Genomic DNA, 47,807 nt, shown 5'->3' with positions numbered 1-47,807 from the left:
TGATCTGGAAGTTGGCCGCCTGCTGCAGGGTGTGCTCGCCACTGCGGTACTGCTGCAGGCGCTGGCTGATGTAGCTGGCGTGCTGGCCGGCAATGTGGGGCCAGCCGGGGCCGGGGTTGCCGGCGCCGGTGGGGCCGTGGCAGGCAATGCAGGCCGGGATGCCGCGCTGGGCATCGCCACCGCGGTACAGCTGCTGGCCGATCGCATAGAACGGCTGCCCGGCCAGTGGGCCTTCGCTGATCGGGGTGTCATCGGCGAGCCCGGCACTGGCTTTCTGGCTGGCATACCAGGCGCCGATATCACGCATGTCCTGCGCGCTCAGGTCGGTGACAAAGGGCTGCATCGCCAACGCCAGCCCGCCGCGCTGGCCGCTGGCAATCAGGCCGATCTGCTCGGCGATATAGCGCTCGTTCTGGCCGGCGATGGAAGGGTAGATGTCCATGCCCGAATTGCCGTCGATGCCATGGCAGGCCACGCAGGCGGCGGCCTTGGCCTGTCCGGCCTGGGCATCGCCCCAGGTGGTGCCCTGCAGGCTCGGTGCCTCCAGCGGGGTCACCTGGATCTGCTCGTTGTCCGGCAATGCCGAGACGCTGGTCTGGGCGATGGCCACAGCCAGCAGGGCAGGAATGGCGAGAACAGCGGTTACGGCAAGTACACGAGCGTGGCGCATGCGATGGCTCCGTGTGGACCGGGCAGGCTGGCAGCCCACCGCCCCGGCAGGTGGATTGGGCGATTATCGGCACGGCTGGCGGCGGGGGTCAACGCAGCAGTGCAGCAAATTGCCCGCCGCGCACCGCCGGGTTTGCAGCAGGCTCAGGCGCAACGTGCGATCCTAGGCCCATGTCACAGCTTCTCGAACGGGCCCGTTATGCGTTGTCGGCCCACAACGCCCGCCAGTTGCCGCCGGATATCGGCAGCGAAGTCGCCTTCGCCGGCCGCTCCAATGCCGGTAAATCCTCCGCCCTCAATGCGCTGACCCGGCAGAACGCGCTGGCGCGGGTCTCCAAGACCCCGGGCCGTACCCAGCAGCTGGTGTTTTTCCAGGTGACCCCCGAGGCGCATCTGGTCGACCTGCCCGGTTACGGCTATGCCAAGGTGCCGCAGGACCTGCAGGCGCACTGGCAGGCGTTCATTGACAACTATTTCCGTACCCGTGATGCGCTCAAGGGCCTGGTGGTGGTGATGGACATACGCCACCCGCTCAAGGACTACGACCGCCAGATGCTGGCCTATGCGGTACAGCGCGGGCTGCCGGCGCATGCACTGCTGACCAAGGCCGACAAGCTCGGCCGTGGCCAGCAGATGCAGACCCTGGCCAAGGTGCGCAAGGAACTGCAGTCGGCTTTCGGCGACAGCGTCAGCGTGCAGTGCTTCTCCGGCGAGTCGAAACAGGGCGTGGATGAGGCCCGTGCGGTGATCGGCCAGTGGCTCGGGCTCAACCCGCCTGCCGCAACAGCGCCCTGAAACCGGCCCGGATACCCGACGCCCGCTGACCGCGGGCGTTGTGCGGTCTGGACTCAGCCGCCCCCGCCGGCCAGCGGGAACAGCCGGCCGATCGCGCTGCTGGCCACCAGGGCCAGGGCGCCCCAGAAACTGACCCGCAACGCCCCGCGCCAGACCGGGGCACCGCCCATGTGTGCGGCCCAGCCGCCGGTCAGGGCCAGGCCGGCGATGGTGACCGCACTGGTCACGCTGCTGACCTGGTGGACCGGCAGCAGCACCACCGCCAGCAACGGAATCACCGCCCCCACCGCGAAGGCACCGGCCGAGGCCAGTGCCGCCTGCAGCGGACGGGCGCGCAGCGATTCGGTGATGCCCAGCTCGTCACGCGCGTGGCTGCCCAGTGCATCGTGGGCGGTCAGCTGGCGTGCCACCTGCATCGCCAGTGCCGGCTCCAGCCCGCGCTGCTGGTAGATCCCGGCCAGTTCGCGCAGTTCCGCTTCGGGCGAGCGCTCCAGTGCGCGCCGTTCCATCGCCAGGTCGGCCTGTTCGGTATCGGCCTGGGACTGCACCGAGACATATTCACCGGCGGCCATCGACATTGCGCCGGCCACCGTGCCGGCCAGGCCGCTGGCCAGCAGGGCACTGGAACTGGCCCCGGCTGCGGCCACGCCGACCACCAGCCCGGCAATGGAAACGATGCCGTCATTGGCGCCCAGTACCGCCGCGCGCAGCCAGCCGGCGCGGTGGCTGCGGTGGTGTTCATCAATATGGTCAAGCATCGTGTCTGTCCGCGCTGGGTGTTGATCAATGGGATACAGAAAATCACCGGCATCATCATAGTGATCGATGGCGCAAGGTATAGTGCGCACCGCCATCGTCCGTGTCCTGCGAGTTTCCCTTGTCCAGCCCTGTCTCCGCCGCCGATACGCCGATTACCGACCGCCAGCAACTGATCGCCAGCCTGTCGGCCGGTGAAAAGCCGGTATCGGCCTGGCGCATTGGTACCGAGCACGAGAAATTCGGCTTCCGTCGCGATGACCTGCTGCCGCCCGCTTACGAGGGCGAGCGCGGCATCGGTGCGCTGCTGCAGGGCCTGACCCGGTTTGGCTGGGCGCCGGTAATCGAAAACGGTTTCCTGATTGCGCTGACCCGGGATGCTGCCTCGGTATCGCTGGAACCGGCCGGACAGCTGGAACTGTCCGGCGCGCCGCTGGCCGATATCCATGCCACCGCCCGCGAGATCGATGTCCATCTGGCCGAAGTGGCCCAGGTCGCCGGGCCGATGGGCCTGGGCTTTGTCGGCACCGGTTTCCAGCCGCTGTGGACGCGTGAGGACATGCCGTGGATGCCCAAAGGCCGCTACCGGATCATGCGCCGCTACATGCCGCTGGTCGGCAAGCTCGGCCTGGACATGATGACCCGCACCTGCACCGTGCAGGTCAACCTGGATTTCTCCGACGAGGCCGACATGGTGCGCAAGTTCCGTGTTGCCCTGGCGCTGCAGCCGGTGGCCACCGCGCTGTTTGCCGATTCGCCGTTCACCGAAGGGGCGCCCAACGGTTTTGAGAGCTGGCGCTCGCACATCTGGACCGACACCGATCCGGACCGCACCGGCATGCTCGATTTCGTCTTCGAGGAGGGCTTCGGTTACGAGCGTTATGTCGATTACCTGCTCGATGTGCCGATGTACTTCGTCTACCGCGAGGGCCAGTACATCGACGTGGCCGGGCGCAGTTTCCGCGATTTCATCGACGGCAAGCTGGAAGAGCTGCCCGGTGAGCGCGCGACCCTGCGCGACTGGAACGACCACATGACCACCGCCTTCCCGGAAGTGCGGCTGAAGAAGTACCTGGAAATGCGCGGCGCCGACAGTGGCGATGTGCCGCGGCTGCGCGCGTTGCCGGCGTTCTGGGTCGGCCTGCTGTATGACGCGCAGGCGCTGGACGAGGCAGCGGCGCTGGTGGCTGATTTCAGCCGTGCCGAGCGTCATGCCCTGCGCGATGGCGTGCCGCGCCATGGCCTGGCCCTGCCGTTCCGCGATGGCGATGTGGCCGCGCTGGCACGGCGCGTGCTGGCCATCGCCCGCGGCGGCCTGCAGCGGCGCGCGCGCATCGATGTCGATGGCAACGATGAGAGTGCCTACCTGGACGTGCTGGACTACATCGCGGCCAGTGGCCAGAGCGCCGCGGCGCAGAAGCTGGCGCGTTTCCATGGCCCTTGGAACGGCTCGGTCAGCCCGCTGTTCAACGAATACGCCTTCTGAAGACATCCCGCCGTCGGCGGGAGCGGTCCGGGCAGCAAACACAATCGTCGGCACGTCCCCGTGCCGGCGATTTTTTGTGGCGGCAACGCGTTCGCCTGCGCACATGCGGCGGCGCCTGCTGTGGCCAGCGCAGGAATGCCGCGGCTGCCCAGGCGCGGCTTGCGCCATTGCAGGCAGGGCAAGGCCCACAACCCGCAAAAAGAAGGTTCATCGCGGATCAGCGTGGTCAACGATGCCCGCCAGCTCGACCGCCTGGCGGCCCGGCTGAAGCGCCCGGCGCGTACGCCCGGGCGCACGCCGTCCGTGCCCGGGCCGCTGCCGCCGCCGCCCCGGGGGCTGGAGTAGTCTGGCCGCTTGTTACCGCCTGCTGGAGTGGATGATGAGCGCAACCGATGAAGTCCTGTTCCATACCCACCCGATGTCACGCGGGCGGATCGTGCGCTGGATGCTGGAGGAGGCCGGTTGCCGTTACCGCACCGAGCTGATGGCCTTCGAGGATCTCAAGAGCCCGTCTTTCCTGGCGATCAATCCGTTGGGCAAGGTGCCGGCGATCACCCACCACGGGGTGGTGGTGACCGAAACCGCAGCGATCTGTGCCTACCTGGCCGATGCCTTCCCGGCAGCGGGCCTGGCGCCGGCGCTTGCCGATCCGCTGCGTGGAAGCTACCTGCGGCTGCTGTTTCTGGCCGCCGGGCCGCTGGAAGCCGCCATCACCGACCGTGCCCTGGGGGTGGAAGTCACCCCGGAGCAATCGGCCTTTGTCGGTTACGGCAGCCAGGAAAGGCTGATGGCGGTGATCGGGCAGACGCTGGCCGCCGCCTCGCCCTGGTTGCTGGGTGAGCGTTTCAGTGCGGCCGATGTCTATCTGGGCAGCCAGATCCTGTTCGGCCTGAAGTTCAAGACCATCGCCCCGCAGCCGGCCTTCCAGGACTATCTGCAGCGGCTGATGGCGCGCCCGGCCTGGCAGCGGGCAACCGCGGCCGATGATGCCCTGCTGCCGGCGTAGGCCCGGACCTCAAGCTGGCTGCAGCCGCCAGACGCTGTTGCCAGGTAAAGCTCCAGCGCTGTGGCAGCCCGCACGGTTCGGCGCAGGATTGCTGCTGTCCGGTCAGTGCCCTGGCGGCCGGCGGGAACCGTGCCGTGGCGCCAGGGTCACCCTTGCCAGCCAGCAGCCGGCAGGGCATGGTGCCCGCATCCATGACAGGGGGATGGCATGCGCACGATGCTTGATGCTGGAACCAGACAGGCCCTCCATCGCCGCAGGGTGATGGGAGTGGTGATGGCACTGGCCGGGTTGTTGGCCACGGCCACGGTGAGCGCCGGGCCCGAGCTGTCTGCCCCGCCCGCTGCAGCGCCGCGCAGCGTGGCCGGCGCCCAGCAACTGCTGCTGCAGCTGTTGCCGGGCAACCGCTATGTCAGCACGCCGATGAGCGAAATGCTGGACAAGGCGCGGGCGCAGCAGCTCTCGGCGCGGTTTGAACCGTTGCCGCTGATTGTCAGCGCCGAGCCCCTGGCCCCGTGCGTGACCCGGCTGCTGGCCGATGCCAGTGCCAGCCAGCTGCTGCTGCGCAACCCGCTTGATGCCGCCGATGCCAGCCAGGCTTCGGTAGTGGAGCTGATGCGCGGCGGCGACCTGATCGGCAACCCGGAAGGGATGCACTTTGGCCAGATCCGCGCCAGCAGCCAGCAGCACAACCGGGTTTACCTGCGCCTTGCCGGTAATACCGCCGATGCGGTGGTGCATATGGAAGCGGCTGAATCGGCCAGCCGGGTGCTGGCGGCAGTGGACTACCTGCGCCAGCACTGTGACCCCAGCCGCGCGACCGGGTTCTGAAGTACCGGCAACGCCGCTGCCAGGTGCCGGATGATCCGGCCGGTGCTGATAGCACTCACCGCGCCGTGGGCAGGGTCGATGGATTGCCATGATGGCCGCCGAGCCATGGCGTGGGTAGCACCGCCAGTGCCGATGCCCCTGATCCGCTGGCTGTCAGTTGCTGATCCCGGCCGTGTGGTCGCCGGCGGGCCGGCACTGCCGGCCAGTGCGGTTTGTCGCTGGCAATGGCTGCCGCGGGTGGCGGTTGAGGTATCTTGCCGTCGGTCAGATACGGGGGCTCGGATGTTCAGGGCAGGCGCGTGCAGGTGGGCTTGTCGGTGGCCGGGCCACCGCGACGGGTGGCGCCGATGAGGCCGGCATCCTTGCCGCCGGCAGCACCGCATCCTGCCGGTTCGGCCGGCGAGGTGTTTACCGCGTTCCTGCGCCTGGGCCTGACCAGCTTCGGTGGCCCGCTCGCCCATCTGGGCTATCTGCGGCAGCAATTCGTCACCCGGCGTGGCTGGCTGGATGAGTCTGGCTTTGCCCAGCTGCTGGCGGTATGCCAGTTCCTGCCCGGTCCGGCCAGCAGCCAGTTGAGCCTGGCCATCGGCCTGTTCCGGGCCGGCTGGGCCGGGGCGCTGGCGGCCTTTGTCGGCTTCACCCTGCCTTCGGCCCTGTTGCTGTTTGCCTTTGCCGGGCTGGCCCAGCGGCTGGACCCGCCGCTGGGGCCGCACTGGTCCATGGCCTGAAGCTGGTTGCGGTGGCGGTGGTCGCCCATGGCGTGCTGGGCATGTGGCGGCAGTTGGTCCCGGACGCGGCGCGGGGCCTGATCGCGATCGTGGCGCTGGCACTGGCCGTGCTCGTCGGCAGTGTCGCCGGGCAGTTGCTGGCCATCGGCTGTGGCGCCGTGCTGGGGCTGGGGTTGTGCCGGCGTGCCGGGGCGCTGGGCGTGGCGGTTTTTCCGCTGCATTACGGCCGGCGCACGGCGGCGGCAGTGCTTGCGCTGTTCCTGGCCGGGCTGGCGGTGGCGCTGCTGTGTCTGCCGGCGACCGGCTCCCCCGGCCCGCTGGCGCTGGCCGCCGCGTTCTACCAGGCCGGGGCGCTGGTGTTCGGTGGCGGGCATGTGGTGCTGCCGCTGCTGCAGCACAGCGTGGTGGACAGCGGCTGGGTCACGGCGGAGACCTTCCTTGCTGGCTACGGCGCCGCACAGGCCGTGCCCGGGCCGATGTTTGCCGTGGCCGCCTTTCTGGGCGCCGAGGTGCCGTTGGGGCTGCCGCCGGCAGTGGGTGCGCTGATCGCACTGCTGGCGCTGTTTGCGCCGGGCTTTTTGCTGTTGCTGGCGGTACTGCCGGTGTGGTCGGCGCTGGCGCGCCATCGCGCAGCGGCCAGGGCGGTGGCCGGCGTCAATGCGGCCGTGGTCGGCCTGCTGCTGGCTGCCCTGCATGATCCGGTCTGGACCCAGGGCATACGCACGCCGGTGGACCTGGTCATTGCCGCGACCGGTTTTGTGCTGCTGGCGCGCCGGCATGTGCCGGCAGGGTGGGTCGTACTGTGGTGTGTGGCCGCCTCGCTGCTGGCCAGCCTGGCCGGCTGAGGCGGCTGCCGCCTGTTGGCCGGCCCGCGGCTGAACCCGGCCGGCGGGCGTGAACTTGCGCCGTCATCCTGGTTTTGTATACTCCCCCCCAGTACATCAGCCGGGCTGGATCCATGCCGCATTCCCCCCAGGAAAAGAAGAAGGTGCTGGCCCGGGTCAAGCGCATCCGTGGCCAGTGCGACGCGCTGGAACGCGCGCTGGAAGCCGGTGCCGATTGTGGCCCGGTGCTGCAGCAGATCGCTGCCATCCGTGGTGCGGTCAACGGCCTGATGAGCCAGGTCATGGAAGCCCACCTGCGTGAGGAATTCGGCCATCCCGCCACCTCCGAGCAGCAGCGTGCCGCCCGGGTGGCCGAGATGTCCGGCCTGATCCGTTCGTATCTGAAATAACCCCATTCCCGCCGCCGGCGTTGTGTCCGCGGCTGTCGTCCCTTCAGGAGAGTTGCCATGAAATCCCGTGCCGCCGTTGCCTTTGCCGCTGGCCAGCCGCTGCAGATCGTCGAGATCGACGTCGCCCCGCCCAAGGCGGGCGAGGTGCTGGTCAAGATCACCCACACCGGCATCTGCCATACCGATGCCTTCACCCTGGGCGGTGAGGACCCGGAAGGCCTGTTCCCGGTGGTGCTGGGCCATGAAGGCGCCGGCATCGTGGTCGATGTGGGCGAGGGCGTGACCAGCGTCAAGCCAGGTGACCACGTGATCCCGCTGTACACCGCCGAATGCGGCAAGTGCGAGTTCTGCACCAGCGGCAAGACCAACCTGTGCGTGGCCGTGCGCGCCACCCAGGGCAAGGGTGTGATGCCTGATGGCACCACCCGCTTCAGCTACAACGGCCAGCCGATCTACCACTACATGGGCTGCTCGACCTTCTCCGAATACACCGTGGTGGCCGAGGTCTCGCTGGCCAAGGTCAACCCGGAAGCCAACCCGGAACACGTCTGCCTGCTCGGCTGCGGCGTGACCACCGGCATCGGCGCGGTGCACAACACCGCCAAGGTCGCCGAGGGGGATTCGGTGGCGGTGTTTGGCCTGGGCGGCATCGGCCTGGCGGTGATCCAGGGCGCGCGCCAGGCCAAGGCCGGGCGCATCATCGCCATCGACACCAACCCGTCCAAGTTCGCGCTTGCCAGGGAGTTCGGTGCCACCGACTGTGTCAACCCGAAGGACTTCGACAAGCCGATCCAGCAGGTGATCGTGGAGATGACCGGCTGGGGCGTGGACCACAGCTTCGAGTGCATCGGCAATGTTGATGTCATGCGCGCGGCACTGGAATGCGCGCACCGCGGCTGGGGCCAGAGCGTGATCATCGGTGTGGCCGGCGCCGGCAAGGAAATCTCCACCCGTCCGTTCCAGCTGGTCACCGGCCGCAAGTGGATGGGCACCGCCTTCGGTGGCGTGAAGGGCCGCAGCCAGCTGCCGGGCATGGTCGAGGACGCGATGGCCGGCAGGATCGAGCTGGCCCCGTTCGTGACCCACACCATGGGTCTGGAGCAGATCAATGAAGCGTTCGAGCTGATGCACGAGGGCAAGTCGATCCGCAGCGTGGTGCATTTCTGATGAGCACGCCTGCGCCTGCGCCTGCCGGCCCGGGCACGCCGTGGGATGCCCGTTACGCCAGCCAGGACTACTTCTACGGCACCGCGCCAAATGATTTCCTTGCCGCGCATGCCGGGATGATCGATGGGCCGGTGCTGTCGCTGGCCGAGGGTGAGGGCCGCAACGCGGTGTTCCTGGCCCGGCGTGGGCTGCAGGTGCGGGGCGTGGACAGTTCGGCGGTCGGCCTGACCAAGGCCCAGCGCCTGGCCGCCGAACACGGGGTGGCGATCGACACCACGGTGGCTGACCTGGCCGACTATCTGCCCGAGCCCGGCCATTACGCTGCGGTGGTCTCGGTGTTCGCCCACCTGCCTTCGGCGGTGCGCGCGCAGCTCTACCCGCGGGTGGAGCAGGCGCTGCGCCCCGGCGGCCTGGTGCTGCTGGAGGCCTATGCCGAAGGCCAGCTGGTGCGCGATACCGGCGGGCCGAAAGACCTGGACATGCTGATGAGCGTGGACAAGCTGCGTACGGCCTTTCCGTCCCTGGAACCGCTGCTGCTGCGCGAGGTCGAGCGCGACGTCCACGAGGGCTGCGGCCATACCGGCCGCGCACAGGTGGTGCAGTTCATTGGCCGCAAGCCGGCTGGATCGACAAGTTGAGGAGCTGACGATGCAACGATTGGAACACCGCGCCTGTTTTGGTGGCTGGCAGGACGTGTACCGGCACCATTCGCGGGTGCTGGACTGCGAGATGACCGTCGGCGTGTATTTCCCGCCGCAGGCGCAGCAGGGGCCGTGCCCGGTGCTGTACTGGCTGTCCGGGCTGACCTGCAGCGAGCAGAACTTCATCACCAAGGCCGGTGCCCAGCGCTACGCCGCCGAGCACGGGATCATCCTGGTGGCACCGGATACCAGCCCGCGTGGCCCGCAGGTGGCCGACGCGGAAGGTTACGACCTGGGCCAGGGCGCCGGCTTCTACCTCAATGCCAGCCAGCAGCCCTGGGCTGGGCATTACCGCATGTACGACTACATCGTCCACGAGCTGCCGGCCTGGGTGGAAGCCGATCCGGCGGCCAGCGACGTGCGCGGGATCTGCGGCCATTCGATGGGCGGGCATGGCGCGCTGACCATCGCGCTGAAGAATCCGGACCGCTACCGCAGTGTTTCGGCGTTCTCGCCGATCGTCGCACCCAGCCAGGTGCCGTGGGGGCAGAAGGCCTTTGCGGCCTACCTCGGCGATGACCGCGCCGCCTGGCGCGCACACGATACGGTGGAGCTGGTCAAGCTGGGAATTGCCAGGCAGCTGCCGTTGCTGGTGGACCAGGGAGATGCCGATGAATTCCTTGACAGCCAGCTGCGGCCCGAGCTGCTGCGCCAGGCCTGCGAGGCCACGGCTCATCCGCTGACCCTGCGTCTGCAGCCAGGCTACGACCACAGCTACTACTTCATTGCCAGCTTCATTGGCGAGCACATCGCCTGGCATGCCGCCGCGCTGCGCGGAGAATAAGCGTCCCGCCGGCAATCCTGCCGCTGCCGGCACTCTTCTGACCGGCAGCGGGTTCGAGCTGGCAGGGCCTTACGGCTGGCGCACCTCGCGCAACTGCCAGTGCGGGCCTGCCAGCAGGCGCAGGCGGTGCCTGAGCACTGCGCTGGGCAGGCTGGTGGTCACGTTCAACACAATGCGCAGCTCATCCTGCTGGCCGGTCACGCAGGCCTGGGTGTCGGTGGCTGCCAGCAGCGGGTCGACATCGTCGGGGTCTTCGTGCTGCCTGCACCAGGCCTGGAACAGCTGGTCGCTGCGCAGTGCCTGCTCCAGCTGCTGGGCCAGGCCGTCTGCACCGTGGGCCGAGAATGCCAGTGCAGGGTCGTCACCGCGCGCCTGTGCCGGCTCGGGCAGGGCAATGGTGTAGGTCACGGCCATGGGCGCTGTTCTCCTGGTTGCCAGAACGGGTGGCCAGTATGGGCCCGGCGGCGGTGGGCTCAGTGAAACAGCGGCGCCTTGTCATCGGCAAAGGCCAGGGTCATCGCGCCCTTGCCGACGTTGATCATCCCGGTCAGGCTCATCACCGTCTCCAGCAGCTCCACGCCGTGGTTTTTGCATTCGGCCTGGAGCTGGGCGTAGCCGGGGAGCTGATGCAGCTCAGCGAGCTCGCCGCCATAGCTCACGCACAGGGTCGGAGTGAGCAGGCCGGCATTGATGCGCGAACGGGCAAACGCAAACAGCCGCTCACACGCCGGCTCGAAGCCCTTGATCTTGGCCGTGGGCGCGGTCTGGCCGGCGCGTGAGTGGATCACCGGCTTGATATCCAGCGCGCTGCCCAGCGCGGCAGAGAACAGGCTGACGCTGCGGTCGCCCTTGTGGCGGGCACGTGCGCGCATGTAGTACAGGTCACGCGGCACCAGATAGCCGTGCACATGCGGGATCAGGTAATCCAGGCGTTCGCGTATCTGTTGCAGGTTCAAGCCCTGGTCGCGCAGGCGCACCGCTTCGGTCGCGCTGACCGCCTGGGCCGAGAACAGGTTCTGCGAGTCGATCACCCGCAAGGCAAACGGAGAATTGTGACCGGCGGCATGACGGGCCGGTTTGTAATCATTGAGAATGGCGAAGCTGGCCTGCATTGCATTGGCATACACCGCACTGCGGGTACTGGAAATGGTCAGGCAGAACACGTGGTCGTAATCGATCACCAGCTTGTCCAGGAACAGGTCACGGATCTGTTGCACGGTAAACGGGGTGGTCTCTGCTTCAGCCGCACGTTCGGCCACCTGCGAATTGAGAAAGGCGAGGGTGGCCTGCTCATCGCGGTGATCGGCCAGTACCGCATCACCGATGCGTGCCGTGATCGGCAGCAGGGTGATGTTGTGGCGCTGTATGTACTCAGCGGGCAGGTCACAGCCCGAATCGACGACGATGCCAATGCGCATGACACTCCCCCTGTTGACCGTCTGTTTCGATACCCCGTGAATAGCACAAAACCGTCACACCGCCTGTTGCGCCGCAGCAGCCAAGGGCGGTAAACACGGCCGCCAGCGTGCCCGCTGACGGCCGTTTGCGTTTCAGTAACGCGGCGCTGACGGTTGCAGGTAGGCACGTGGCTGGGAGCCGGCCGGTGCCTGGTAGCGGTCACGCAATTCGGTCTGGCGCGAGCGCAGGGCCTGTTCGACCCCGCCCATCCAGACCCGGCGGGCGACGTGGGCCACATCCAGCGGATCACCGTCCCACAGCACCAGGTCGGCGCGCTTGCCGATGGCGATGCTGCCCAGCTCGTCATCCACGCCCAGGGCGCGGGCCGGCACGCTGGTCAAGCCGGCGTAAGCGGTTTCCCACGGCAGGCCCTGGGCAACGGCATTGCCGGCACTCTGGCGCAGCTTGCGGGCGTTGTGCGCGCCATCGCCGTTGAGCACATACGACACCTCGACCCCGGCCGCAGCCAGCAGGGCCGCCGCATCGGCGCGTGCGCCCAGCTGGTCGAAGCTGGCCGGCAGGTTGACCAGGGTTTCCAGGAAGACCGGCACCTTCGCCGCGGCCAGCGCATCGGCCTGCTTCCACGCCTCGGCGCCACCGACGATGCCGATGCGAACCTTCTCGCGCGCTGCCCAGCGCAGCAGCTGGGCGATATCACTGGCGCGGTCCACCCGCACCATGGTCCGGCCATTGCCCGCCAGATAGCTGGCCAGCGCCTTGCGACCGGCGGGCGAGAGCAGCGCATGCGGGGAGCTGGCGGGCAGGTTGCCGCGGGCTTCTTCGACCATCTGTGCCAGCAACATCCACTGCGCCGCCCGCGATTGGCCGGACTGTGCCGAAACGTTGCCGCCCAGGCTCAGGTACAGCTGCCGGCTGGCCAGCGGCTGGCTGTCGCCCTGGGTACGGATGACCGCCCCCTGGCCGGCGATGAAGCTGCCGCCCGGGTTCGGCGCCAGGGCCGAAAAACCGATGCCTTCGGCGCGCGCCACCGGCAACAGCAGCGAGTCCGGGTTGAAGGCCAGGCTCAGGTCGAACTCCGGACGTGCCGGCTGGTCTTCAAGGCGCAGGCGCGAATCGGCGGTGGCCTCGACCCCGGACACTTCTTCGGCGCCCAGTTCGCTGATGCCGCCAAACAGGGTCGGCGTGAGTGCCTGGCCATTGGCCTGGACCACGCTGATGCCGGCCGGTGCGCCGAGGTTCTTGCCGATGGCGGCAATGCGTCCGCGCAGGACCAGGACATCGGTATCGGCCAGGGTGCCCTGGGCGCTGGCGGTATGGACGGTGGCGCCGCGCACCAGCAGGTCCTGCGCCGCTGCCGGCAGGGTGGCGAGCAGGGCAGCGGCCAACAGGGCCGGACGTAGGCTACGGGTAATCATCAGTTTGCCTCCTGGCCCAGACGGAAATCAGACACCGGTTGCAGGCGGCGATCGCTACGGTCGTAAACCCGTGCGCCGTCGATGAACACCTGCTCGGCCAGGGCATAGGAGGAGAACGGGGTGCCATTCCAGATCACCACGTCGGCCATCTTGCCGGGGGCCAGGGTGCCGGTGTGCCCGGCGATGCCCAGCGAGCGGGCGGCGTTGCCGGTCAGCCAGGTCATCGCGCGTTCCGGGGCGATCGCGATGCCGGCACGGCGGGCATTGGCGATCACCTTGGCCGCTTCCTGGTTCAGGCGCTGGATGCCTTCATCCGAATCGGAATGGACAATGGCGCAGCTGTTTTCAAGCCGGTCCACCAGCGCGATGTTTTCCTGGATGCCGTCGAAGGCTTCCATCTTGAAGCCCCACCAGTCGGCCCACAGCGCCGCGCAGACGCCTTCATCGGCCAGCCGGTCGGCGATCTTGTAAGCCTCCACGCCGTGGTGGAAGGTGCCGACCTGGAAGCCGAATTCCTCGGCCAGGTCGAGCATGTTGGTCATTTCATCGGCGCGGTAGCAGTGGATATGGGCAATGATCTCGCCTTCCAGCACACCGGCCAGGGTCTCCAGCTTGAGGTCGCGCTTGGGTGCGCTGCTGTCTGCGCGCTTGCCATCGGCCGCGGCTTGCTTGCGGGCGTATTCGGCCGCATCGATGAAGGCGGCCCGGTGGCCGGCCATGTTGCCCATGCGGGTGGCCGGGCCGCCCTTGCCGCCGTAGACGCGCTTGGGGTTCTCGCCACAGGCCATCTTGACCCCGTACGGGGCGCCGGGGAACTTCATCGCCTGCGTGGTGGTGGCCGGCACGTTCTTCAACGTGACCGAGCGGCCACCGACCAGGTTGGCCGAACCGGGCAGGATCTGCAGGCTGGTCACGCCACCGGCCAGTGCCGCGGCAAAGCCCGGGTCCTGCGGCCACACCGAGTGCTCGGCCCAGACGTGGGCAGTGACCGGGTTGGTCATTTCATTGCCGTCGCTGTGCGCCTGCACGCCGGGGCTGGGGTACACGCCCAGGTGCGAGTGCACGTCGATGATGCCCGGGGTCACCCACTTGCCGCTGCCATCGATGCGCAGGGCATCGGCCGGTGCCTGCAGGCCGACGCCGACGGCGGCGATGCGGCCATCGACCATCAGCACATCGGCATTGTCCAGGCGTGCGCCGGCACCATCGAGCACGGTTGCGCCGCTGATCAGTACCGGCGCCGAAGGCAGTGGCTGGTAGGTGCTGGCAAAGGCATCGCCGGCCTGCCGGTTGGACCCTGTTGCCTGTGCGGCCAGTGGCAGCAAGGCGATGGCCAAGGCGGTAGCAAGTGCCGCCGTACGAGAGCGTTGCTGCATCTGGTTCGATCCCCGCATGAGTGCAAAGCCGTCACGCTAGCGGGCCAGGCCCGGCCTTGCCAAGGGTAAAAGTCATGGCCCTGCGACAGGTTGCTGGCCATCTTGCGGCCGGCGGTGGCAGGCCACCCAGCCCGATGGGCACCGGACCCGGCGGGGGACGGATTGATCCGGATCAGTAGGCATCAGCAGTGTGATCGGCTAGGCTGCGCCATTGGTACTGCGTCACAGTGGTCGTGTCGACACCGGTCCGGTGCCCAGGACGGATCAAGAATCGGGCGAGGATGGCGGACGATGGAACAGGCCAAGGGGGTCGTGGAATTCTGGAGACAGGCTGGCCCGCAACGCTGGTTTGCACGCGATGCGGCCTTTGATGCGCGCTTTCGCCAGTGTTTCCTTGAACAGCATTTTGCCGCCGCGCGGCGCGAGTACGAGCACTGGCTGTGCAGCGCCGAAGGCGTGCTGGGTTTGATGCTGTTGCTGGATCAGTTCCCGCGCAATGCCTTCCGCGGCAGTGCGCACAGCTACGCCACCGATCCGCTGGCGCGCCATTACGCGATGCGGGCCATTGAAGAAGGGATGGATCTGCAGCTGGAGGCAGCGCTGCGGGCGTTTGTGTACCTGCCGTTCGAGCACTCCGAGGACCCGGTTGACCAGGAGCGTTCGGTAGCGATGTTCCAGGCCCTGGGCGAGCCGCAGTACCTGGAACATGCGCTGATCCATCGCGAGGTGATCAGCCGCTTTGGCCGCTTCCCGCACCGCAATGCGGCGCTGGGGCGGATTCCCCGGGTGGAGGAGCTGGAATACCTGGCCAATGGCGGCTTTTCCGCCTGAGCCGGCCGCGCATGAGCACCTGCAACAACGCCGGCCAGTGGCCGGCGTTGTCGTTTCGGCGCATCGATGCTCAGTACGGGGTGATCGAACTGTCCACCTGCTCGGCCCAGGCATTGATGCCACCGGCGACATTGGCCAGCCTGGTAAAGCCCAGGGTGCGGAAATGTTCGGCGGCCTGATGGCTGCGGCCACCGCTGCGGCACAGGAAGGCAATGGCGGTGTCCTTGGGCAGGGCTTCCAGGCGCTCGCGGTTGTCCCCATCCAGGGTTTCGAACGGGACATTGACCGCGGCGATGGCGCGCTCTTCGGCCGGGCGGACATCGACCAGCAAGGTGCCGTTGGCAACCCGCTCGGCGGCGACCCGCGGTTCGATCTGTTCGACCTGGCGCGGAGCGTTGGGATTGTCGATGGCCAGGCCACGGCCGCGCAGGTCATCCACCCAGTCGATGGTGATGCCTTCGGCGCGGCGTGCGCTGGCCAGATCGAACTGCACGCGCAGGCCATTGGACTCGGCGGCAATCGCGCCGGCATCAAACGGCACCAGCTGGAAGTCCGGCTGGAAGTTGGCATCGATGCTCAGCTGCAGGGCCGCCCCCTGGTTTTCCTCCAGCGCACCCTTGAGCATTTCCACCGCTGCCGGGGTCACGGTGATGGCCGGCGGGGTACGGTCCGGTGCCGCCAGGCCCAGCAACTGGCTCAGTTCGCCGCTGGCGGCCATCTGCTGGAGGATGTCGTTGCCGCCGACCAGCTCGCCATCCACATACAGCTGCGGAATGGTCGGCCAGTCGCCGTAGAGCTTGATGCCTTCGCGGATTTCGTTGTCAGCCAGCACGTTGACGTGGGCGAACTCCACGCCCAGGTCGTTCAGGGTACCGACCGACTTTGCCGAAAAGCCGCACTGCGGCATACCCGGCTGGCCCTTCATGAACAACACGACACGGTTGGCCTGGAGGATGGATTCAATGCGCGCACGCAGGGCGGGATCGAGAGACATCGTTCTGGGTTCAAACTCTTGAGGAGAGCCCCATTCTACGCGGCATGCGATCATGGGGCATGAGCATGGATGAAACCCTGTATTGCCCGCCGCGGCAGCCGTGGCGCTGGGTTGGCTGGCTGCTGGCCAGCCAGCTGCTGGTGGCCGTGCTGTGGGGCTGGCTGGGCTGGCACTGGGGGCTGCCGGCAATGCTGCTGTCGCATGCGTTGTTCCTGGTGCCGGTGTTCCTGCCCAACAGCCGGTTCTACGGGCCGGTGCTCTCGCACTGGCCGCAGGCCGGCAACCGCGTCTGGCTGACCATCGATGATGGCCCTTCGGCCGATACCCCGGCGCTGCTGGCGTTGTTGGCCCGGCATCAGGCGCGGGCGACGTTTTTCCTGATCGGACAACGTGCAGCGGCGCAGCCGGCGCTGGTGCAGGCGATCATCCAGGCCGGGCATTCGATCGGCAACCACTCCGACAGCCATCCCCAGGCCTGGTGGTGGGCCCAGGGCCCGAAACGGCTGGCGGCGCAGATCGGCCAATGCCAGCAGCGGCTGGCCACCCTCAGCGGCCAGCCACCGCGCTGGTACCGCTCGGTGGTCGGGCATACCAACCCGTTTGTCGCGGCGGTACTGCGCCGCCATGGCCTGACCCGGGTGGGCTGGAGTGCGCGCGGCTATGACGGCGTGGCCCGGGATCCGGCCGCGGTATTGGCGCGGATCGCGCCGGACCTGCGCAGCGGGGCGATTGTCCTGCTGCATGAAGGTGGCAGCCCCGGGCAGGCGGTTGCCGTGCTCGAGGGGGTCCTGCAGCTGCTCCACCAGCGTGGGCTGCGCGCGGATATTCCCGGTTGATCAGCGCCGGGCCACCAGCAGCCAGTTGTTGAACGGGGTGTTGCCGTACAGCGGCTGCAGGCTCACCTGCAGGCCGGCCGCTTCCAGTGGGCGCTGCAGCTCCCCGGCACCGGGGTAGTGTTGCGGCCGGGTCTGCATCCAGCCGATGCGATGGGCCCAGGCATCGGCGCGCAGGCTGGTGCGGCCGCGGGCGGAATCCTCGGCCAGGGTGCTGCGGATCACCAGTACGCCATCATCGTCGAGCATGCCCGCCGCATCGGCGAGCAGCGTCTGCTGGGTGGGTTGATCCAGGTACTGCAGTACGTCCAGCAGGGTCACGCTGCCGCGATGGGCCGGCCGGCTGACGCTCAGATCGTGCCGCTGCAGCTGCACGCCGGCCAGCCCGCTGCGGGCCAGGATCTGCTGGCCACGCTGGATCTTGGTCGTGTCGATGTCCAGCCCGCGGTAGGCCTGCTCCAGCCCGGCCGCGCGCAGTGCATGGGCCAGCAGGCCCAGGCCACAGCCCAGGTCCAGCAGTGGTGAGCGGTGGTGACGGAGCGCGGCGATCACCGCGGGGTAGAGCGGGTCGCTGCGCAGTTTGAGCCGGGTGTAGCAGTAGTCCCCCCAGTTGCCCCACGGACGCGGCGGCGCGAAGGGCTGGGCAATCCGCCGCGCGATGGCATCAGTAAACGGTGCATGCACCTGCGCTGGCGGGGACAGGGCACTCATCGCGCCGCGGTCAGCCGGCCGGCCAGCTGCACCACCTTTCCGGCCGCTTCAGCACGGCGCGTGAGCAGGCGGTCGATGCGGCCGAACACATCGGCAATGGTGGCTGCATCCGGCAGCAGGGTGACGCGGAAATGGTGATGGTAGGGCACGTTGAAGCTGGAACCGGGCACCACCAGCACGCCTTCTTCTTCCATCAACTGCAGCGCGAACTGGTGGTCATCAAAGCCGCGGGCCGCCTCGCCAACCACCGCCGGGAAGGCATACAGCGCACCGGCCGGTGCTACCAGGTCCAGATGCTCCGACGCCGCGCAGGCGGCAATGACCGCCTTGCGGCTTTCATACAGGCGGCCGCCGGGTGCACACAACGGGCTGATCGTATCCGGGCCGTTGACCGCCGCCTCGATGGCCAGCTGGCCGGGGACATTGGCGCACAGGCGCAGGGCGCTGAGCAGGTCCATTGCCGCGCGCAGTTCGGCCACCCGGCTTGCCTGGCCGGAAAGCAGGCCCCAGCCCACCCGCCAACCGCAGGCGCGGTGCACCTTGCTCAGGCCGGAGAAGGTCAGGCAGGGGTGATCGCCAGCCAGGGGCGCCACCGGCTCGAACACTGCATCGTCATACAGGATCTGGTCGTAGATCTCGTCCACCAGCAGCAACAGGTTGTGCTTGCGGGCAATGGCGACGATGCGCTCGAGCAGCGCGCGCGGATAGCTGGCCCCGGAGGGGTTGTTCGGGTTGATCAGCACGATGGCGCGGGTGCGGCCGGAAACCAGGGTTTCGATCTCGTTCGGATCCGGCGCAAAGCCATCCTCCGGCCGGCAGCGGTAATACACCGGACGGCCATCGTTGAGAATGGTGGCCGCCGACCACAGCGGGTAGTCCGGCGAGGGCACCAGCACCTCGTCACCGGGGTTGAGCAGGGCGCGCAGCGCCATGTCGATCAACTCCGACACGCCATTGCCGATGAAGACCCGGTCAGCGTGCGCATCGGGCATGCCGCGGCGGGCATAGGCCGCGGCAATCGCCTCGCGTGCGTGCGGCAGGCCCTGCTGGTGGGTGTAGGGATCGGTGCGGTCCATGTCATCGGCAATGGCATGCTGCAGATGGGCCGGGGCACGGAAGCCGAAACTGCCCGGGTTGCCGATGTTGAGCTTGATCAGCGTGCGTCCCTGCGCCTCCAGTTCACCCGCTCGCCGCGCCAGTTCGCCGCGGATTTCGTAACGGACCTCGGACAGGCGCTGGCGGGTGGATACAGGCAGGGGGGCAGGGGCGCTCATTGCAGGCTCGTGGCCATCTCGGTGGGGACCCTGATGGTAGCCCAGTTCCTGCGGCCCCGGCGCTGCTGCAGCAAGGCTTTGCGCGCCTGTGCCGTGGGCGGCGGGGAGGTGCTGGTCGTCAGGATGGACGGTTACAATTGCCACGATGACCGAACGCACTGACCTGAACGCGCTGCGCCAAATTGGCTGGCCCTATCCCGATCTCGCCGCCGCTGGCGAGTGGGCGACCCTGACCGCGCAGCATGCTGCCGCCCATCCGGCACGGGTGGTGGAGCAGCACCGCACCGGTTACGGCGTGGCGACCCGGCCGGGCGAAATCGTCCGGGTGGAGTCGCTGCCGGAATGGCAGCGGCCACGTTTTCCCAGCCATCAGCGCCCCGCCGTGGGCGACTGGGTGCTGGTGGAGGGCGGAAAGATTGTGGCCCTGCTGCCGCGCCGTACCGCGATCAAGCGCGGCGCGGCCGGTGAGCATTACCACCAGCAGGTGATTGCGGCCAATGTCGATACGGTGTTCGTGGTCTGTGGCCTGGATGCGGACTTCAATCCGCGCCGGATCGAGCGTTACCTGCTGCTGGTCGGCAGTGGCGGCGCGCAGCCGGTGGTGGTGCTGACCAAGGCCGATACCACCGAATACGGCGACCAGGCGCTGGCGGTACTGGACGAACTGGCCGCCCAGGATGTGCCTCTGTTCAAGGTCAATGCACTCGATACCGATAGCGTGTCCCAGCTGCACCCCTGGCTGCAGGCCGGCCACACCGCTGTGCTGGTGGGCTCGTCGGGGGTGGGCAAGTCCACCCTGACCAACACCCTGCTCGGGCACGAGCGCATGCGCACCGCCGCGGTACGTGCCAATGATTCGCGTGGTCGCCACACCACTACCCACCGTGCGCTGCTGTCGCTGCCCTCCGGTGCCTGCCTGATCGATACCCCGGGCATGCGCGAGCTCAAGCCGACCGGTGAGGAAGTGCTGGATATCGCCGGTTTTGCCGATGTCCAGGCGTTGACCACGCAGTGCCGCTTCCGCAATTGCGTCCATTCCGGCGAGCCGGGCTGTGCGGTGGAGGCGGCGCTGGAGGCTGGCACGCTGGATCCGGAACGCCTGCGCAATTACCTCAAGCTGTCGGCGGAAGTGGCCGAGGCGGCAGCCAAGCTGGCCCGGCGCGAAGCCGAAAACGCCGAGCAGGTGCGTCGTGCCGGCCGCAGTGGCAAGCCCGGTGGCAAGGGCCGCCCGGGTGGGCCGCGGCGTCCCGGCAGCCGCGGTTAAGCGGCCGGCCCCGGCCCGCTGGCCTGCCGCAAGTGGCGCAATGCCTGGCTGAAGCAGGCCAGGAAACGCTGCGCCGCCGCTGACAACGGGCGGTCTTCCAGATGCACGCAGCACACCGGGAAATGCAGCGGCGGTTGCAGTGGATAGGCTTTGAGCTGCGCGCTGGCATGGCCGCGTGCGGTGAACTCATCCACCACGCAGGGCCCGGCGCCGTGTGCGGTCAGGGCCGCGCCAATGGCATAGGTCTGGCTGGTCACTGCCGTGTCCAACGCAATGCCCTCGCGTTCGATGGCCGCATCGAACAGCTCGCCCAGCGGGCCGGAGCTGGCCAGGCCGACCATCGGCCGGCCCTGCAGGTCGGCCAGGGCCAGGTGCGGGCGGCCGGGGAAATCTTCCTGCCGCGCCAGGACCATCAGCTGGGCCTGTTCCAGCACCTGGATGCGCACGCGCGGTTGCGTGGCCGGCGCATACACCAGCACCAGCTCGCAGTCGCGCTCCAGCAAGCGGCGCAGTACTTCATCGTGGTGCACGGTCTGCAGCTCCACGCTCAGCCGTGGATGCCGCTGGCGCAGGGCGGTCACTGCGGCGGGGATGACGTGCTGGCCCAGCGAGGGCACGCAGCCCACCCGCAGCAGCCCGCCGGCCAGCTGGCGCAGGTTGCCCACGGCCTTGTCCAGCGCGGCCAGACGTTCGTGGATCTCGCCGACCTCGCGGTACAGCGCATGTGCCTGCTCGGTGGCGACCAGGCGTCCGCGTACCAGCTCGAACAGGGTCAGGCCAAGCTGCGCCTGGGTGTGGTGCAGCACCTTGCTCACGGCTGGCTGGGTCACGTGCAGCTTGCGCGCGGCCGCACTGATCGAGCCGGTGGTGTAGACGGCGTGGAAGACTTCGATCTGGCGCAGGCGCATGCGCAGCGGGCCCGGGTCAGTGCGGCCAGAAGTTGATGAAGCCGGTGATGATCAGCGCATTGGCAAAATCGATGAAGAACGCACCGATCAGCGGCGCCACCAGGAACGCGCGTGGCGCCAGCCCGTAGCGGGCCACCAGCTTGCGCATCACCGCCATCGCATTGGCGGTGGTGCCGAGCATGAAGCCGATGAAGCCGCCGCCCATCACCGCGGCATCGTAATCACGGCCCATCACCTTGAAGATCACCCAGGCAAACGCGGCTACCGCCAGCACCTGCAGCACCAGGTTGACCAGCAGCGGAGCGCCCATGCCGGCCAGCTCCCACAGCTTCAGGTTCATCAGTGCTACCGCCAGGAACAGGGCAAGGCAGACATTGCCGATCATTTCCAGCGTATGCACCGACAGTTTGAACCAGCCGGTGAAGTCATCGATGTTGCGTACGATCGCGCCGGCCAGCATCGCGCCGATGTAGGCCGGCAGGGTCAGGCCGATGGCGGTGAAGCCCTGGCTGATCCAGCCGCCGACCCACAGCAGCAGCAGCAGGATCACGATCGACTTGAGCGCATTGAACTCGCGGTCGCCATCATTTTCCACGTGCACCCGTTGCGGGTTCGGGCCGGGCAGGTCCAGTTCGTTGTCGCCGTCCCGCTTGCCGGGGGTAATGACGTTTTCGCGCTGGATCAGCTTGGTGATCACCGGCCCGCCGATCACCCCGCCCAGGATGATGCCGGCCATCGCCGAGGTCACCGCGATCGATTCGGCACCGACCAGGCCGGCGGCCTCGAACATCGGTGCAAAGGCCAGGCCGGTGGCCGGGCCGCCGGTCAGGGTGGCCGAGCCGGCCAGCACGCCGAACAAGGGGTTCAGGCCGAAGGCACTGGCCACGCCGATGCCGATCAGGTTCTGGGCGACGGCAAAAAAGATCGACAGCGCCAGGAACACCAGCACCGGCACCAGGCTGACGCGCAGCAGCGCCAGACTGGCATTCAGGCCGATCGTGGTGAAGAAGGCGATCATCAGTGGCTGCTGCAGGCTGGTGTCCAGGGTGTACAGCGCGCTGCCCTGGCTGAAGGCCCACCACGACACCAGCGCGATGACCAGGCCACCGACCACCGGTTCGGGCAGGTTGTACCTGCCCAGCAGCGGTATGTTGCGGCACAGCGCGTAGCCCAGGAACAGCACCAGGCCACCGAAGGCCACGGTCTGGATCGCATCGAGTTCAAACATGCACAGCTCCCACACGGTTGTTCCGACGCGGGCGCCGGGCAAACAGGTCTTTGTCCTGCAATCAGCGCGCTGGCGCTGCTGTCAGGAAATCCTCAGTGCGACCGGTCGCAGGCCGGTCGCACTGAAACGTACCTGCCCGGGGTGGCAGTGCGCAATGCGCCTGAAGTACTGGCTGCCCGCCTCAGTGGCCGAATTCGGCCAGCAGCCGGTCGATGATGCGTTCGCAGCCCATCCGTACCGGATCCTGGCAAGGCAGGCCGAAACGGCTTTCCAGCGCGGCACACGCAGCCTGTGCGCCAGCTTCGTCCAGCGCGGCGGTATTGAGCGCGATGCCGACGAAGCGGGCCTGCGGATTGGTCAGTTGCGCGGCAGCCAGGTTGGCCTGCAGGCAGGCTTCCAGGTCCGGTTGCGGGTAGTGCGGCAGGCCGCGCATATGGGTGCGGGTGGGTTCGTGGCACAGCACCAGCGCATCGGGCTGGGCACCATGCAGCAGGCCCAGCGAGACCCCGGCAAAGGACGGGTGGAACAGCGAGCCCTGGCCCTCGATCAGGTCCCAGCCACCGTCCTCGCGCGCCGGTGACAGGTACTCGATACCGCCGGAGATGAAGTCGGCAATCACCGCGTCGATCGGCATGCCGCCGCCGGCGATGAAGATGCCGGTCTGCCCGGTGGCACGGAAATCGGCCTTCAGGCCGCGGGCCTGCATCGCCTTTTCCATGGCCAGGGTGGTGTACATCTTGCCCACCGAGCAGTCACTGCCCACCGCCAGCAGGCGCCTGCCGGCACGCTTGCGGCCGTTGCCGACCGGCGTGGCCGGTGCCACCCGGGCATCGAACAGGCTGCGTCCCAGACGCGCGGCGGTGGCGGCAATGAGCGGATGGTCGGCCAGATGGGCATGCAGGCCAGAGGCCACGTCCAGGCCAGCTTCCAGTGCGGCGATCACCGTGGCCACGGTTTCGGCGTCCATGATCCCGCCGGCATTGGCCACCCCGACAATCAGGGTGCGGGCTCCGGCGGCCGCGGCGCTGGCGATGTCCATCTCCGGCAGGCCGATCGTGGTCTGGCAGGCGCTGCCGGAGAGCTGGCCGATGCAGTGCTGCGGGCGCCAGTGGGCGATGCCGCGCGCGGTCTTGGCGGCAAGATCATCCGGGGCATTGCCCAGATACAGCAGGTAGGGGGGATCCCAACGTACAGCGGTGGCCATCGGCGGTTGTCCAGGCAATCAAACGGTGCAGCCACTATCTGCCAGCGCCGTGCGTGATGACAGTCACCATTGCGCTATCGACCCTCACCGGCGGTTATGGGTATTGCTGCGCTGCAGCGTCAAAAAGCCTTTGCCAACAAGGGGAAAGCCATTGCCGGCGGGGTAGAATCGGCCTCCCAGTTGCCGTAACGATGCGCCACGCGATGTCCAACGAAGATTTCAAACAGGCCGCCCTTGACTATCACCGCATGTCCCCGCCGGGCAAGATCAAGGTGGTGGCGACCAAGCCGATGTTGACCCAGCGCGACCTGTCGCTGGCGTATTCGCCGGGGGTGGCGCATGCCTGCGAGGCGATCGTCGCCGACCCGGCGGCGGCCAGCGAGCTGACCGCGCGCGGCAACCTGGTCGGTGTCATCTCCAACGGCACCGCCGTGCTCGGGCTGGGCAACATCGGCCCGCTGGCCGGCAAGCCGGTAATGGAAGGCAAGGGCGTGCTGTTCCAGAAGTTCGCCGGCATCGACGTGTTCGATATCGAAGTGGAGGAGAACGACCCGGACAAGCTGGTGGAGATCATCGCTTCGCTGGAGCCGACCTTCGGCGGCATCAACCTGGAAGACATCAAGGCGCCGGAGTGCTTCATCGTCGAGCGCAAGCTGCGCGAGCGGATGAACATCCCGGTATTCCACGACGACCAGCACGGCACCGCGATCATCGTCGGCGCCGCCGTGCTCAACGCGCTGCAGATCACCGGCAAGAAGATCGAGGACGTCAAGCTGGCCACCACCGGCATGGGCGCGGCCGGCATCTCCTGCGTCAACATGCTGGTCCAGCTCGGCCTGAAGCCGGAAAACATCCTGGCCTACGACCGTGATGGCGTGCTGCACAGCGGCCGTACCGACCTGGACTGCGAGAAGGCCCGCTACGCCCGTGACACCGACAAGCGCACCCTGGCCGAGATCGTCGACGGTGCGGACATCTTCTTGGGCCTGTCGGCCGGCGGCATCCTCACCGCCGAGATGGTGGCCAGCATGGCGCCGGACCCGGTGATCTTTGCCCTGGCCAACCCGTATCCGGAAATCCTGCCCGAGCAGGCCCGGGCGGTGCGTCCGGATGCCATCCTGGGCACCGGCCGCTCGGACTACCCCAACCAGGTCAACAACGCGCTGTGCTTCCCGTACCTGTTCCGCGGCGCGCTGGACGTGGGCGCGACCACCATCAACGAGGAAATGAAGATTGCCTGCGTGCGCGCCATTGCCGCACTGGCACGCAAGGAAGCCTCGGACATGGGCGCGGCCTACGGCGGCGAGGTGCCCAGCTTCGGCCGTGACTACCTGATTCCGCGCCCGTTCGACCGCCGCCTGCTGGTCGAGCTGTCGGCGGCGGTGGCCCAGGCCGCGATGGATTCGGGCGTTGCCACCCGGCCGATCGCCGACATGGCCGCCTATCGCCAGAAGCTGGGCCAGTTCGTCTACCGCACCAGCCTGATGATGAAGCCGGTCTATGACCGCGCCCGCACCAACCTGCAACGTGTGGCCTATGCCGAGGGCGAGGAAGAAACCGTGCTGCGCGCGGTGCAGAACGTGATCGACGAGAAGCTGGCCTTCCCGATCCTGATCGGCCGCCCGGAGGTGATCGAGAGCCGGATTCGGCGCCTGGGCCTGCGCATGCGCGCCGGCGAGGATTTCGAGATCACCAACATCCACGATGATCCGCGTTTCAACGACTACTGGCAGTTCTACCACGCCAAGACCTGCCGCAAGGGCGTGACCGAGGCAGCGGCCAAGAACCTGATGCGTTCGCGGCCGACCCTGATCGCCGCGATCATGGTTGCCCGTGGCGAGGCCGATGCGATGCTGGCCGGCCTGGTCGGGCGTTTCCACAAGAAGCTGGGCTACGTGCGCAGCGTGATCGACCTGGACCCGAAGGTCAGCTCGACCTACGCGATGACCGGGGTGATCAACCAGCAGGGTGCGTTCTTCTTTGTCGATACCCACGTCAAGGAAAACCCCAGCGCCGAGCAGATCGCCGAGGCCACGCTGCAGGCCGCCTACCGGCTCAAGCTGTTCGGGATCGAACCGAAGATCGCGCTGCTGTCGCACTCCAATTTCGGCAGCCATGACTCGGAAGATGCGATCAAGATGCGCCAGGTGCGCCAGCTGCTGCTGGCCCGCAACCCGCGCCTGAACGTGGATGGCGAGATGCAGGGCGACACCGCCTGGGATGAAGCGCTGCGCGAGCGCCTGCTGCCGGGCAGCACGCTCAAGGGCCGTGCCAACCTGTTCGTGCTGCCCAACCTGGAGGCGGCCAACATCGCCTACAACCTGGTGCGCGTGTTCACCGATGGCGTGGCCATTGGCCCGGTGCTGATGGGCCTGTCCAAGCCGGTGCACATCCTCACCTCCAGTGCGACCCCGCGCCGGATCATGAACATGACCGCGATCGCCGCGGCCGATGCGCAGATCCGCAAGCAGCTGGAAGCCGAACGCGGCGTCGGATAAGCATCCGCGGTTGCTGGCCGGCAGGGTGCAACTGCCGGCCACGGCCGCCGCCGGGGTGGCCGCGCTGTTAGACTGTGCGTCTTCCGTCAGTTCCCAGATTGTCATTGCCATGAGCCAGACCACCGCGCCCGCCAATGCCGAGAAGCGCTACACCGTTTCCCGTGCCGACCTGCCGCTGAGCTGCCCGACGCCGGAAATGGCGCTGTGGAATTCGCATCCGCGCGTCTACCTGCCGATCGACAAGGAGCCGGGCGGCGAATGTGCCTGCCCGTACTGCGGCGCTGTCTTCGTCCTGGTTGATTGACCACACCGGTGCGCAGGCTGACCGTGGTTCAGCTGCTGCCGGCGCTGCACGCCGGTGGTGTCGAGCGTTCAACCCTGGAAATTGCTGGCGCGCTGGTCCGAAAGGGCCATCGCGCCATTGTCGTGTCTGCCGGGGGGCGGCTGGTGCAGCCGCTGCTTGATGCCGGTGGCGAGCACCTGAGCCTGGATATCGGGCGCAAGTCGCTGCTGACGTTGCGCCACATGCCGACCCTGCGCCGGCTGTTTGCCGAGGTCGGCGCCGATATCGTCCACGCCCGTTCCCGGCTGCCGGCCTGGCTGGGCTACAAGGCTGTGCAGTCGATGCCGGCGGCGACCCGGCCGGCCTGGGTGACCACCGTGCATGGGCTCAATTCACCGGGTCGCTACAGCGCGATCATGACCAGCGGGCAGCAGGTGATCTGCGTTTCCAATACCGTGGCGGCCTATGTCCGCCGGCATTATCCGCAGGTGCCCGAACAGCGCCTGCGGGTGATTCCACGCGGGGTGGACCTGGCCGCGTTTGCCCGCCGGGCACGGCCCGATCGCGCTGCGCGCCGGGCGCTGGTGCAGGCCCATCCCGCCCTGGCCGGTGATGGCCCGTTGCTGTTGCTGCCCGGTCGCGGCACGCGCCTGAAGGGGCATGCGCAGGCGCTGGAACTGCTGGCCGGGCTGCATGCCGCCGGGCACGGCAATGCGCGGCTGTGGATGCCGGGCCTGGTCGAGCCCGGGCGTGAGGCGTATCTGGCCGAACTGATGGCCTTGGCACAACGCCTGCAGGTGGCCGATGCGGTGGTGGCCAGTGCCGCCACCGGGCAGATTGCCCAGGCCTATGCCGGCGCGGACCTGGTGCTGCAGCTGTCCAGCAAACCGGAGGCATTCGGCCGCACTGTGGTCGAGGCGCTGGCCGTTGGTTGTCCGGTGCTGGGCTGGGATCATGGCGGGGTCGGCGAGCTGCTGGCCACCCTGCAGCCGGCAGGTGCCGTGCCGCCAGGCGACATGCCGGCACTGCTGGCCCGGGCCCAGGCCCTGTTGGCGGCCCCGCCGCGGCCGCCGTCCCATATCCCCCATACGCTGGCTGCGATGCAGCAAGGCACCCTGGATCTGTATGAGCAGCTCATCAACACTGGCCGTTGATACGCCGGCCAGGACTTACCGTCCGGGTGACAACGCGGTGTGGTGGGTGCTGGCCTATGTTGCGCTGTTGCCGCTGCCGGGGCCGGCCGAAGTGGTGCTGGCGGCGGGCGCGATCTTCGCGCTGGTGCGGCTGTGGCAGCTGCGTCGCCGTGGCGGCATCGCCCCGTTGCTGACCACCGAGGCCTGGGCGCTGACCAGCCTGCTGTTTCTGGCTTACTGGCTGCCACAGGTGGTGGCCGCCATCGATGCGATCGATCCGGGCAAGGCGGTCGGCAAGGCCGCCGCCGGTCTGCGCTATCTGCCGTTCATGTGGCTGGTCGCAATCGCCGTGGCTACCGCGCAGCGGCGCCGGCGCACCTTTACCGGGGTGGCGGTGATCGCCCTGCTATGGACGCTGGATGCGCTGCTGCAGGCCGCCTGGGGCAGCAGTGCGCTGTTCTGGTCGCTGGACCAGTTGCGCCACGCCATTACCGGCAGCAGCCTGTGCCCGCCGGAGGAGGTCGCCGCGCTGGGTCGGGTCAATGGGGTGTTCTCCGAATGCAACCCGAAGCTGGGGCAGGTGCTGGCGGTACTGGCACCGTTTGTACTCTTTCTGGCCGGTGCCCGGCGTGGGGTGTGGCTGCTGCTGGCGGCGTTGTGCGGGCTGGTGGTGCTGCTGGCCGGCGCGCGTGCGGCCTGGCTCAGCTATGCGCTGGTGCTGCTGTGCAGTGGCTGGGGCGTGCTGGGACGGCGCGGGATCCTGGTGCTGGCCGCTGCCGCCGTGCTCGGCCTGGCCGCGGCGGCAGCCCTGCTGCCGGGCATCGGTCAGCGGGTGCACGACAGCCTGGGCTTGTTGAGTGGCCAGGCGCAGGCCACCGATGCCGCCCTGGCCGGGCGTGGACGGGTCTGGTCAGGTGCCTTGTGCATGATTGGCGAGCACCCGATCAACGGGGTCGGCGTACGTGGCTTCCGGCATGCCTGGGCGCAGTGTGATCCGGCACCGCAGCTGCCACCCGCCTGGGGCCAGGGTCCGGCCCTGCACGCCCACCAGCTGCTGCTGGAGATCGCCAGCGAGACCGGCCTGCTCGGTCTGGTGCTGTGGCTGGCCGGCGCCGCCGCGGGCATCCGCGCCTGGCTGTTTGCCGCGCCCGCCGCGCGTGCGCGCAGCCTGCCGGCGGCCATTGCCATCGCGGTGGCGCTGTTTCCGCTCAACACCCATCTGGCGGTGTATTCGGCGTTCTGGGGCGGGATCACCCTGCTGCTGGCAGCGCTGTATGTCGGCGCGCTGCAGGCCCGGGACTGAAACCCGGGCCCGAGTGCGCTGGGGCGATCAGCGTGCGACCTCGGTGTTGCCCTTGTCGTAATAGCGGCTGCGGCCACCGGGCTGGCGCTTGAAACGGCGGTGGATCCACAGGTACTGGTCCGGTGCCTGGCGCACCATCGCCTCGATGGCCTGGTTGACCCGGGTGGTGTCGGCCACGACATCGTCGGTCGGGAACGGTGCCAGCGGCTGGCCGATGCTCAGCACGTAATCGCCGCCTTCGCGACGATGGAAGAACGGCACCACCGCGCAGCCGGTCATGCGCGCGAACTGGTGGGTGGCGGTGATGGTGGAGGCCGGCTGGCTGAAGAACGGCACGAACACCGATTCCTTGCCGCGCATGTCCTGGTCCGGGGCGTACCAGAGCAGGCCGCCCTTTTTCAGGTGGCGCACGGTGGCACGGATGTCCTCGTTGGCGAACATCGCGCTGGCATAACGCAGGCGGCCGCGTTTGACCGCCCACTCGAATACCGGGTTGCGGTGCTTGCGGTACATGCCGGCCAGCGGCACCTGCTGGCAGAGCAGGCGGCCACACATTTCCAGGGTCATGAAGTGGCCGGAAACCAGCAGTACGCCGCGGCCCTGGGCCTGCAGCTGCTGCAGGATTTCCAGCCCTTCGATACGGCTGCGCGGGGTGATGGCCTCGGTGCTGCCCCACCAGGCGCGGGCGAATTCAAAGATGCCGATACCGAAGGCATCAAAGCTGTCGCGTGCCAGCCTGGCCCGCCAGGCCGGGTCGCGATCGGGGAAGCACAGCGCCAGGTTGACTTCGGCCGCGCGCCGGCGTGAACCGGCCAGGTGCCAGGCCAGCCAGCCCAGCACATGGCCCAGCCCCCGTTGCAGGCCCCAGGGCAGGCGGGCAATCAGGAAAGCCAGCGCCATGCCCGCAAACATCGGCCAGTGACGTGGGTTGCTCAGCGGCGGCCGCGTGGCCGTGGTCGGTGAATCAGACATGCCGATGATTTTACGCGCAGCGGCCCGGGTATGGGTTGGCATGGGCGTAGGCGGCCGGCTCCCGTATCCTTGGCCGATGCGTAAAAGTCCTGCTGAAGTCCTGCTGCGTGGCCTGTATTCGGGGCTGCTGTACCTGTTGTTGCCGGTGACCGTGTATCACCTGATGTGGCGCGGTCTGCGCGTGCGTGAATACTTCCAGCGCTGGGGCGAGCGTTATGCCCTGTACCCGCAGGCGCCGCGGCAGCCGCATGTCTGGCTGCATGCGGTGTCGGTGGGCGAGGTCAATGCCGCCGCGCCGGTGGTCAATGCGCTGCGTGCGCAACGCCCGGACCTGCGCTGGGTGATCACCACGATCACCCCGACCGGTTCGGAGCGGGTGCGCGCGCTGTGGGGCGATGCGGTGGACCATGTCTACCTGCCGTATGACGTGCCCGGTTGCGTGGCGCGTTTCCTGCGCCAGTTCCAGCCGCAGATCGCGCTGATCCTGGAAACCGAGTTGTGGCCGAACCTGTTGTTCGGCTGCCAGCAGCGGCAGATCCCGGTGTACATCCTCAATGCGCGGCTGTCGGCGCGTTCACTGCGCGGTTACCGCCTGCTCAGCCCGCTGATCCGGCGCGCATTGCGCACGGTGACCTTCGTCGCGGCGCAGTCCGAGGACGATGCCCGGCGGTTTGTGCAGCTGGGGGCGGCACCGGAGCAGGTTGCCGCACTGGGCAACCTGAAATTCGACATCAAGGCGCCGGCGCGCCAGGACATGATCCAGGCCTTTGCCGAGCATGTGCCGCCAGGCCGTCCGGTGTGGATTGCGGCCAGTACCCACGAGGGTGAGGAAGCGGCGGTACTGGAGATCCACCGGCAGCTGCGGCACAAGCACCCGGGCTTGCTGCTGCTGTGGGTGCCGCGCCATCCGGAGCGCTTCGAGAAGGTTGCCGCGCTGGTGCGTGAGCAGGGCTGGCAGGTGGCCACCCGCACCGCCCAGCGCTGGCCGCTGGCCGATACCGAGGTGTTCGTGGTCGATACCCTGGGCGAGCTGATGGGCTTTTTCGCCTGTGCCTCGGTGGCCTTTGTTGGTGGCAGCCTGCAACCGATCGGCGGCCACAACCTGCTGGAACCGGCGGCGATGGCCACGGCCACGGTCACCGGGCCGCACCTGCATAATTTCAGCGAGATATCACGCCGCATGCGCGAGGCCGGCGCGCTGCTGATCGGTGAAGACCGCCAGCAGGTGGAGCAACTGCTCGATGCGCTGCTGCGTGACCAGGCGCGGTGCCAGGCGATGGTCCAGGCCGGGCTGGACCTGGTGGCCAATGGCCGCGGTGCGGTGGACCGGATCCTGGCCTTGATTGCCTCGCGGCTGCCGCAGCCGCAGCCGCCGTCTGGCCGGCGCTGACGGGCGGGCAACAAAAAAGCGGGCCTTGAGGCCCGCTTTTTTGTGGTTGCCTGCCGGTGGTATCAGCCGATGCTGTCATCGCCTTGCAGGCGGGCCTGCGCCGGCGCGGTCAACAGGCGGTTGATGTCGGCCAGCTCGGCCATGTCCAGGTCACCGACCGCCTGGCTGAGCAGCAGGCGGTTGAGCAGGAAGTTGTAGCGCGCCTGGGCATAGGCGACCTGGGCAGCAAACAGGGTGCGCTGGTTCTGCACCAGGTCCAGCACCGTGCGCGTGCCTACTTCCAGGCCAACCTGGGAAGCGTCATAGGCGGCCTGGGCCGAGACCACGGCCAGGCGGCGGGCCTCGACCTCGCTGATCCCGGCCACCACGCTCTGCCAGGCATTGCGGGTGTTGCGGTCCAGCGCCCGGCGCTGTTGTTCCATCCCGTACTGGGCAAGGTCGCGCTGGGCCAGCGCCTGGCGCACGCCCGATTGCACCGCGCCGCCGGCAAAGATCGGCACGCTCAGGGTCAGGCCAATGGCGTTGGAGGTGTTGTCCGGGGTACGGCTGCCGCCGCCAATGCTGTCACCCCAGCTGGCGCTCTTGCCCCAGCTGGCACCCAGGCTCAGGGTCGGGTAGTGGCCGGCACGCGCGGCCGACACCCCGGCCTGCGCCGCATCCAGTTGCTGCGCACTGGCCAGCAGCGAGGGGTTGCCGCTGCCGGCAGCAGCGACCAGGGCCTCGATGTCGGCCCGGTTGGCTGGCAGCACCGGGGTGAAATCCTCCGGCAGGCCACGCAGGTCGCGCACCGGCGCGCCGGTGATCTCGCTCAGGGCCTGGTAGGCATCTTCCAGCGCATTGCGCGACAGGATCGTGTCCGCACGTGCCTGGTCGTACTGCGCGCGTGCCTCATGCACGTCGGTGATCGGTGCCAGGCCCACTTCCAGGCGCTTGTCGGCGTAGTCGAACTGCTTGCGGGCGGCCGCCTCGTTGGTCTGCGCGGCGCTGTAGGACTCGATGGCCACCAGCGCGTTGAAATAGGCCGCGGCGGTGCGCACGATCAGCTCGTCATTGGCCGCTTCCAGCTGCAGGTCTGCCGCACGGCTGACATGGCGCTGGGCGCGCAGGTTGGCGAACCGGCTCCAGTCAAACAGCACCTGGCCGGCGCTGATGCGGTAATCACGGCTGGTGCTGGTGTTGCGGCCGCTGATGCCGTCCAGCTCGGTACGGGCCCGGTTGAGCGAGGCCTCGCCATTGACCTGCGGCAGCAGGGCCGCACGGGCCTGCACCGCACCTTCGCGGGTGTACAGACGATCCGCCTCTGCCGCCGACAGCTGCGGGTCGCCGTTGCGGGCCATGTCATAGACCTGCAGCAGGTCGGTGGCCTGGGCCGTCAACGGGGTCAATGCGGCAGCCAGGGCAATGGCAAGGCAGTGGCGGATCATCGGTTCATCCTGTGCGATGGAGTGTGCTTCAGAGGGAGAACTGCGCGACCGGCTCGGCACCGCGCAGGTAGCCGATTTCGGTTTCAAACTGCGAGCTGACCTTGCCTTCGGCAGAAATCAGTACCGCTTCCATTGCCGGGGCGCGGCCATGGATCACGAACAGCCGGCCCTGCGGGCGCAGCCACTTCAGGAATGCCGACGGCAGCTGGTCCATTGCAGCGGTCACCACGATCGCATCAAAACGGCGTTCGGTATCCCAGTGCAGGGCATCGGCGGTTTCGATGCGTACGTTGTCACCCAGGTGCGCCGCATCCAGGTTGGCACGGGCAATGGCGGCCTGCGCCGGATCGATTTCCAGGCTCAGCACTTCCCGGCCGAGCTGGCCCAGGCAGGCAGCCAGGTAACCACTGCCGCTGCCGATTTCCAGCACCGATTCGCCGTCCTGGATGTTCAGTGCCTGCAGGGTGCGGCCCTCGATCACCGGCTTCATCATTTTCTGGCCATTGGCCAGCGGCAGCTCGACATCGCTGTAGGCCAGCGCCTTGCAGGCATCGGCCACAAAGGCCTCGCGCGGCAGGGTGGCCAGCACTTTCAGCACGCGCAGCTCGAGCACGTCCCACGGACGGATCTGTTGCTCGACCATCAATTCGCGGGCGTGGTTGTAATCGATCGTCATTTCAAAGGTTCCAAGGCGCAGGGGCCGGTCATTTTACCGGCAAGGCGGGCGCGGCGGATGAGTGACAGCTTGGCCGGGCAATAAACAGGCCCGCAGTGCCGGAAGTCACCGTGTCCGACGTCGGTTCAGGGTTTCATGGGCGGGTGTAGGCGCGGATGAACATATCCACCGAATTGACCACATGCTGTTCGGCGACCTCGGCCGGCAACGGGCTGACCAGGCCGCACATCATGCGGTTGTGCAATTCACCCTTGACCAGGCAGAAAAACTGGTTCGCGGCCAGCTCGAGGTCGTCGATGATCAGCTCGTTGGCCGCGGTGCGTTGGGCCAGCGCGCTGCTCAGCGCGGTGATCATCCGCGCCGGGCCGGCCTGCCAGAACAGCTGCCGGGTGTGGTCGTCGGTGCTGGGCGAGAGCATGATGCGCTGGGTCGCCAGTGCTTCTTCCGAGCTGACCAGGGCAAAAAAGGCACGGCCGATGTCCAGCAGCTGCTCGCGCAGCGGTGCCGCGCTGTCGGTGACAAACAGGGTGTCCGGGACCAGGTGGCTGCAGGTGGCGTGGACGGCGGCATTGAACAGGCTGTCCTTGTCACCAAAATGGCTGTAAACGGTGAGCTTGGAGACCCCTGCCGCGGCGGCAATGGCATCCATGCTGGCACCGCTGTAACCCTGCTCCAGGAACATCGCCTTGGCCGCGGCGAGAATGGCCTCGCGCTTGCCCGGGTCCTTGGGGCGACCGGGGCCACCGCCCTGACGGGCCGCTGGCACTGAGCTGGGGGAACGGGTAGCAGACATGCAGGCAATACTAGACCAACAGGTTCGGTATTTATACGATACCGCTTGGTACAGTAATCCGGCGACGCCGGCCACCGCCCACCTTCTGCGGAATCTGATCTGATGACTGCCCTTCGCTGGTCTTCGTTGCTGCTGTTGTTGCCCGTGCTTGCCGCCTGCCGTGCCGAACCGGAGCCGGCGCCGGTGCTGCCGACAGTGCTGGTGGAGGTGGTTGGCCAGTCGCGGGGCGAGCAGGGCTTTGCCGGCCAGGTGCGTGCCCACCAGGAAAGCGCATTGTCCTTCCAGGTGCCCGGGCGCTTGATCAAGCGGCATGTCGATGCCGGCCAGCGGGTCAAGGCGGGGCAGCTGCTGGCCGAGCTGGATGTGTCCGACTACGCGTTGCAGGCACAGGCGGCACAGGCGCAGCAGGTGGCGGCGCAGGCCGAGCTGGCCAGGGTGCGCGATGACCTGGCGCGCTACCGCCAGCTGGCTGCCGGGCAGCTGGTCAGCCGCAGCGCGCTGGACGCCCAGCAGGCGGCGTTCACCGCCGCCCAGGCCCAGGCCGATGCGGCGCGCGCCAACCTGGAGGTGGCCCGCAACCAGGCCGGCTATGCGCGCCTGCTGGCGCCGGCCGATGGCGTGATCGCCAGCCGCCTGATCGACGTTGGCCAGGTGGTGGCGGCCGGGCAGGCGGTGCTGGTGCTGGCCGCCGACAGTGGGCGCGAGGTGGTGATCGCGCTGCCCGAGGCCGACATCGGCCGTTTCAGCGTTGGCCAGGCGGCCGAGGTGGTGCTGTGGAATGCCCCCGACAAGCGGCTGCCGGCCACGATCAGTGAAATCGCCGCCGAGGCCGATGCGCAGACCCGCAGCTTTGCCGCACGCGTGGCGCTGACGGACGCTGATGCCGGCCAGGTAGCGCTGGGGCAGAGCGCGCGGGTGTATGTGGCCCGGCCGGGCCAGCAGCTGAGCGTGCCGTTGGCAGCGGTGCAGGGGCAGCCGGGTTCGGCACAGGGACAGGTGATGCTGGTCGATCCGGCCAGCGGCAGTTTGCAGGCCGCCACGGTCCAGGTCGCGCGCTGGGGCGCGCAGCGGGCGGAACTGTCGGCCGGAATCAGCCCCGGGCAATGGGTGGTCGCCGCCGGTGGCCATCTGCTGCAGCCGGGCCAGCAGGTGCGTGCGGTGGACCGCGACAACCGCCCGCTGCAGGCCGCGCCGGCAGCCGCTGCCGCGACTGACGGGAACTGAGCCGTGAGCCGTTTCAATCTTTCCGAATGGGCGCTGGCCAACCGCCCGCTGGTGCTGTTTGCGATGCTGCTGGTGGCCATCGTCGGCATCGGCTCCTACCGCCAGCTCAGCCAGAGCGAGGACCCACCGTTCACCTTCAAGGCGATGGTGGTGCAGACCCAGTGGCCGGGTGCCGCCGCCGAGCAGGTGGCCGAACTGGTCACCGAGCCGATCGAAAAGGCGATGATGAACACCGGCCAGTACGAGATGATCCGGGCCTACTCGCGCCCGGGCGTGTCGCAGGTGATCTTCATGGCCAAGGATTCGATGCGCTCGGACCAGGTGCCCGAGCTGTTCTACCAGGTGCGCAAGCGCGTGGGCGATATCCGTGCGCAGCTGCCGGCCGAGGTGATCGGGCCGTTCTTCAATGACGAGTTCGGCGATACCTTCGGCAACATCTACGCCCTCAGTGGCGAGGGTTTTGATTACGCACTCAAGCGCGATACCGCCGACCGCATCCAGCTGCAGCTGCAGCGCATTGCCGATGTCGGCAAGGTCGAGCTGATCGGCCTGCAGGAGGAGCGGGTCTGGGTCGAGCTGTCCAATACCCGCCTGGCCACCCTGGGCATCGATGCGGCCAGCGTGCAGCAGGCATTGGCCCAGCAGAATGCGGTAACCGATACCAGCTTCTTTGAAACCGCCTCCGACCGCGTGCAGCTGCGCGTCAGCGGGCAGTTCGAAGGGGTCCAGGACATCGTCGATTTCCCGATCCGTGCCGGTGAGCGCACGATCAAGCTCGGCGACATCGCCAATGTGGTGCGCGGCTATGCCGACCCGGCCGCGCCGCGGATGCGCTTCATGGGCCAGGACGCGATCGGCATTGCGGTGGCGATGAAACCCGGTGGCGACATCCTGCGCCTGGGCCAGACCCTGGATGCCGAATTTGCCCGCCTGCAGGCGACCCTGCCGGTCGGCATGCAGCTGCACAAGGTGTCCGACCAGCCGGCGGCGGTGAAGCAGTCGGTCGGTGAGTTCGTCAAGGTGCTGGCCGAGGCGGTGATCATCGTGCTGCTGGTGAGCTTCTTCTCGCTGGGCCTGCGTACCGGCCTGGTGGTGGCGGTATCGATCCCGCTGGTGCTGGCGATGACCTTCTTTGTCATGCAGCAGTTCGGCATCGGCCTGCACAAGATCTCGCTGGGCGCCCTGGTGCTGGCGCTGGGCCTGCTGGTGGATGATGCAATCATCGCGGTGGAAATGATGGCCACCAAGATGGAGCAGGGCTATGACCGCGTGCGCGCGGCCAGCTTTGCCTGGACCTCGACCGCGTTCCCGATGCTCACCGGCACCCTGATCACCGCGGCCGGCTTCCTGCCGATTGCCACCGCCGCCTCGTCCACCGGCGAATACACCCGCTCGCTGTTCCAGGTGGTGACCATCGCGCTGGTGGTGTCGTGGATTGCCGCGGTGCTGTTCATCCCGTACCTGGGCGACAAGATGCTGCCGGACCTGCACGGGCCCAAGGCTGCGCCGCGGCCGGGCTCGCTGGCCGCACGCTGGGCCGCGCGCAAGGCGGCCTGGGCCGACCGGCATCCGGCGCTGGCCTACTGGCTGGCACCCAAGCACGCCCCCGGGCAGGAGCATGACCCGTACCAGAGTGCGTTCTACCAGCGTTTCCGCGCTTTCCTGGGCGTCTGTCTGCGCCGCCGCTGGTGGGTGATCGCGGCCACCGTCGGGCTGTTCGTCGGTGCGCTGGTGCTGTTCCGTTTCGTGCCGCAGCAGTTCTTCCCGGATTCGCCGCGGCCGGAGCTGATGGTGGACATCGAGCTGGCCGAAGGCGCCTCGCTGGCCGCCACCGAGGCCCAGGCCAAACGCCTGGAAGCGCTGCTGGCCAGCCAGCCGGAGGTGGTCAATTACGTGGCCTATGTCGGCACCGGCTCGCCGCGTTTCTACCTGCCGCTGGACCAGCAGCTGCCGGCCACCAACTTCAGCCAGTTCGTGGTGCTCACCGCCGATACCAAGGCGCGCGAGCGTGTGCGGCAATGGCTGCTGGACAGCGTGCGGCCGCAGTTCGCCGACGTGCAGCTGCGGGTGACCCGGCTGGAGAACGGCCCGCCGGTCGGTTACCCGATCCAGTTCCGCATTTCCGGCGAGCATGCCGCGCAGGTCCAGGCCATTGCCGCCCAGGTCGCGGCCAGGGTGCGCGAAAACCCGCATGCCACCAACATCAACCTGGACTGGAGCGAGCCGAGCAAGGTCGTGCGCCTGGAGATCGACCAGGAGCGGGCGCGCGTGCTCGGGGTCAGCAGCCAGCAGGTATCGCAGCTGCTGGCCAGTTCGCTGGCCGGGCAGAACATCAGCGTGTTGCGCGACGGCAACCGCCAGGTCGCCATCGCGATGCGTGGCCCGGCCGATGAGCGGGCACAGCTGGCGTTGATTGATTCGCTGGCCGTGCCCACCACCTCGGGTACCGCGGTGCCGCTGAGCCAGCTGGCCCGGATCCAGTACAGCTTCGAGGACGGCATCATCTGGCACCGCAACCGGTTGCCGACGGTGACCGTGCGCGCCGACATCGGCGATGGCGTGCTGCCGGCCGAGGTGAGTGCGCAGATCCTGCCGACGCTGGACCCGATCCGCGCCGCGTTGCCGGACGGTTACCTGCTCGAGGTTGGCGGCACGGTGGAAGATTCGGCCAAGGGCCAGAACTCGATCAAGGCCGGCATGCCGCTGTTCCTGCTGGTGGTGATCAGCCTGCTGATGCTGCAGCTGCGCAGTTTCTCGCGCACGGCGATGGTGCTGGTAACCGCGCCGCTGGGCATCATCGGCGCGGTGCTGTTCCTGCTGCTGTTCCAGATGCCGTTCGGTTTTGTCGCCCTGCTCGGCACCATCGCGCTGGCCGGGATGATCATGCGCAACTCGGTGATCCTGATTGACCAGATCCAGCAGGACATCGATGCCGGGCATGACCGCTGGCACGCGATCATCGATGCTACCGTGCGCCGCTTCCGGCCGATCGTGCTCACCGCACTGGCTGCGGTGCTGGCGATGATTCCGCTCTCGCGCAGTGATTTCTACGGCTCGATGGCCATTTCGATCATGGGCGGGCTGCTGGTCGGCACGGTGTTGACCCTGGTGTTCCTGCCGGCCCTGTACGCGGCCTGGTTCCGGGTGCACGCCGATGAGGGCAAGGCCGACTGAGCGCCGGAGTGAGGACCTGTCGGGGACTTCCTGACAGGTTCTGCACCGGGGCCTGGGCTACAGTGTCGTTAAGAAAATGTGATACAGGTCGCACGGATTGCGCCCCTCAACCGTCAGCAGACACACTCCCGGCATGCCCAACGTCCGTCTCCCAGCCTTACTGAAACGGCCCGTGTGGTTGGGATTGCTGTTGCTGGCGCTGGCGCATGCGCTGTTGATCCCACAGGCACAGGCCCAGCCCGTGCATTACGGCGCCAGCCGCTGGGACATGCGCGATGGCCTGCCGCACAACCTGGTGCATTCCATCGCCCAGGACCGCCAGGGCTTCATCTGGGCGGCCACCTGGGAAGGGGTGGTGCGCTTCAATGGCCGCAGTTTCACCGTGTTCGACAATGAAAATACCGAACAAGCGCGACTTTCCGGGGTGTTTTCGCTGCTGGCCGAGGACGATGGTTCGATCCTGGCCGGCACCGCCTTTGATGGCATCTACCGCCATTACCAGGGGCACTGGGCGCCCTACGGTGGCAGTGGGCTGCGTTCGCTGCGGGTGGAGGACATGCGCCGTACCGGCGATGGCACCCTGTGGCTGAGCTCACGCAGCCAGTTGCTGCGCGTCGATGCCCAGGGCCAGCCGCAACCGGTGCCGTTTCCGGACGGCATCGAGCCCGGGCAGATCCATGGCCTGTATGTCGATGCCGGCAGCCTGCTGGTGGCCAGCGTCAATGGCGCCTGGCAGGTACGTGACGGCAAGGCCACGCCCTGGGGGCAGGCGCAGGGCTTTGCCGGCAAGCAGGTACGGCAGATCAGCCGCGATGGCGACGGCGGCTGGCTGGTGGCCTGCAGTGATGGTGTCTGGCACTGGCAGGCCGATGGCCGGCTGCGCCAGCTGCTGGCCAGCAACCGGGTCAGCCTGGTCCTGGGTGACAGCCACAAGGCGGTGTGGATCGTCAGCAATGATGGCTGGGTGAGCCGGATCGGTGCCGATGGCAGCCGGCAGCGGCTGGCCCTGGGCGGGTTGCCCTCGCGTGCATTTTTCGAGGACCGCGAAGGCCTGCTCTGGCTGGGCAACTCGCAGGGGCTGTTCCGGCTGGCACCGGGGGCGGCACGCGCCCTGACCCAGGACGATGGCCTGGGCGACAACTATGCCCGCAGCGTGCTGCAGACTGCCGATGGCACCGTCTGGATCGGCCATGCCGCTGGCCTGCAGCGCTGGCAGGGCGGGCAGCCCGGGCCGGTCCTGGCCATGCCCGACCCGCAGCTCAGCGGCACGGTGACCGCACTGGCGCTGGATCCACACGGCGATGGCGTCTGGGCCGGCACCTACGAACAGGGCGTGCTGCGCTTTGATGCCAGCGGCAAGCTGCTGCAGCGGGTGCCGGTTGCCTATGCTTCGGAGCGCTCGCTGATGGTGCGCGCGCTGCTGCCCACCGACGACGGCCTCCTGGTGGGCACGCCGCGCGGTCTGCTGCGGCTGGCCCAGGGCCGGATCGAGCCGCTGGGCAGTACCCTGGGTCTGGGCGATTACGCCGTGCAGGTGCTCAGCCGGGACCGCCAGGGCCGGGTCTGGATTGGCATGGAATCGGGCATGGCCGTGCTCGGGCCCGATGGCCGGGTCGAGCACTGGCAGGCGGGCAAGCAGCTGCCGGCGCATTCGGTCTTCGATTTCCTGCACGATGCCGACGGCACGGTGTGGATGGCCACCGATTCGGGGCTGCTGCGCCTGCGCGGTGACAGCCTGCGGGTGTATGACCACCGCAGCGGCCTGCCGCGCAACAAGATGTTCCGCATCATCGATGACGGCCGCGGGCGGCTGTGGCTGTCCAGCAACCAGGGCGTGTTCCGGGTGGCGCGGGCCCAGTTCGATGCCGTGGACCAGCGCCGCCAGCCGCTGCTGGCGGTGGATGTGATCGACAGCAGCGATGGCATGCCGGCCAGCCAGATCAATGGCGCGACCTGGCCGGCAGGCTGGCAGCATGCCGATGGCCAGCTGATGTTCCCCACTGGCCAGGGGCTGGCCCTGATCGACCCGGAGCTGGCCGGGCGTGATGCGCTGGGCGTGCCGCCGGTGGTGTTCGAACAGGTCATGGTCAATGGCAACCGGCAGCCGCTGCAGGACGCCTACCGCCTGTTGCAGCCCACCAACCGGTTGTCGATCAACTACGTCGCGCTGGCCTTTGCCAGCCCGCACAAGCTGCGCTACCGCTACCGCCTGCTGGGCTTCGAGGAGGGCTGGGTCGAGGCCGGTGACGGTACCGAGGCGGTGTATACCAACCTGCCACCCGGCAACTACCGCTTCCAGGTCCAGGCGATGGTGATGCCGCTGCAATGGGACAACCCGGCGCGGGTGGGCAGCGCCGAGCTGGGCCTGGAGCAGGTGCCGGTGTTCTGGCGGCGGCCGCTGGTGATGCTGGCCGCGCTGCTGCTGCTGGCGCTGCTGCTGGGGGTGTGGCTGTACAGCCGGATGTACCGTTATGAGCGCCGTCAACAACGGCTCAACAGGCTGGTGGCACAGCGTACCGAGGAACTGCGGCTGAAGAATGCGGCGCTGGAGGCGGCCGGGCGCGAGCGCGATGACCTGCTGATCCAGCTCGAGCGCCAGGCCCTGCATGACAGCCTGACCGAGCTGCCCAACCGGCGCGCAGCCGATGCCTACCTGCAGCAGGCGTTGGAGCAGGCTGCCGCCGATGGCAGCCCGTTGTGCGTGGCCCTGATCGACGTGGACCACTTCAAGGCAATCAATGACCGCCATGGCCACGCCGTTGGCGACCGGGTGCTGGCCCACCTGGCCGGCCTGCTCGGCAAGCCCAGCGAGGGCGCGGTGTTTGCCGCCCGTCAGGGCGGTGAGGAATTCCTGCTGGTGATGCCCAACAACACGCTGGAGCGGGCGCTGGCGCGCATGCAGGTGCTGTGCGAGCGGATTGCCACCACCCAGCTGGCCGATGCGCCGCGGATTACCGTCAGCATTGGCGTGGCCGCGTATGGCCCCGGCCAGGAGAAGGTCAACACCCTGCTGGCGGCCGCCGATGCCAACCTGTACCGGGCCAAGGAAGCCGGGCGCAACCGGGTGGTGGGGTGAGCGGCGCTGTCAGCCTGCGGTGAGCAGGTTGACGAAGGCCTGGGCGGCGCGCGGCAGGCTGCGCCCGGCATGGCGCACCCAGCCCAGCTGGCGTTGCAACGCCGGCCCGCGCACCGGCAGCGCGACGACCTGGGCATCGAGCAGGCTGGCCGGCAGCGCGCTCCAGGCCAGGCCCACCCCGACCAGCATCTTGATCGTCTCCAGGTAGTTGGTGTGCAGGCGCACCTGCAGTGCCAGCCCGTTGTCGGCAAACAGCCCGGCGATCAGCTTGTGGGTGAAGGTGCCCGCATCGGGCAGCACCGCCGGGTGTGCGGCCAGGTCAGCCAGGCTCACGCGCTTGCGGGCGCTCAAGGGGTGGTCCGGCGCGGCCATGAAGCACAGCGGGTCATCCCACAGCCGGGTGGCCTGCAGCGGCGCCGGGGTGTGCGCGGCCAGCGTGGTGATGGCCAGCTCGGCCTGGCCGGCCAGCACGTGCGCATAGGCCTGTTCGGAATCGACAAAGGCGATGTCCAGTTCCACCTGGGGGAACTGCTGGCTGTAGCGGCGCAGCAGCGGGGGCAGGTAATGCAGGCCGATATGGTGGCTGGTGGCGATGCGCAGGGTGCCGCCGATGCCCTCACCCAGCGCGGCAATCGCGCGGCGGGTGTCGGCCGCCTCGGCCAGCAGTGAGCGCGCACGTTCCAGCAGCAGGGTGCCGGCCTCGGTGGGCAGCACCTGCCGGCCCAGACGGTCGAGCAGCCGCGTGCCCAGTTCGGCCTCCAGCTGGGCGATGCGCTTGCTCACCGCCGGCTGGGTCAGGTGCAGCTGCTGCGCGGCGGCGGAGAAGCCGCCGTGCTCGGCCACAGCGACAAATACCGCCAGGCTGGTCAGGTCCATAGCTATTCCTGTTTGGAATGGATGGAATGAAAAATAGGGATTTGAGTTATCCGATGCAAGCGGCGAGGATCAAGCCATCGCCTGCAACCGGCCCCTGCCATGACCGCCAAGACCCTGTACGACAAGCTGTGGGAGATGCATGAGGTCGCCCGCCGCGATGACGGCTCCTCGCTGATCTACATCGACCGCCACATCCTGCACGAGGTGACCTCGCCACAGGCCTTCGAGGGCCTGCGCCTGGCCGGGCGCAAGCCGTGGCGCATCGATGCCAACATCGCCACCCCCGACCACAACGTGCCCACCACCCGCGCCGAGCGTCAGGGCGGTCTGGAAGCCATTGCCGATGAAGTCTCGCGCCTGCAGGTGGCCACGCTGGATGAGAACTGCGATGACTTCGGCATCGTCGAGTTCAAGATGAACGACCCGCGCCAGGGCATCGTCCACGTGGTCGGCCCGGAGCAGGGGGCCACCTTGCCGGGCATGACCGTGGTCTGCGGTGACTCGCATACCTCCACGCACGGCGCCTTCGGTGCGCTGGCCCACGGCATCGGAACCTCGGAAGTGGAGCATGTGCTGGCCACCCAGTGCCTGGTCGCCAAGAAGATGAAGAACCTGCGCGTGCGCGTGGAGGGCCAGCTGGGCCCGGGCGTCACCGCGAAGGACGTGGTGCTGGCCATCATCGGCCACATCGGCACCGCCGGTGGCAACGGCCATGCGCTGGAATTTGCCGGCAGCGCGATCGAGTCGCTGTCGATGGAAGGGCGCATGACCCTGTGCAACATGGCCATCGAGGCCGGTGCCCGCGTCGGCCTGGTTGCTGTGGACGAAAAGACCATCGAGTACGTGCGCGGCCGCCCGTTTGCCCCCAAGGGCGCGCAGTGGGACGCTGCTGTTGCGTTGTGGCGCAGCCTGCGCAGTGATGCCGATGCCGTATTCGATACCGAGGTCGTGCTCGATGCGGCGGCCATCAAGCCGCAGGTGTCCTGGGGCACCTCGCCGGAAATGGTGTTGCCTGTCGATGCCAACGTGCCGGACCCGGCGGCCGAACCCGACCCGACCCGGCGCGATTCGATCGAGCGTGCGCTCAAGTACATGGGCTTGCAGCCCAACCAGCCGATCACCGACATCCGCCTGGACCGCGTGTTCATCGGCTCGTGCACCAACTCGCGCATCGAGGACCTGCGCGCCGCCGCCGCCGTGGCCAAGGGCCGCAAGGTGGCTGCATCGGTGAAGCAGGCGCTGGTGGTGCCGGGCTCGGGCCTGGTCAAGGCGCAGGCCGAAGCCGAAGGCCTGGACAGGATCTTTGTCGAGGCAGGCTTTGAATGGCGCGAACCGGGCTGCTCCATGTGCCTTGCCATGAACCCGGACAAGCTGGGCAGCGGCGAGCACTGCGCCTCCACCTCCAACCGCAATTTCGAAGGCCGTCAGGGCGCGGGCGGACGTACCCACCTGGTCAGCCCGGCCATGGCCGCTGCCGCCGCGATTGCCGGCCACTTCATCGATGTACGCGAACTGGGCGTTGCCTAAGGACCTGCCATGAAAGCCTTCACCCAACACACCGGCCTGGTCTGCCCGCTGGACCGCGCCAACGTCGATACCGACCAGATCATTCCCAAGCAGTTTTTGAAGTCGATCAAGCGCACCGGCTTCGGGCCGAACCTGTTTGATGAGTGGCGTTATCTGGATATCGGCCAGCCCGGCCAGGACAACGCCAAGCGCCCGCTCAACCCGGATTTCGTGCTCAATTTCCCGCGCTATGCCGGCGCCTCGGTGCTGCTGGCGCGCGAGAACTTCGGCTGCGGTTCCTCGCGTGAGCACGCCCCGTGGGCGCTGGACGAATACGGCTTCCGCGCCGTCATCGCGCCCAGCTTTGCCGACATCTTCTACAACAACAGCTTCAAGAACGGCCTGCTGCCGATCGTGCTGCCCGAGGCCGTGGTGGATGCGCTGTTTGCTGCAACCTTCGCGCAGGAAGGGTATGCGCTGACCATCGACCTGGAGCGCCAGCTGGTCATCGAAGGGGAGGGCGGTGAGCACGCCTTCGAGGTCGACGCTTTTCGCAAGCACTGCCTGCTGCACGGGCTGGACGATATCGGCCTGACCCTGGCCGATCGCGACGCCATCACCGCCTTCGAAGCCCGCCACAAGGCCGCGCAGCCCTGGCTGTTCGGCGCCATCGCCTGAGCAAGGAATCCCCCATGAGCAAGAAGATCCTCGTACTGCCCGGTGACGGCATCGGCCCGGAAATCATCGCGCAAGCCGTCAAGGTGCTGGAAGCCGCCGCCGACAAGTTCGGCATCGCGCTGACCCTGGAGCAGGACGATCTCGGTGGCGCCGCCTATGAGCGTTACGGCACGCCGCTGGCCGATGAAACCCTGGAGCGCGCCCGCGCCGCCGACGCCGTGTTGCTTGGCGCCGTGGGTGGCCCGCAGTGGGACAGCATTGATCCTGCGCTGCGTCCGGAGCGTGGCCTGCTGAAGATCCGCTCCCAGCTGGGCCTGTTCGCCAACCTGCGCCCGGCGCTGCTCTACCCGCAGCTGGCCAGTGCCTCCAGCCTCAAGCCGGAAGTGGTTGCCGGGCTGGACATCCTGATCGTGCGCGAACTCACCGGCGGTATTTACTTCGGTGCCCCGCGTGGCAGCGAGGTACGTGATGGCAGGCGCTTTGCATATGACACCCTGCCGTACAGCGAGGACGAGATTGCCCGCATCGCCCGCACCGGCTTCGAGATGGCGCGCGTGCGCAACAAGAAACTGTGCTCGGTGGACAAGGCCAACGTGCTGGCCTCCAGCCAGCTGTGGCGCGCCGTGGTCAATGAAATCGCCGCCGATTACCCGGACGTGGAGGTCAGCCACATGTACGTGGACAACGCCGCCATGCAGCTGGTACGCGCGCCCAAGCAGTTCGATGTGATCGTTACCGACAACATGTTCGGCGACATCCTCTCCGACCAGGCCTCCATGCTCACCGGCTCCATCGGCATGCTGCCCAGCGCCTCGCTGGATGCCAACAACTTTGGGATGTACGAACCCTGCCACGGCTCGGCGCCGGATATTGCCGGCCGCGGCATTGCAAACCCGCTGGCCACCATTCTCTCGGCCGCCATGCTGCTGCGCTACAGCCTGGGCCGCGGTGATGCGGCGGATGCGATTGAAGCGGCGGTTGGTCGTGTTCTGGATGCCGGGCTGCGGACGGCGGATATTGCGCTGCCGGGGGAGAAGGTGGTGGGGACGGCGCAGATGGGGGATGCGGTGGTGGGGGCGCTCAATGTGGTCTGATCGCTACGCTTGGTGCTGGTACTAGAGATGGCCACCGGAAACGGTGGCTGTTTGTGTATTGGCTTTCGATAAGACGACCTGATCCCGTAATTCCCTAACTAGGAGACCAGGAAACGGCTGCGTACCTTGGGGTTTGCCACGATTGTGGCAAAATCTCCTGGCCAATGATGATCGGGAGTGGAGATGCCGCTGTCTAAGCATGATGCCGAAGTATTAGTGAACCTAATTAGAGATAGCTTCCGAGTCAGGGAAAATCAGAACCCCATATATATCGAAGTTGGAGATAGCTTTCGTCGTCTGTCCAGTGCACAGCACCAAGTGGTTTTTGGTCGTCGCGGATCAGGCAAGTCCTGTCTGCTAGTTCATCTTCTTCGTACGTGTGAAAATGGAGGTCCTCATAATGCACTCTATGTCGGGATCGACAGCATAAAGAAACTGCATTTTCCTGATATATTGACTCGAATGTTGATATCAATATTCGAGGGGTTGCCAGCACCAAAGTGGAATATTGCGCGGCTTTGGTCGAAGAATCCTGTAGAAAAAACATTGGCGGATCTTCGTTCGTTACTGGATGCGGCTATAACATCGGATGTCGAACAGACGCATAAACGACACCGTGTAGGTAAGGCGTCACTCCCAGGTACAAGCCTCACTCTGGGTGTGGAGGCGACTGCAGGGACCGACGTAAAAGAGCAGTTCAAGAAACAGAAGCTTGACTATCTGGAGCGTCATCTGGATGACTACCGTAGTGCAATTAAGGCGGCGCTCCCGAAGGAACTTCACACTCTTCATGTCTTAGTCGACGATTTCTATTTGGTCCGAAGGCCGGAGCAGCCGGATGTTGTCGATTACCTGCATCGCTTACTGCGGGGAACGAACGCATATCTTAAATTAGGGACTATCAGACATAGAACAACGTTGAGGCGTCATGAGGAACAGACAATCGGTGTTGAGCTGGGGCAAGATGTTGAGGAGATTAGCCTGGACAGGACTCTAGAGACGTTCAAAGATACTCAAGATTATCTGGTGTCCATGCTCGACGAACTTGGTCGCAGCGCTGGGATTGATAACGCCTCGAGCCAGCTTTTTAATCCAGGTGCGGCTCACGCTCTTACGCTTGCCTCTGGCGGGGTTCCACGGGACTTTTTAAATATTTTGGCTGATTCCATTGATCTTGCTTGCAGAAGCGGTGGGTCTGCATGGCTCACGCCAAAGCTGATTTACAAGGCTGCTGCACAAAAGACTCTTCCAAATAAGCGAAGTAATTTGTCGGAAGATGCGGGTGTTGATGCGAAACGCCTTGAGGCTGCTTTTGCGGACATTCTAAAGTTCTGTTTACAAGATAAAAGGCAGACTGCCTTTCTTGTTTCTAAGGAGGATGCAATTAAGTTTTCTGGTGAGAATGAGATTATTCAGCAGCTGGCAGATTTCAAGCTTCTGCACTTGATCGCTCCGGATACATCCGCCGCTTCGGGACGCCCTGGACGCTTCAGTGCTTACACACTTGATGCCGCTATTTTTATGGAGCCGCGCCGTCGGGGCCTGGATGTTGTTGCTTTTTGGGAGCAGGACGACGAGCGAAGGCCAAGAGGCATTCGTGAATCGCGTACTTACGAGCTGTCACGTATGACTATTGCCATCAAAGATGCAAGCAAGAACGAAGACGTGTTGTCTGATGTTCTTAGCGCGGTTGCGGAAGATGCTGCTAACGATCCCGCTCCGGACGAGGAGACGGATACGTTGGTCAGGTAATGGGGGCCGAACGGGGGCAGGTTGGCTTACGTGTTTGAAGCAGGTAAAGGGAAACCTCAGGGTCAGGTTGGCTTATCCGTTTGAAGCATGTAAGGGCTTCCGCCCGCTGTGCGTGCGGGTTCCTTTGGAGGCACCCAAAGGAACCAAAGGTGCTTCTCGCCTGGACGCGTGCCGCTGCGGCCTTCGGCCACAGCGGTGCCCTGTGCTTCTCGCAGGCCTGGGCGGTGCGGGAACTCGCTTCGCTCAAACATCCCGCACCTTTATCCCCGGCCCGCTGCGATGCTCGGCACGCTTTACGGCTCGGGCAGGAAAGCGAAAGCTCAACGGCAACGGCAACGGCAACG

At 67.3% G+C, this 47,807-nt stretch carries 42 protein-coding genes; 25 read left to right on the top strand and 17 right to left on the bottom strand.

Going from position 1 to position 47,807, the window contains the following annotated elements; translation table 11 throughout:
* Positions 1–670: c-type cytochrome (locus ABB25_RS06205; RefSeq protein WP_083488141.1), on the bottom strand; the 670-nt coding region annotated here is incomplete at its 3' end.
* A 170-nt stretch (positions 671–840) separates the two neighbouring features.
* Here ABB25_RS06205 and yihA point away from each other — a divergent pair.
* A complete protein-coding gene (gene yihA / locus ABB25_RS06200) occupies positions 841–1,464 on the top strand; it encodes a ribosome biogenesis GTP-binding protein YihA/YsxC (protein WP_057665017.1) in 624 nt (207 codons plus the stop codon).
* Positions 1,465–1,517: 53 nt separating this feature from the next.
* On the opposite strand, the gene ABB25_RS06195 is transcribed toward yihA, so the two are convergent.
* A complete protein-coding gene (locus ABB25_RS06195) occupies positions 1,518–2,222 on the bottom strand; it encodes a VIT1/CCC1 transporter family protein (protein WP_057665016.1) in 705 nt (234 codons plus the stop codon).
* A 119-nt stretch (positions 2,223–2,341) separates the two neighbouring features.
* On the opposite strand from ABB25_RS06195, the gene ABB25_RS06190 reads away from it, so the two are divergent.
* The 9 genes from ABB25_RS06190 (at position 2,342) to fghA (ending at position 10,154) form a co-directional block, all read left to right on the top strand.
* Positions 2,342–3,706 (top strand): glutamate--cysteine ligase, encoded by a 1,365-nt coding sequence (locus ABB25_RS06190; protein WP_057665014.1) that lies wholly within the window; start codon positions 2,342–2,344, stop codon positions 3,704–3,706.
* Between the two features lie 379 nt (positions 3,707–4,085).
* Entirely contained in the window at positions 4,086–4,712 is a 627-nt protein-coding gene (locus ABB25_RS06180) for a glutathione S-transferase family protein (RefSeq protein ID WP_057665011.1), read from the top strand.
* A gap of 261 nt (positions 4,713–4,973) precedes the next feature.
* Complete coding sequence (locus tag ABB25_RS06175; RefSeq protein ID WP_244477765.1) at positions 4,974–5,540, top strand: hypothetical protein; 567 nt, start codon at positions 4,974–4,976, stop codon at positions 5,538–5,540.
* A 347-nt stretch (positions 5,541–5,887) separates the two neighbouring features.
* Positions 5,888–6,268 (top strand): chromate transporter, encoded by a 381-nt coding sequence (locus ABB25_RS14885; RefSeq protein WP_244477764.1) that lies wholly within the window; start codon positions 5,888–5,890, stop codon positions 6,266–6,268.
* A gap of 11 nt (positions 6,269–6,279) precedes the next feature.
* On the top strand, positions 6,280–7,113 hold the full coding sequence (locus ABB25_RS06170) for a chromate transporter (RefSeq protein ID WP_244477763.1): 834 nt from the start codon (positions 6,280–6,282) through the stop codon (positions 7,111–7,113).
* Positions 7,114–7,226: 113 nt separating this feature from the next.
* Complete coding sequence (locus tag ABB25_RS06165) at positions 7,227–7,502, top strand: metal/formaldehyde-sensitive transcriptional repressor (RefSeq protein WP_057665008.1); 276 nt, start codon at positions 7,227–7,229, stop codon at positions 7,500–7,502.
* Positions 7,503–7,559: 57 nt separating this feature from the next.
* Positions 7,560–8,669 carry an S-(hydroxymethyl)glutathione dehydrogenase/class III alcohol dehydrogenase gene (locus ABB25_RS06160; RefSeq protein WP_057665005.1) on the top strand — a complete coding sequence of 370 codons (1,110 nt, stop codon included), beginning with the start codon at positions 7,560–7,562 and terminating at the stop codon, positions 8,667–8,669.
* Complete coding sequence (locus ABB25_RS06155) at positions 8,669–9,307, top strand: SAM-dependent methyltransferase (protein WP_057665002.1); 639 nt, start codon at positions 8,669–8,671, stop codon at positions 9,305–9,307. Before ABB25_RS06160 ends, ABB25_RS06155 begins: the two co-directional genes overlap by 1 nt.
* Positions 9,308–9,317: 10 nt before the next feature.
* Positions 9,318–10,154, top strand: coding sequence for an S-formylglutathione hydrolase (fghA, locus tag ABB25_RS06150; protein ID WP_057665001.1), 837 nt, complete (start codon positions 9,318–9,320; stop codon positions 10,152–10,154).
* A gap of 69 nt (positions 10,155–10,223) precedes the next feature.
* Here the strand turns inward: fghA and ABB25_RS06145 are convergent, their stop codons facing one another.
* The 4 genes from ABB25_RS06145 to ABB25_RS06130 form a co-directional block, all read right to left on the bottom strand.
* The gene (locus tag ABB25_RS06145) at positions 10,224–10,568 is read right to left on the bottom strand and encodes a hypothetical protein (RefSeq protein ID WP_057664999.1); all 345 of its coding nucleotides are present in this window, start codon (positions 10,566–10,568) and stop codon (positions 10,224–10,226) included.
* A 59-nt stretch (positions 10,569–10,627) separates the two neighbouring features.
* Positions 10,628–11,572 carry a DegV family protein gene (locus ABB25_RS06140; protein ID WP_057664997.1) on the bottom strand — a complete coding sequence of 315 codons (945 nt, stop codon included), beginning with the start codon at positions 11,570–11,572 and terminating at the stop codon, positions 10,628–10,630.
* Between the two features lie 132 nt (positions 11,573–11,704).
* On the bottom strand, positions 11,705–12,988 hold the full coding sequence (locus tag ABB25_RS06135; protein WP_057664995.1) for an amidohydrolase family protein: 1,284 nt from the start codon (positions 12,986–12,988) through the stop codon (positions 11,705–11,707).
* Complete coding sequence (locus ABB25_RS06130) at positions 12,988–14,364, bottom strand: amidohydrolase (protein WP_057664993.1); 1,377 nt, start codon at positions 14,362–14,364, stop codon at positions 12,988–12,990. Before ABB25_RS06130 ends, ABB25_RS06135 begins: the two co-directional genes overlap by 1 nt.
* Positions 14,365–14,655: 291 nt before the next feature.
* Here ABB25_RS06130 and ABB25_RS06125 point away from each other — a divergent pair, with 291 nt between their 5' ends.
* Entirely contained in the window at positions 14,656–15,195 is a 540-nt protein-coding gene (locus ABB25_RS06125; RefSeq protein WP_057664992.1) for a DUF924 family protein, read from the top strand.
* A gap of 70 nt (positions 15,196–15,265) precedes the next feature.
* Here the strand turns inward: ABB25_RS06125 and grxD are convergent, their stop codons facing one another.
* A complete protein-coding gene (grxD, locus tag ABB25_RS06120) occupies positions 15,266–16,189 on the bottom strand; it encodes a Grx4 family monothiol glutaredoxin (RefSeq protein WP_057664990.1) in 924 nt (307 codons plus the stop codon).
* 59 nt (positions 16,190–16,248) lie between these two features.
* On the opposite strand from grxD, the gene ABB25_RS06115 reads away from it, so the two are divergent.
* Positions 16,249–17,025: a polysaccharide deacetylase family protein gene (locus ABB25_RS06115; RefSeq protein ID WP_057664988.1), complete on the top strand. Its 777-nt coding sequence runs from the start codon at positions 16,249–16,251 to the stop codon at positions 17,023–17,025.
* On the opposite strand, the gene ABB25_RS06110 is transcribed toward ABB25_RS06115, so the two are convergent.
* Together ABB25_RS06110 and ABB25_RS06105 are read right to left on the bottom strand one after the other, a co-directional pair.
* Positions 17,026–17,733 (bottom strand): methyltransferase domain-containing protein, encoded by a 708-nt coding sequence (locus ABB25_RS06110; protein WP_083488138.1) that lies wholly within the window; start codon positions 17,731–17,733, stop codon positions 17,026–17,028.
* Entirely contained in the window at positions 17,730–19,007 is a 1,278-nt protein-coding gene (locus ABB25_RS06105; protein ID WP_057664986.1) for an aminotransferase class I/II-fold pyridoxal phosphate-dependent enzyme, read from the bottom strand. Before ABB25_RS06105 ends, ABB25_RS06110 begins: the two co-directional genes overlap by 4 nt.
* A gap of 136 nt (positions 19,008–19,143) precedes the next feature.
* Between ABB25_RS06105 and rsgA the strand changes: the two genes are divergently transcribed.
* Positions 19,144–20,271, top strand: a complete 1,128-nt coding sequence (gene rsgA / locus ABB25_RS06100) for a ribosome small subunit-dependent GTPase A (RefSeq protein ID WP_083488139.1) — start codon at positions 19,144–19,146, stop codon at positions 20,269–20,271.
* On the opposite strand, the gene ABB25_RS06095 is transcribed toward rsgA, so the two are convergent.
* From ABB25_RS06095 to dgcN, 3 genes are all read right to left on the bottom strand, one after another.
* Positions 20,268–21,179, bottom strand: a complete 912-nt coding sequence (locus ABB25_RS06095; protein WP_057664982.1) for a LysR family transcriptional regulator — start codon at positions 21,177–21,179, stop codon at positions 20,268–20,270. The genes rsgA and ABB25_RS06095 overlap by 4 nt on opposite strands.
* A 16-nt stretch (positions 21,180–21,195) precedes the next feature.
* Positions 21,196–22,407: a sodium/glutamate symporter gene (gltS, locus tag ABB25_RS06090; RefSeq protein ID WP_057665028.1), complete on the bottom strand. Its 1,212-nt coding sequence runs from the start codon at positions 22,405–22,407 to the stop codon at positions 21,196–21,198.
* Between the two features lie 181 nt (positions 22,408–22,588).
* Positions 22,589–23,611: an N-acetyltransferase DgcN gene (gene dgcN / locus ABB25_RS06085; protein ID WP_057664979.1), complete on the bottom strand. Its 1,023-nt coding sequence runs from the start codon at positions 23,609–23,611 to the stop codon at positions 22,589–22,591.
* Positions 23,612–23,814: 203 nt separating this feature from the next.
* Between dgcN and ABB25_RS06080 the strand changes: the two genes are divergently transcribed.
* From ABB25_RS06080 to ABB25_RS06065, 4 genes are all read left to right on the top strand, one after another.
* Positions 23,815–26,109: an NADP-dependent malic enzyme gene (locus ABB25_RS06080; protein WP_057665026.1), complete on the top strand. Its 2,295-nt coding sequence runs from the start codon at positions 23,815–23,817 to the stop codon at positions 26,107–26,109.
* A 109-nt stretch (positions 26,110–26,218) separates the two neighbouring features.
* The gene (locus ABB25_RS06075; protein WP_057665024.1) at positions 26,219–26,413 is read left to right on the top strand and encodes a zinc-finger domain-containing protein; all 195 of its coding nucleotides are present in this window, start codon (positions 26,219–26,221) and stop codon (positions 26,411–26,413) included.
* A gap of 8 nt (positions 26,414–26,421) precedes the next feature.
* A complete protein-coding gene (locus ABB25_RS06070; protein ID WP_057665022.1) occupies positions 26,422–27,546 on the top strand; it encodes a glycosyltransferase in 1,125 nt (374 codons plus the stop codon).
* On the top strand, positions 27,518–28,828 hold the full coding sequence (locus ABB25_RS06065) for an O-antigen ligase family protein (RefSeq protein WP_057664978.1): 1,311 nt from the start codon (positions 27,518–27,520) through the stop codon (positions 28,826–28,828). Before ABB25_RS06070 ends, ABB25_RS06065 begins: the two co-directional genes overlap by 29 nt.
* Before the next feature lie 27 nt (positions 28,829–28,855).
* Here the strand turns inward: ABB25_RS06065 and ABB25_RS06060 are convergent, their stop codons facing one another.
* Positions 28,856–29,800 carry an LpxL/LpxP family Kdo(2)-lipid IV(A) lauroyl/palmitoleoyl acyltransferase gene (locus tag ABB25_RS06060; protein ID WP_057664976.1) on the bottom strand — a complete coding sequence of 315 codons (945 nt, stop codon included), beginning with the start codon at positions 29,798–29,800 and terminating at the stop codon, positions 28,856–28,858.
* Positions 29,801–29,876: 76 nt separating this feature from the next.
* On the opposite strand from ABB25_RS06060, the gene waaA reads away from it, so the two are divergent.
* Positions 29,877–31,190, top strand: coding sequence for a lipid IV(A) 3-deoxy-D-manno-octulosonic acid transferase (gene waaA / locus ABB25_RS06055; RefSeq protein WP_057664974.1), 1,314 nt, complete (start codon positions 29,877–29,879; stop codon positions 31,188–31,190).
* A 62-nt stretch (positions 31,191–31,252) separates the two neighbouring features.
* On the opposite strand, the gene ABB25_RS06050 is transcribed toward waaA, so the two are convergent.
* The 3 genes from ABB25_RS06050 to ABB25_RS06040 form a co-directional block, all read right to left on the bottom strand.
* The gene (locus tag ABB25_RS06050; protein WP_057664972.1) at positions 31,253–32,614 is read right to left on the bottom strand and encodes a TolC family outer membrane protein; all 1,362 of its coding nucleotides are present in this window, start codon (positions 32,612–32,614) and stop codon (positions 31,253–31,255) included.
* A 28-nt stretch (positions 32,615–32,642) separates the two neighbouring features.
* The gene (locus ABB25_RS06045) at positions 32,643–33,290 is read right to left on the bottom strand and encodes a protein-L-isoaspartate O-methyltransferase family protein (RefSeq protein WP_057664970.1); all 648 of its coding nucleotides are present in this window, start codon (positions 33,288–33,290) and stop codon (positions 32,643–32,645) included.
* Between the two features lie 133 nt (positions 33,291–33,423).
* The gene (locus ABB25_RS06040; protein ID WP_057664968.1) at positions 33,424–34,083 is read right to left on the bottom strand and encodes a TetR/AcrR family transcriptional regulator; all 660 of its coding nucleotides are present in this window, start codon (positions 34,081–34,083) and stop codon (positions 33,424–33,426) included.
* 102 nt (positions 34,084–34,185) lie between these two features.
* On the opposite strand from ABB25_RS06040, the gene ABB25_RS06035 reads away from it, so the two are divergent.
* From ABB25_RS06035 to ABB25_RS06025, 3 genes are all read left to right on the top strand, one after another.
* A complete protein-coding gene (locus ABB25_RS06035; protein WP_057664966.1) occupies positions 34,186–35,307 on the top strand; it encodes an efflux RND transporter periplasmic adaptor subunit in 1,122 nt (373 codons plus the stop codon).
* 3 nt (positions 35,308–35,310) lie between these two features.
* Positions 35,311–38,481 (top strand): efflux RND transporter permease subunit, encoded by a 3,171-nt coding sequence (locus ABB25_RS06030; protein ID WP_057664964.1) that lies wholly within the window; start codon positions 35,311–35,313, stop codon positions 38,479–38,481.
* Between the two features lie 172 nt (positions 38,482–38,653).
* Positions 38,654–41,557: a ligand-binding sensor domain-containing diguanylate cyclase gene (locus tag ABB25_RS06025; RefSeq protein ID WP_160319411.1), complete on the top strand. Its 2,904-nt coding sequence runs from the start codon at positions 38,654–38,656 to the stop codon at positions 41,555–41,557.
* Between the two features lie 9 nt (positions 41,558–41,566).
* Here ABB25_RS06025 and ABB25_RS06020 read toward each other — a convergent pair whose 3' ends face one another.
* Complete coding sequence (locus tag ABB25_RS06020; RefSeq protein WP_057664962.1) at positions 41,567–42,433, bottom strand: LysR family transcriptional regulator; 867 nt, start codon at positions 42,431–42,433, stop codon at positions 41,567–41,569.
* Between the two features lie 99 nt (positions 42,434–42,532).
* Between ABB25_RS06020 and leuC the strand changes: the two genes are divergently transcribed.
* From leuC to ABB25_RS14530, 4 genes are all read left to right on the top strand, one after another.
* Positions 42,533–43,960: a 3-isopropylmalate dehydratase large subunit gene (gene leuC, locus ABB25_RS06015; RefSeq protein ID WP_057664961.1), complete on the top strand. Its 1,428-nt coding sequence runs from the start codon at positions 42,533–42,535 to the stop codon at positions 43,958–43,960.
* Between the two features lie 9 nt (positions 43,961–43,969).
* Positions 43,970–44,617, top strand: coding sequence for a 3-isopropylmalate dehydratase small subunit (leuD, locus tag ABB25_RS06010; RefSeq protein ID WP_057664959.1), 648 nt, complete (start codon positions 43,970–43,972; stop codon positions 44,615–44,617).
* A gap of 14 nt (positions 44,618–44,631) precedes the next feature.
* Complete coding sequence (gene leuB, locus ABB25_RS06005) at positions 44,632–45,711, top strand: 3-isopropylmalate dehydrogenase (RefSeq protein ID WP_057664958.1); 1,080 nt, start codon at positions 44,632–44,634, stop codon at positions 45,709–45,711.
* Between the two features lie 183 nt (positions 45,712–45,894).
* Positions 45,895–47,463, top strand: a complete 1,569-nt coding sequence (locus tag ABB25_RS14530) for a hypothetical protein (RefSeq protein ID WP_152981062.1) — start codon at positions 45,895–45,897, stop codon at positions 47,461–47,463.
* The last annotated feature ends 344 nt before the right edge of the window (positions 47,464–47,807 follow it).

This window comes from Stenotrophomonas koreensis (assembly GCF_001431525.1).
In the GTDB taxonomy this organism is placed as follows: Bacteria; Pseudomonadota; Gammaproteobacteria; order Xanthomonadales; family Xanthomonadaceae; genus Stenotrophomonas; species Stenotrophomonas koreensis.
This window is presented reverse-complemented; position numbering and strand designations above follow the sequence as displayed.

Coding starts and splice junctions, on each gene's coding strand:
- ABB25_RS06020 (WP_057664962.1), bottom strand. CDS start 42,433: ATGGACCTGACCAGCCTGGCGGTATTTGTCGCTGTGGCCGAGCACGGC.
- ABB25_RS06180 (WP_057665011.1), top strand. CDS start 4,086: ATGAGCGCAACCGATGAAGTCCTGTTCCATACCCACCCGATGTCACGC.
- ABB25_RS06140 (WP_057664997.1), bottom strand. CDS start 11,572: ATGCGCATTGGCATCGTCGTCGATTCGGGCTGTGACCTGCCCGCTGAG.
- ABB25_RS06050 (WP_057664972.1), bottom strand. CDS start 32,614: ATGATCCGCCACTGCCTTGCCATTGCCCTGGCTGCCGCATTGACCCCG.
- ABB25_RS06075 (WP_057665024.1), top strand. CDS start 26,219: ATGAGCCAGACCACCGCGCCCGCCAATGCCGAGAAGCGCTACACCGTT.
- ABB25_RS06110 (WP_083488138.1), bottom strand. CDS start 17,733: ATGAGTGCCCTGTCCCCGCCAGCGCAGGTGCATGCACCGTTTACTGAT.
- ABB25_RS06105 (WP_057664986.1), bottom strand. CDS start 19,007: ATGAGCGCCCCTGCCCCCCTGCCTGTATCCACCCGCCAGCGCCTGTCC.
- ABB25_RS06060 (WP_057664976.1), bottom strand. CDS start 29,800: ATGTCTGATTCACCGACCACGGCCACGCGGCCGCCGCTGAGCAACCCA.
- ABB25_RS06160 (WP_057665005.1), top strand. CDS start 7,560: ATGAAATCCCGTGCCGCCGTTGCCTTTGCCGCTGGCCAGCCGCTGCAG.
- waaA (WP_057664974.1), top strand. CDS start 29,877: ATGCGTAAAAGTCCTGCTGAAGTCCTGCTGCGTGGCCTGTATTCGGGG.
- ABB25_RS06095 (WP_057664982.1), bottom strand. CDS start 21,179: ATGCGCCTGCGCCAGATCGAAGTCTTCCACGCCGTCTACACCACCGGC.
- ABB25_RS06080 (WP_057665026.1), top strand. CDS start 23,815: ATGTCCAACGAAGATTTCAAACAGGCCGCCCTTGACTATCACCGCATG.
- ABB25_RS06165 (WP_057665008.1), top strand. CDS start 7,227: ATGCCGCATTCCCCCCAGGAAAAGAAGAAGGTGCTGGCCCGGGTCAAG.
- ABB25_RS06155 (WP_057665002.1), top strand. CDS start 8,669: ATGAGCACGCCTGCGCCTGCGCCTGCCGGCCCGGGCACGCCGTGGGAT.
- ABB25_RS06130 (WP_057664993.1), bottom strand. CDS start 14,364: ATGCAGCAACGCTCTCGTACGGCGGCACTTGCTACCGCCTTGGCCATC.
- ABB25_RS06125 (WP_057664992.1), top strand. CDS start 14,656: ATGGAACAGGCCAAGGGGGTCGTGGAATTCTGGAGACAGGCTGGCCCG.
- ABB25_RS14885 (WP_244477764.1), top strand. CDS start 5,888: ATGAGGCCGGCATCCTTGCCGCCGGCAGCACCGCATCCTGCCGGTTCG.
- ABB25_RS06195 (WP_057665016.1), bottom strand. CDS start 2,222: ATGCTTGACCATATTGATGAACACCACCGCAGCCACCGCGCCGGCTGG.
- ABB25_RS06035 (WP_057664966.1), top strand. CDS start 34,186: ATGACTGCCCTTCGCTGGTCTTCGTTGCTGCTGTTGTTGCCCGTGCTT.
- leuC (WP_057664961.1), top strand. CDS start 42,533: ATGACCGCCAAGACCCTGTACGACAAGCTGTGGGAGATGCATGAGGTC.
- ABB25_RS06175 (WP_244477765.1), top strand. CDS start 4,974: ATGGGAGTGGTGATGGCACTGGCCGGGTTGTTGGCCACGGCCACGGTG.
- ABB25_RS06135 (WP_057664995.1), bottom strand. CDS start 12,988: ATGATTACCCGTAGCCTACGTCCGGCCCTGTTGGCCGCTGCCCTGCTC.
- leuB (WP_057664958.1), top strand. CDS start 44,632: ATGAGCAAGAAGATCCTCGTACTGCCCGGTGACGGCATCGGCCCGGAA.
- ABB25_RS06045 (WP_057664970.1), bottom strand. CDS start 33,290: ATGACGATCGATTACAACCACGCCCGCGAATTGATGGTCGAGCAACAG.
- ABB25_RS06115 (WP_057664988.1), top strand. CDS start 16,249: ATGAGCATGGATGAAACCCTGTATTGCCCGCCGCGGCAGCCGTGGCGC.
- yihA (WP_057665017.1), top strand. CDS start 841: ATGTCACAGCTTCTCGAACGGGCCCGTTATGCGTTGTCGGCCCACAAC.
- dgcN (WP_057664979.1), bottom strand. CDS start 23,611: ATGGCCACCGCTGTACGTTGGGATCCCCCCTACCTGCTGTATCTGGGC.
- ABB25_RS14530 (WP_152981062.1), top strand. CDS start 45,895: ATGCCGCTGTCTAAGCATGATGCCGAAGTATTAGTGAACCTAATTAGA.
- leuD (WP_057664959.1), top strand. CDS start 43,970: ATGAAAGCCTTCACCCAACACACCGGCCTGGTCTGCCCGCTGGACCGC.
- ABB25_RS06145 (WP_057664999.1), bottom strand. CDS start 10,568: ATGGCCGTGACCTACACCATTGCCCTGCCCGAGCCGGCACAGGCGCGC.
- gltS (WP_057665028.1), bottom strand. CDS start 22,407: ATGTTTGAACTCGATGCGATCCAGACCGTGGCCTTCGGTGGCCTGGTG.
- fghA (WP_057665001.1), top strand. CDS start 9,318: ATGCAACGATTGGAACACCGCGCCTGTTTTGGTGGCTGGCAGGACGTG.
- ABB25_RS06065 (WP_057664978.1), top strand. CDS start 27,518: ATGAGCAGCTCATCAACACTGGCCGTTGATACGCCGGCCAGGACTTAC.
- ABB25_RS06040 (WP_057664968.1), bottom strand. CDS start 34,083: ATGTCTGCTACCCGTTCCCCCAGCTCAGTGCCAGCGGCCCGTCAGGGC.
- grxD (WP_057664990.1), bottom strand. CDS start 16,189: ATGTCTCTCGATCCCGCCCTGCGTGCGCGCATTGAATCCATCCTCCAG.